Raw genomic sequence first — 41,869 nt, forward strand, 5'->3', positions numbered from 1 at the left:
TTTGTTAGTGTTCTCGGTTATTCGAGAAGAATTTACGTAAAGGCGTTTACGGCAGAAAATACTGAAGCATGGCTTAATGGTATTGAGAATGCTTTTAGACATTTTGGAGGAGTTCCTCTGGCAATAGTCTCAGATAATACAAAATGTCTGGTTACAGTACATAACGGCAGTGAGCTCAAATTTAATGAAAGGTATACGGCATTCTGCCATTATTGGAATGTTAAGCCTGTCGCATGTACGCCATATAAACCACGCTCTAAAGGTAAATGTGAACGTATGGTAAGGTATTTCAAGGAAAATGCACTACCAGGCAGAAACTTTGATTCTCTTGAGGACTTACAGAAGTGGATAGATTTATGGTTGGTGAAATACTCAGACGTAAGGAAACTTTCACTGGTTCATACCACCGGCATACAAGCTGAAACTCCGGCAGAAAGATTCACACAAAAGGAACGATCTGAACTTAGGACTGTTGACAGGGTATTTTTTACAAACATACGCGAGGAAACCAGAAAGGCAGACAAGTGTGGCCTTATCCGCGTCGAGAACAGATTGTATAAACTACCGGAGCAGTACTCCAATCAAAGCGTATTTATTCAGATAACAGACACAGAAATCATCTTCCACGATGCTGATAATAAAGTTATCAGAATAGATAAGGCCACTTCCTTTTATACTGCAAAATTACAGGAAAAATCAACCATTAAAATTTTTAATGACGTTAGTCCCGATTATGAAACGTGGGGGCAGAACAGCCTGTCACGTTCACTCGATGAGTATGCAAAGGTTACTGGGGGATCATGGTAATGGCATCTGACAACAATCTTATTGCTATGGCTGACAGGCTGAATTTGACTTTCTGCAGAGATCACATTGAGGAAATTATCAGTGAAACTACAAACAGCAGAATGAATCCCAGAGAAATATTGCAGTTTGTCTTTAGTCGTGAAATTAGTCGTCGAGAGGAAAACAGAATAAGGATTGGGATTATGGCAGCCCACTTCCCTCGCAAATGCACTCTTGAGGAGTTTGACTTCTCGGTGCAGCCTTGTATCGATACGGCTGTCATCAGAGAACTTAAAACGCTGTCCTGGGCTGGCAGTGGCTCTAATATTCTCTTTCTTGGACCTCCAGGAGTAGGCAAAACACACCTGGCCATAGGATTCGGTCTGCTAGCCGTAAAACAAGGATACTCAGTACTTTTTAAAACGGCAGAAGCTCTTATCAAAGAACTCTCCGAAGCCCATGAAATGGGAAAGCTTGAACAAAAAATGCAGAAACTTGCAAAGGTTAAAGTCCTCATCATTGATGAATTAGGATACTGTCCCTTCAGTGCAAATGGCTCACATCTTTTGTTTCAGCTGATAAGCAGAAGATATGAATCCAAAAGTACTGTTATAACCAGCAACAGACCTGTCAGTGATTGGGGGCTGATACTTGGTGATACAACTGCCGCCACTGCTATTTTAGACAGACTGCTTCATCATTGTAGTGTGCTTACAATCAATGGCGACAGTTACAGATTGCTCGCTGCCAAGAAGGCAAATTTATTGGCAAAGAATGAAAGTTTAAGTTAAAATCGGAGTGGTCAACTTCCGATCGTTTTAGTGGTCAACTTTTTCGATCGTTCTACAGGGAGTTTGCCCATTTTCATAAATTATCGCTCTTTAATACAGGTAAAACGGCTATTTGGAAGCAATGATGAAAGTGTATAGTTATACCTGATTTTTCTAATCTTATGAACAGTTCCACTAAGCAAAAAATGTACACACATGCTGAACGCCGACAGTCCTTTATTGCGTTTCAGAAAACTGAAGTAAAAGCCTCTGGTAACAGGGAGCAGATAATCCCTCATCAACTCACTGGCAGGTGTTCATGATTCAGCAAAAACGGCAATCAGGGGTTTACGGAACGATCCTTCAGGAAAAAATGTTTACTGTTCATGTCTCCCATGACACCGTAACCATGCCTGGTTACACCACAAAATCGTTTCAGCGAGACAAAAAAACAGGAGAAATTTTCATTCCTCCTGCTACCTGTCTAAACGGCTAATTTAGGATAATTATTACTGCTTATCCTGAGTCTTGCTAACAAGCTTTTCACGAATGCGTGCAGCCTTACCCTTAAGATCACGGAGGTAGTACAGCTTAGCACGGCGAACTTTACCGTGACGGGTTACGGTTACAGATGAAATCAGCGGGCTGTGAGTCTGGAATACTCTCTCAACACCTTCGCCATTTGAAATTTTACGTACAGTAAAAGAAGAATTCAAACCGCGGTTACGCTTGGCAATTACCACGCCCTCATAAGCCTGAAGACGTTCCTTATCACCTTCAACAACACGTACCTGAACACGAACAGTGTCACCCGGTCTGAAAACCGGAATGTCTGTACGCATTTGTTCCTTTTCAATTTCTTCAATAATATTCATTTAAAATTCCTCATTATCTAGGATGCACTGAAACTCTATACTGTTCCTGTTCCGTTACTGCTTGTCTCCGGAACGCAGATATAAAGCAAGAAGCTTTTCCTGCTCGTCAGTCAGAGCTAGATTCTTTAAAATATCAGGCCTTCTTTCGTAAGTTCTGGCAAGAGACATGCCTAACCGCCATTTACGGATTTCCTTATGGTTACCGCTCAGAAGCACCTCCGGAACTCTCATTCCGTCGATTTCCTCCGGCCTTGTGTACTGCGGATAATCCAGAAGCCCCAGAGCGAACGAATCCTCCTGAGCACTCTCCTGGTCTCCAAGCACTCCCGGAACCATCCGGGAAATGGCATCTATCATGACCATGGCCGGCAGCTCGCCGCCGCTGAGAACATAGTCACCTATAGACCATTCTTCATCCACCAGAGATTCCACCACTCTCTCATCAATCCCTTCATAGCGACCACACAGGAAAATTATTTCCTCGCGCCTGGCCATGTTCACAGCCGCGCTATGCGAGAACACTCGCCCCTGCGGGGAAAGATAAACAACCGCGGCATCAGGAAGAAGCTCCTTCGCCTTCAGGATGGCATCTCTGAGAGGCTGTACCATCATCAGCATTCCAGGACCGCCGCCAAATGGTCGCTCATCGACCTTCTGGTGTTTGTCATACGCATAATCACGGGGATTTATGCAATGAATCTCAATAAGTCCGTTTCTGACTGCCCGTCTGGTAACTCCGAAATCAGTAATTGCCCGGAGCATTTCTGGAAATATGCTGATTACAGCAATTCTCATAAGCCCCTGCCTCAGCCTTAATCAGAAATCAGGTTCCCAATCAACCCGTATTACTCTCTGTTCAAGATTGACTTCCCGAACCACATTATCAATGTAGGGAAGCAGTCTCTCACGAATTTCATACTGATCATTAATGTCGGCCTTTACTACCAGAACATCATTGGCACCAGTCTCCATAAGCGACTTTACAGTGCCCATGAAATATCCCTGAAGATTCACCACCCGAAGACCAATCAGATCCCGCCAGCGGTACTCTCCTTCAGGCAGATCAGGAAGCGAACTCCCCTTTATGCCAATTTCCATCCCGGTATAGAGCTGGGCCTCCTCACGAACATCAACATCAGCGATTTTCGCAATAAACCCGTCTCCGTGACGCTTGTACTCCGTTATCGAAATCTCGCGCCAGTCACTCCCCGGTGCACGACAAAACCAGGGGGTGTATGTAAACAGACTTTCAGGATCTCCGGTGTATGAATAAACCTTAAGCCAACCCCGGATGCCGTAAACGGCACCGAACTTGCCCATTACCTCAGGCTTTTCCCCTTCCATGAATCCTTCCTGTCCGAATATTATGCTGCCTGAGCAGCTTCCTCGCTTTCCTTCACGAGCCTCTTAACACGGTCAGAGAGCTGAGCTCCCTTGGCCTGCCAGGCTTTAACCTTTTCAAGATCAAGAACAAGTCTCTTCTCGGGACCATTGGAATCCCTCATAACCAGGGGATTGAAGTAGCCGATATCTTCCAAGGTCTTCCCGGAAAGTGCACGGCGGGAATCTGCAACAACAACGTGGTAGAAAGGACGCTTCTTAGCTCCGCCACGCTTTAAACGAATGATTACCATATCGTTCCTCTATTTAACGTAAAAAATAATTTCAGAAAGGCAAAAAAAACCTTCCCCACCTTATTAGACAGGCGGCAAAATTTTACCTTTTAACACAGATTTTGCAAGCACATTTTGAGATCCGGGCCACTTTTTTTCAGAAACATCTCCCCTACTTTTCTAAAAACAAAAAAAGGAGTGCCTTCAGACACTCCCCCTGCTAACGACAATTTACTCTGTCAATGGAACATACCGCCCAGACCGCCCATGCCGCCATTCCCGGCCATGGTTCTAGCAAGATTGATAAGCTTCCGGATCCCACCCTGAGATCTCAGTTTCCTCATAATCTTCCTCATGGCATCAAACTGATGCAGAAGCTGGGTAACATCACTAATTTCCACTCCAGCACCAGCAGCAATGCGCTTCTTGCGACTGCCCTTGATAATATCAGGATTTCTTCTTTCCCTGGGAGTCATAGAATTGATGATGGCCTCCATGCGGTAGATAATCCGGTCATCCATCTTATCCTTAACATCGTCAGGAATGCTGTTCATCCCCGGAAGCTTGTCCATCATTCCCATCATACCGCCCATACTGCGCATCTGGGCAATCTGACTCTTGAAATCCTCAAGATCAAAATCCTTGCCCTCCATCATTTTCTTGGACATTTCGGCGGTTTTCTTCTTGTCAAATTTTCTTTCCATCTCCTCGACAAGAGAGAGCACGTCTCCCATATCCAGAATACGGCTGGCCATTCTTTCCGGATAGAATGGTTCCAGAGCAGTAATCTTTTCACCCATACCCACAAACTTAACAGGCTTTCCGGTAATCTTTCTTACAGAAAGTGCCGCACCGCCGCGGGCATCACCATCAAGCTTTGTCAGTATTACACCGGTAAGCGGCAGCGCTGCATTAAAGGCTTCAGCGGTATTGGCTGCATCCTGACCAGTCATTGCATCAACCACAAACAGGGTTTCCACAGGATTCAGAGCCGCATGGAGCTCCTTGATTTCCGCCATCATCTCCTCATCGACGTGAAGCCGTCCGGCAGTATCCACAATAAGAACATCAGCGAATCTCTTCCTGGCGGCATCAAGCGCGCCGGCCACGATATCCAGAGGATTATCCGTGGCTTTTGAAGGATAGAATTCAGCCCCCACGTCCCGGGACAGGGTCTCCAGCTGATCAATAGCCGCCGGACGGTAGACATCCGCCGACACCGTCATCACCGACTTCTTCATTCTTTCAATAAGGTACTTTGCCAGCTTGGCGGCAGAAGTGGTTTTGCCGGCACCCTGAAGCCCTGCCATCAAAATCACGGCCGGTGGCTGTGCAGCCAGGTTGAGACCAGCACTTTCGGAACCCATAACCTCTTTGAGCTCGTTAAACACAATCTTGATGAATTCCTGCCCGGGGTCAAGAGCCTGACTGACTTCAATCCCGAGTGCCTTGCTTTTTACTTCGGCAATAAAGTCCTTTACTACTGGAAGAGCCACATCAGCCTCAAGAAGAGACAGTCTTACTTCCCTGAGTGTATCCTTAATGTTATCTTCCGTAAGCCTGCCCTGTCCCATGACATTGCGAAGGCTTCTGGTTAAACGCTGAGACAGATTTTCAAACATACTGCTACCCTGAAGGAGTTTATCCTTTTTTTAATAATCAACAAAAAAACAGGCTTTGCGTTCTGAGACCAAAGCTACTGTCCGGCTCTCATCCAAAAATGGTTTCGGGCCTGAAGCCCTTGTCTGCGAAGAAGAAATACCCATCTTTCTCCGAAAAACGCGCTGCATATGGTATCACATTTGGGCAGGTTTAAACACGATTCCGAGATCCGAACACTTCCCAAAAAACACATACCGGTATCCATCACACCAGACAGTCTTCCCTGATACAGACCGGTAATAGTCATGGCACTGAAAAACAGAAAGGCCTTCCATCTGCGGAAGGCCCTCTCTCTTGCCGGACAGAAAAGTATTGTAATAATCTGCTAAGTTTTCTTCTCCGTTTATCCGGCATTCTCTCCCGAGCTAATAAAAACTCTTTTTGGCTGCTTCAGCCAAAACATTTTCCGGAACTCTGGATTCCAGCTCCCGAATGTACATGGTTATCTGCTCCTCCTCCCGGGGCGTACTCTTTACGCTTTTCTTCAGGAGAACCCAGGCTTCAGGCATATCCCTGACAGATCCCATATCCCGAAGAAGCATTCCCGCCCAGTCAATTCTGGCAGGAACATACCCCATTTCTGCAGCCTGTCTCATCAGGGCTTCAGCCTTAACGCCATCCTGAGAAACATAACGTCCCGTTTCATAGAAAAAACCTAGCTTTCTGAGAGCGGCAGGATAAGCCAAATCTGCAGCCTTTTCGAGATAAAAAATGCCCATTGCGGTATCCCTGGGAACACAGCTTCCCGTAAGCAGCATATGGGAATAAAGGTAATCATAGGCTGCTGCAACATCCTTGCGGGCTCGCAGCACAATGTCATCGGTAAACTGACAGGCATTAACCTCCTTCAGATTGTAAATATCAGTTCCCAGAATCACCCATTCGGTAATCTCTTCCGGAGTATACACATGAACCAACGGGGTTTCGCCACTGGCATCCCGGAACTCCTTGACCGAAGACTCCACCATCCGAACATGAGGATCCTCCTGCACGCTAGTGGCCTCCAGTGCTACAGCGGATTCTGCTGCCAAAAAGCAGGACAGGCTCATGAGAAGCAGCAATTTTAGAATCTTCGTCATAAGAACCTCCTAAATTTCCCATGTATACTCTTAGCGTCCCTGAACGGGAAAAATTTATTTGCCACCCCAGAAAATTAATCATTTTCCGGTAGCAGTATTTATATCTGTGAGCCATATCACGGTCACAGCGTCAAAAATGCCGAAAACACCGCCCCCCCTATCTTCTGCCCGCCTCGAAATCAGGGGATCTGATTACCATCCGCCACAAAAAAAGGGGGCACCGCCCCCTCTATCTTTCATAAAGGGAACTCCGGAGCTCCCCTTAGCACCCAACGGCAATATCAGTTGCCGCAGTTCTGAACAAAATCAACGCCCTGCTGAATGTCGTTCTTAAGCCCCGGCAGCATATCATTAAGACACTTCTGCTCGTAATCGGAAAGTCTGCCTACCGGCTTAAGGCTCTCCACGCCGTTTTTGCCCAAAAGCACCTGACGCGCAAAGAACGGAGCAAACTCGCCGCTCTCATCTGCCACATAAGCACTCTCTACCACTCCGGGAACTCCCTGAAGTCCGGCAACAATAGCCAGTGCAAAGCGGGCTCCGGCAGTAGCCATGGAAAGGGTTGCAGAACCGGCACCGGCCTTGGCCTCCACTACCTCGGTACCGGCATTCTGCACGCGAACCGTAAGCTTTTCAATATCCTCTGAAGATACAGAGTCATACCCCAGAGCCTGAGAAAATACCGGAAGAATGGTAGAACCTGAATGACCACCAATCACGGGAATCTTAACGGAACCTCTGCTGTAACCGGTAATATCAGCCCAGAAGGTTTCGGCACGCAGTGTATCCAGAAGAGTTACACCAAAAAGCTTTTTTGCATAATCGCTGATACCAGCCTTCTTAAGCACCTCCGCTGCCAGCGGAACCATGGTATTTACTGGATTGGTAATAATCGCAATACAGGCACCCGGAGCATTCTTTGCCACGGCCTCCACCAGTCCCTTGATAATTTTGGCATTGACATTAAAAAGATCACTTCTATCCATGCCGGGCTTTCTGGCAACTCCGGCCGGAATAACTACCACGCTGGCATCCCTTACAGCCTCTGTCAGTCCGTCATCGCCAGTATATCCCTTCACATTTACGTCAGTAGGAATATGACTCAGATCAACAGCAACTCCCGGAGTAAACGGAGCCACGTCATACAAAGCCAGATCCGAACCGGCCGGCAGTTTATTCTTTAAAAGAAGAGACAATGGCTGACCGATACCACCGGCAGCGCCTAATACAGCAATTTTCATTGAAAAATTCCTCTAACAATACTCAACTTCGGAAAACCAGATCTATTGTGAATGTCCTGCCGTCTGCAGTAAAGCCGGAACATTCAGGAACTTCAGCTTCCCGGTTCCGCGAATCATCTATTTTCGCAATATCAATGCTACCCGAGTCCGAAACGACTCGCTGGAGCTTACAGGTTAGACATGGCAGACAGCCCGTTCGCACAGAAAGTCAGGGCAGTAAAACATTTACACGATATTATAGCACGGAGTTACATTCGCCCTTTTTATCACGGGGCTTTTTTTGCGAGGTTTGCCCATTTTTTCACTATCAAGGCAGATGCATCCCGTATTACCGCAAATTTCCATAACGGATTGCGGCGGCAATGTGAGGTTCCAGTATATCCCAAACAGATTTACCGTCCCCCAGGAAAGTCCTTTTGAATATTATGCGGTTTTATTGCATAATTATTCACTGAAACACATTTTAGCAACCCTGGGGACAGATGGTCATGACTGATGCAAACACCAGCGAAGCACTGGAACAGGCTTTCAGAGAGATTCTGCAGGCAGAACGCTACGGATCTCAGGCGGAAATCGTCCTGGCTCTGGCTGAGAAAGGGTTTCAGAACATCAGCCAGTCCAAGGTATCCCGCATGCTCTCCCGTTTCGGTGCGGTCAGAACCAGAAACACCCGCATGGAGATGGTGTACTGTCTCCCTGAGGAATTCGGAATCCCCACCGTAACCGGCACCATAAAATCACTGGTCTTCGACGTTTCGCACAACAACCATCTCATCGTAATGCGCACCAGTCCCGGAAGCGCGCAGATGATTGCCCGAATGCTGGACTCCATCCGAAAGTCGGAGGGCATTCTGGGAACCATTGCCGGGGATGACACCATCTTCATTGCTCCGAAAGACGAGAAGGAAATTGAGGACCTTACCCAGGCCATCTCCGAAATGTTTTTGGAAAACGATCGGTACTCCTCTGAGTAACCCCGTCAGCACAGCCGGAACAGGAATTTCCTTTCTAATGAAGCTGCCATTTATCAGCTGTAGCTTCCGTGCTCTTTTCCACTGCATAAAAATGCTTGCTAAACAAAACTGCTCCCGAAAATCTAGTAGTAAATGTGACAGGTTAAAGACGTGTCAGAACTTCCTACCAGAACAGATTTTGGGAACCGGATTAGAGACATTTTTCAAAAGAAGTAACAGAGGGCATTCCTCTCCGTATATACGTAAATTTTCCCAAAATTCCTACTAAAATCCCCACCCAAAATAATTAATGAATTCATTGTCACATAAGCGTTTGTGAAGATCAATTTATTCTTTACTACCCCCGAAAATTGACATATAATTTTAGTAGGATTCCTACTAAAGGAATATGTGGCGGCAGTAAGGGGATCAGGGTATGCCAATTTACCGGAATATTGTTGTTGACATTCCATCTAAATGCTATATCGAGAAAAAGGATCAAAGTGTATTTGTAAAGGACAGGAACGAATATGATCCTGCTGTGAAATATAATCGGGTAAGCCATGTAATTATCGGCAGGGCAATTGACAAGACAAGGATGTACCCCAACCATAATTTCCGCATGAGATATCCTGAAGCTTTTCAGCAGGCGGCGGGAGAACCGCAGCTGAAATCCATAAAGAGGATGGGGATGTATGCCGTTGTCCTGGCTCTTCTGGAAAAGAACTCCATGTACCGGTGCCTGCACGAAACCATGGGAATTGAGTCGGCAAACCTGATTCTTGATTTTTGCATGTATTCCATACTCCATCATTCAGCTGTTTCCGATCACTTCAGAACAGCCATGTCTGAACAGCTGCTGTTCTCCCGCAATCTCAAATCCGGAAAGGATTTATCTTCGTTTTTTAATCAGGATGAGAATATTGAAAGGCTGGAAAGGTTCAAGACAGAATGGGCAGGAGCCTGCAAAAAACGCGGGATAAAGAATGTCTGGCTGGCAATTGACGGCTCAAATAACGATTGCGCCGCAGATGCCGATATTGCTGAGCGGGGGTACGCAAAATCCAAAAAGGATGTTCCGGTCGTTAGTTATCTTTATGCTGTTGACAGCAGTGACGGAACCCCGATAAGCTTTGATGTTTACCGGGGCAGCCGAGTTGACAGCAAAGCCGTTATGAAAATGATCGGATGGCTGAAAGCATATGAGATGAATGTCAAAGGGGTGGTGGTTGACCGGGGTTTTGCAACCAAAGATGTTCTTGAGATGCTTGACAGCAATGAACTTCAATATGTTGCCATGCTCAAGGGAGATACAAACGCTCATAAGACAATGCTTGCCGAATATGCATCCAAAATCAGCAGGCAATTCGAGTTCATGCTGGACAGATATGATAACAGCGGAAAAACAGACAATGTCAGAGTCTTCAGCAGTAATGACAATGTTTACTATGGGATATCATCAGAGGATAAGGTTAAGCTGTTTAAGCAGCATAAGTATAAGGCTTATGTTTCTCTGATTTTTGACGGACAGAACGGTGAGGAGCGCCAGCAGAACTGGTTTAAAAAGGTCTCTAATGCTGCGGTGGATTTGCAGAACAGACTGAATTCAGGAGAAGATGCCAAAGTTCCGAAGGAATTTGAAAAAAGCATGGAAATCCAGCAAAATGAAGGCAGGAAAACAGTCCTGATAAATATGGAAAAAGTACAGATCTGCGGCGATCAAAAAGGATTCAGTTCTCTTGCAACTTCCGAAAAGATGAGCGCCGGAAGAGCCAATGAAATTTACACCATGCGAAGCTCTGTTGAAGCTGATTTTGCGATAGTTAAAACTCAGCTTGGTTACGGCAAGACCGGAGTACACAGTGAAACAGGGATAAAAACCAAGATTTCCATTGGTTTCATCGCCTCTGTGATTCGAAATGAACTGCTGAAAGCTGCAAAAAAGGCGGGACTTCCTACCAATAAAATAGCAAAGGAAATCAACTACATTACGATGGGGCTCAATCAAAGCGACCGGTATTTTGTCTCTCATACCGAAAGTAAGAAACAAAAAGAGTTCCTTAAGGAATGCGGTGTTCTCCCTGCAGATCTGGATCGTATAGCCGAGGCTGAAAATAAGAGAATTTCCAGTAAAGAACCGAACCCGTTCCACAAATTCCCTAAAGCTAACACAAAGGAAAAAAAGTCAAAGAGCGGACAGTCAAAAGCTGACAATTCCTCCGTCAGCGGGACATCATCTGTTACTGCTGGCAAAGAGGAATAAGCCAACAATTTTGACAAGCTAAAAAGGACTTTTGCTTCTGGGTCTGGATTGAGGGTTTTAGTAGGATTTTTGGGAAAATTTACGTATATAACAGAAGTCCTCTTTATAAACTTCACCGCCTCCCGCAGAACATTGCAATGTAACTCCTGCGATTAATTAACCTGCAGTCACTGGAACTACCAAACGGAAACATCAAGAACAGAATGACTTCAGATTATCGTCTTCCTTCATGCACGCTCATAAAAAAAGGAGAGCCGAAACCCTCCTTGTAAATTGACTAAACAACTGCGGCAATCAGTTACCGCACTGCGGTTTTAATGATATTCCGCCATTTCATCGAAATGGAGATAGGAGTAGATCCGATCCTCCTTGCCGTTAAGGGCGGCTACTTCATTGAAATATTCCTGAACATCGGGAAGATGTCCCAGCCTGGCAGTTACAGCAGCCAGCTCGGCACTACCCAGGTAGACATTTGCCCCCTGTCCCAGACGATTGGGGAAATTTCTGGTGGATGTTGATACAACCGTAGCATTATCCTGAACCCGAGCCTGATTGCCCATGCACAAAGAACAGCCGGGAATTTCACAGCGAGTTCCCACTCTTCCAAAAATGCTGTAAAGCCCCTCATGAATTATTTCAGCCCGATCCATCCTGGTGGGCGGGGCAATCCAAAGTCTAACTGGTAGCTGTCCCTTCATGGAGGACAGAAGTTCGGCAGCCGCACGGTAATGCCCAATATTGGTCATGCATGAGCCGATAAATACTTCGTCAATACTCTGGCCGGAAACCTCCGAAAGGAGCCTGGCATCGTCAGGATCGTTAGGGCAGCATACAATAGGTTCCCGGATGGCAGACATGTCAATTTCTATAACCGCAGCATACTCGGCATCGGCATCAGCCTTGAGCAATACAGGGTTGGCCAGCCAGGCCTCCATGGCCTTGATTCTTCTCGAAAGAGCATCAATATCCTGATACCCCTCGTTCATCATCCACTTCAGAAGCGCAATGTTGGACTTCAGGAAGGTAGTAACAGACTCCTCGTTAAGAGCGATGGTGCATCCGGCAGCAGATCTTTCGGCACTGGCATCCGCCAGCTCAAAAGCCTGTTCGCAGCTGAGGTGTTCCAGTCCCTGAATTTCCAGAATACGGCCTGAGAAAATATTGCGTTTGCCCTTCTTTTCAACGGTAAGAAGACCTTCCTTAATAGCCTGAAGCGGAATGGCATGCACCAGGTCTCTAAGAGTAATTCCCGGAGCCATCTTTCCAGTAAAACGCACCAGTACCGATTCCGGCATATCCAGGGGCATGACACCGGTGGCAGCGGCAAAGGCTACCAGTCCAGAACCGGCCGGGAAGGAGATCCCCATAGGGAAACGGGTATGCGAATCGCCGCCGGTTCCCACGGTATCTGGAAGCACCATCCGGTTCAGCCAGCTGTGAATAACCCCATCACCCGGCTCCAGCGCAATGCCGCCACGAGAGGTAATGAATCTGGGAAGAGTCTCATGGGTCTTCACATCTACCGGCTTAGGATAGGCCGCAGTATGGCAGAAAGACTGCATTACCAGATCCGCACTGAATTTCAGACACGCCAGATCCTTGAGCTCATCCCGGGTCATCGGGCCAGTGGTATCCTGAGATCCCACCGTGGTCATCCGGGGCTCACAATAGGTTCCCGGTCTTACTCCGGCAACACCGCAGGCTTTTCCGACAATCTTCTGGGCCAGTGTATACCCGCGTCCGGTATCGGGTGCCATAGGAGGCTTCACAAAAAGGGTGCTTTCCGGCAGCTTAAGATAGCTGCGAGCTCTTGCAGTAAGACCTCTGCCGATTATCAGGGGAATACGCCCCCCGGCTCGTACCTCGTCGAGAAGAACCGCTGTTTTAAGCTGGAACTTGGCCACCTCTGTACCATCATCATGCCTGACCACTCTTCCTTCGTAGGGATAAACATCTACCACGTCCCCCATATTCAGTCCGGAAACGTCAAATTCCACCGGAAGGGCTCCCGCATCCTCCATGGTATTGTAGAAAATCGGAGCAATCTTGCCGCCGAAGACAAACCCCCCGGCCTTCTTGTTGGGCACATAAGGAATATTCTCTCCCATAAACCAGAGCACGCTGTTGGTAGCGCTCTTGCGGGAGGAGCCGGTTCCTACCACATCGCCCACATAAACCAGCGGATAACCTTTTTTACGAAGCTCTTCAATAGTAGAAACCGGTCCTTTAACGCCTGGCTCGTCCGGGGTAATGCCTGGCCTTTCATTTTTAAGCATTGCCAGGGCATGCAGAGGAATATCCGGCCTGCTCCACGCATCAGGAGCCGGAGAAAGATCGTCGGTATTCGTCTCACCAGGAACCTTGAATACCGTAAGGGTAATCCTATCGCCGAGTTTCGGCCGGGAAGTGAACCATTCACCATCAGCCCAGGATTTTATAACCTGAAGAGCGTTAGAGGAGCCCTTGTCTGCAAGCTCGGCCACTCTGTCAAAAGCATCAAAAATCAGGATGGTGCCGGAAAGAGCCCGGGCTGCCGTATTGCCCAGCTCTTTATCATCAAGAAGATCTATCAGGAAAGATACGTTATAACCGCCTTGCATGGTTCCTAAAAGTTCCACCGCCCGAATACGGCTGATCAGAGGACTCTGTACCTTTCCGCAGGCAACGGAATTCAAAAAATCTGCTTTTACCCTGGCAGCCTCATCAACTCCGGGAGGAATTCTGTTTTCCAGAAGATCCAGAAGCTCCTGTTCCGATCCCTTCTCCGGGTTCTGAAGCAACAACACAAGTTCCCTGACATCATTCTCTGACAGAGGTCTGGGAACCACACCAAGGCGGCAGCGTTCGTCTGCCTGGGCATGATAAGAATCTAACACTGTGAACTCCTTATAAAAACGATCATGGCTAGGGATTCCCCCGTATCCGTAAGATTATAGCTTTAAGAATAGGAATACCGTCAAAAACCTTTGCAAAATATGGAAAAAAACTCTGCGGCTTCCAAAAAACGGCCAGTTAAGCAGTCAGAACATGAACCCCTGAAATGCTCAGCACTGAGAAAGAAGATTATTCTTAAAACGTTTCCAGTCAAAGGACAGTCCTGGATCAGTCTTACGATCCGGGGCAATATTCTGATGTCCGGTAATACGTTCCGGGGTAATATCAGGATAGGTTCGCATCAAAGCCAAAGTCAGGAATTTGAGACTCCGGTACTGAAAATCAGTATAGGGAACGATATCCGTACCCTCTAGTTCAATACCCACCGCGAAGTCATTACAGGAGCCACGACCGTCAAAACAGGATTTTCCGGCATGCCAGGCCCTGTCGAGACAGGAAACAAACTGAACAGTTTCACCGGTTCTGGCAATAAAAAAGTGAGAGCTTACTTCCAGGTCTCTGATAGTTTCAAAATAGGGATCCTCCGCTACAGGAAGACAGCCGGTAAAGAAACGTTCCACATACCCGCCTCCGAATTGTCCGGGAGGCAACGAAATATTGTGAATTACCAGAAGGCTGATTTCTCCCTCAGGCCTTCGGTTAAAGTGCTGACTTCTGATTATTTTTGCTCCCTGCATCCAGCCGTCTGTAATTAACGGAACGGCATTCAGAGATAAATTACCTGAATTGTTCATAAAGCAAAAAAACAGGGGAGCAGCGCCCCCCTCCCTGAATTAAATTAGCATTTGCTCCGCTCAGGCAAACACCACTCCGTAAGGTCTTTCGGTTTCGCGGATAAAACGTCCCTTTTCGGCCGCCTGAACACCGTCATCCACGGTGATAATTCTGTAGGCAGCTGCATCTGCCAGAAGAGCCCTTAGGAGCATGTTATTCAGATGATGTCCTGTCTTGTAGGCCCTGAACTCACCCTGAATGCTTCTGACATTCATATACAGATCCCCGATGGCATCAAGCATTTTATGCTTCACAAACTCGTCAGGATAACGCAAACCTTCAGGATTCATCACCTTATAATCATCCAAAACTACAGCATTATCCAGACTTCCGCCCAGCGCGAGATTATGAGCATGCATAAACTCCACATCCTTCATAAAACAGAAGGTACGGGCACGACTCACATCCCTGAAAAACTTCTCGCCGGTAAAATCCATGGTGTAATGCTGCAACGCCCGATCCATAGCCGGATGATTAAAATCTATCTCCAGATCCAGTTTAAAACCGCTCTTTGCGGGCCTGAGCTCCGCCCATTTGTCATCCAGCTCAACTCTTACGGTTTTAAGAATCTTCAAAAACTGTTTCGGTTCGTCGAGTACCCGGATTCCGGCATTCTCAAGAAGATAGATAAACGGCTGTGCAGAACCATCCATAACTGGAAGCTCGGGAGCATTCACATCCACGTAAAGATTATCAATACCCATGGACGAAAGCGCAGCCGACAGATGCTCAATGGTTGATACTCTGTCACCGGCATCATTTACCAGTGCCGTGCAAAGTTCAGTATCTCTTACCATGTCAGCCGAAGCCCGGAACACCACGTTAGGCTCAATATCCACCCTGGTGTAGACAATGCCTGTATTGGCCGGAGCCGGTCTGAATCTCACGCTTACCTTGCGGCCGGAGTGAAGACCAATACCGGAAGCGCTTACGGCTTTATTGATAGTACGCTGTCTTATTATCATAGTATTTTCCAATGCACCTTATATTCATAAGCTGTGAACATTATAGCATACTAAGTGTGACAAATGATCCACTCAGATGTTCAATAATTAAATAAAATTTCACACATTCTCGATTATTGGTAAAAAAATATGAAAATTTTCACATTTTTTCATCAGCATATTTTCATAAATATAACAAAGTTAAGAAAAAAACGAGAGCTCTGTCAGCGATCATCTTTGTAATGGCGGGAAAACCCTTGCTATATAAGACATCGAGCAGCATTAGAGATCTCCGTATTCAAATGTTATCTGTGGTTCTTCTGCCGTAATTTAGCTCAGCGTTTTCAGAATTGCTGACACGATCATGATTTATCATGTCTGGGAAAATGATTTCAAAATATCCAGGATCAAAAAACGTCATCTCACATACCTGACTCACGGCAAAAATATAAATAATGATGAACTTCCGGATAATCTTCCCGACATAAAAAAGGCAGACTCCCCCAAGAAGTCCGCCCTGTTAATGATTCTGATATCAGGATAGTATTCAGTCGTTCTTAGCTCGTTTTCTTAAAAACTCCGGCAAAGCGAAATCATCTTCGAATTCACTTTGCTTAACGCTCGGAGCAGATTCAGGATCACTGTTCTTTTCATCGCTGGGTTTAATCGAGAAGAATCCGCCCTCAGAATCATCAGCATCACCGAATATGGATTCACCTTCACTGACAGGCTCCTCCCGCGGCAACGGTCTGGGCTTTGGATCACCAGTGATTCCAGTAAGAACCACAGTTACTCCTACTTCGTCCTTCTTCTTATTCTCGTCAATAACTACACCATACTTGGTGTTGGCATCCTCTCCCCGGGCAAAGCGGCTTACCTTGTCACCAAGCTCGCCGTACATAGCCATGGAGAATTCCTTGGAAACGGTAATATTGACCAGAACTCCCTTGACGGAGCAGTTGGAAATATCCTCCAGAAGAGGATTCTTGATAGCATCCTGGATAGCATCCTCCACTGCGGTCTTGCCGGAGCCGCTACCCATGCCGATAACTGCGGTTCCGGACATGGTAAGAACTGTGCGGATATCATTGAAATCAAGATTAACGTAGCCAGCACGCTCTATCAGATCCGATATGCCGGTTACAGCCTGTTTCAGTACCTTGTTACATTCAGCAAAGGCTCCGATAAGGGTAATATCCTTTGGAAGATACTTAAGAAGCTTGTCGTTAGGAATTACTATGAGCGCATCAACCTCTTCCTTCAGTTTCTTAATACCCTCAACCGCTTTCTGCATCTGCTTGGGACCTTCAAAAGAATAGGGCTTTGTGACAATAGCCACGGTAAGAGCGCCCAGCTCCTTCTTGACAATCTGGGCGATCACCGGAGACGCACCGGTTCCGGTTCCGCCGCCCATACCGGCAGTAATGAAGGCAATATCCACCGGTCCGATCTGCTGCTTCAGATCCTCACGGCTTTCCTCGGCAGCTGCCTTGCCAACCTCAGGCTTGGAACCGGAACCCAGACCTCTGGTGGTATTTACACCAATCTGAATTCTCTTCTCGGAAAGGTTCTGATTTAGAGCCTGCAAATCCGTATTTACAGCAATGAACTCAACATTTTTGACTTTTTCCTCTATCATGTACTGAATGGTGTTGTTACCGCCGCCACCAATACCGATAACCTTTATGTTTACCTTGCCGTTATCGGCGGGGAGACCGGCTCCCATCCCCTGTGCCGCGTCTTCGGCGACATTAATAATTTCGCTCATTGCTTTTTCTCCTACTGCCGGTTACCCGGTGCCCCGTATGCCTGACAGACATTCTGCCTGTCCCTGCTTGAAATTAAAAAAATTTAACAGAATTCCTGATCCAATTCAGTGATAAGTATAACGCTATTTGTATTTTTTGCTATCCTGGGTACACACCGCACAGCAATACCCAGCAATTACAGCACCGATCACCCTAAAAGCCCCGTAGTTATCATTTTTCGGAATGGATGACTACATAGACTTGTTAAACCAGTCCCACATTTTTGAAATGTATCTGGCCACTCCTTTTTTCGGAGCCTGTTCCAAAGTTTTTTCCATATCGTTACTGAGTTTCAGAAGACCAATCAGCACCGCATCAGATACCGGATTCATCTTTTCCGGATTTTTTGCAAGATCGGCACATGTCAGGGTTCCCTCATGATCCGCCAGAGGAACATCAGTCTCCCGGAATCCCCCTTTTCTTACCGAACGGATAATGCTGATACCGCTGCTTTCAAGATATTTCCGAAAACACTTTTCAATGCCACGGATACAGGATCCCCCGCCGGACAGCACTACTCCGGATCCCAGCTCACACTCAGGATCAACCCCCTTCATGGACATCAGCACATTCTGAAAAATATTGTGATAGCGGGCCTCGATAGTTTCCGCAAGTGCCCTGGGCTGCAGAATTACATCGTCTCCAAGGCCATCCCGGGAAACTGTAATTTCCTCCCGAGCATCCGCCAGATCGGGATCCGCAAGGCCACAGCGCAGTTTTAGCTGTTCCGCCTTACGCTCGGAAATACCGTTCAGAACCGCAATATCCCTGGTAACCATTCCGGATCCGAATTTGCAAAAGTTGGTAAAGATAAGATTGCCCCGATCGTAAATGGTAATATCCGCCGTACTGCCCCCGATATCTATCACACAGACACCAATATCCTTTTCAGGACCTATCAGAAGTCCCCGGGCAGTAGCATAACCGCTAGACATAAAATCCGGGGCATATTTGCTTCTTATAGAGGTCAGAGCATAACGGATATTGTCCATAAAATCTGTTTTAGCATAAAAAGCATGAAGAAATACTTTAAGCTGGCCACCCGTCATACCCCTGGGATCCACCACGCTTTCATTGGAATCAACCTGATACTGATTTTCCACATACCCCACCAGCTCATAGCCGTCGATGCTAACCGAGGCGGCATTCTGTCGGGCTTCCGCCATCTTAAGAGTGGTTACTCGCTGGTGATGCAGGGGAGTGGTACCGTCAACATTTTTAGATTTTGTGAAATATCCCGGTACCGATACCATAATCCGGGGATTGTCAAAATCAATGTCCGGATACTTCTGAATGAAGCCTCGGATCTGGGTATCCACAGCAGAATAAGCCTGTGAAATATCGTCACGCAACTTGTCCAGACTCGATATCCCGGAGCCGCCCATGCCACTGGACACCACCGTTTTAAAACCAATCACCCTAATATCGTTGTCATCCGATACAATAGCACCAGCCACCCGGATAAAAGAAGTTCCCACATCCACCGCAACCACATAGTCAATAATCTTTTCTGCGGCTTTACCAGCTTTTTCCGTCATTTTTTCTCCTCGTCCTCCCGAGTTTCTTCGCGCCATTTTACCGCGGCTCCGGTTTCATATCTCAAATCCACATACTCTGCCTTGTCCATCAGGCCCGGAATGCGGCTGTTAAGCTCAGCGAAGGTTCTAAGCCGCGGCAGTAGGGCATCCTCAGATTCCCTATCTCCCTCGCGCTCCTCACGTCCGGACGCAAAGGTATCCAGATCCCGGCCCAGAAATAGGACAAGTCCCGAAGTAAGCCGAATTTCCCACATAAAATCAGGGGTAAGCTCCACACTCCAGATTTCGGCATTGGTACGCTTGCGCAGGAATTCGCTGAAGGAAAGATAGCGATAAAATATTTTTTCCGCCAGCTCCTCACGTCCATAAAGATGCACCAAAGGTTCCCGAAACTCAGAAAGATCCGGATGGATAACCTTCCAGTCCCCGGTGAGAATACCCTTGTTGAAATAAGCGGCAGGACGATACTCAGTCAGGTAGACATAAAGGATATCAGGCAGTCTTTTTCTTACAGTGACTGTACGGGCCCACGGCATTTTTAAAAGATAATGCCTTACCCGTGACAGATCCATGGTCAAAAGATTAAGATTATCGTAATTGCTCAGAAAATAATCAGCAACCATTTTCTCGGAAAGATAGTGCAAATGTCCCTCTACCTGCAGCTTCCTGACCTGAATGGCATCAACATCAGTCATGGATTCGTACAGCATTCTTCCCAAAAGCACATCGGCCGACACTACCAGAACCAAGAACAGAATCCCGAGAATCACCTCTCCCCGGGTTCGGCCTCCGGTTTCGGAAGTTTCTGCTCTGACCCGATACCCCGCCACTGTCAATGCTCCTTCATTCTGGCAATATCCAATTTCATATCACTGAGGACATGGGCCAGTTTTCCGACATTTCCGGCCCCCTGGGTAAGAACGATATCCCCATCTCTTACGATATCAGCCAGAATTCCCGGAACAAGCTCCGGACTGGATGCGAAATAAGGCTCAACCTGTCCCCGCAGTCTGATAGAACGGCAGAGGGAACGTCCGTCAGCACCTACCACCGGTTTTTCTCCGGCCGGGTAGACATCCATCAGAATCAGCTCGTCTACCAGCCCCAGCACCTCAACAAAATCCTCAAAACAGTCTCTGGTGCGGGTATAGCGGTGAGGCTGGAAAATCATTACAAGACGGCGATCCGGCCACCCCGCACGCACCGCACCGATGGTAGCCCGGACCTCATTGGGATGATGACCGTAGTCATCCACCAGAAGCGCCCGGCCTCGGCCGGTTTCAAACTCCCCGTACTGTTCAAAGCGTCTGCCAACTCCCTGGAAATTTCCCAGGGCTGAGAGAATTGCTTCGTCAGGAATATCATCCTCAGTGGCCACCCCAATGGCTGCTGCTGCATTAAGAGCCATATGAATCCCCGGAACAGTAAGCTTTACTCTGAGAGGCTCCCGTCCCTTTCTGTGGACCGTGAACTCGGAACTGGCCTTTTCCTGAACAAAATCCGTAACCCGGACATCAGCATCCTCCCGGGTACCGTAGGTAATCACCGTACGGCCAATACGGGGAAGGATTTCCCGGATATCGGCATTATCAGTACAAACCACAGCCACCCCATAAAACGGCAGATTATGCAGAAATTCCACAAAGGTGTCCTTGAGCCGGTCATAATCTCCGCCATAGGTATCCATATGATCATGATCCAGATTGGTAACCACCGAAATCATGGGCTGAAGATGCAGAAAAGAAGCATCCGATTCATCAGCCTCGGCAATGAGATAACGGCTTTTACCAAGTCTGGCATTTACTCCGGCACTGTTCAGAAGTCCTCCGATAACAAATGTCGGATCCCTCCCGGCCTCAGCATATATGGAAGAAATAAGACTGGTAGTGGTGGTTTTTCCATGAGTACCGGCCACGGCAATGCCAAATCTGAAACGCATAAGCTCGCCCAGCATTTCGGCTCTTCTGACAATCGGAATGTGAAGTCTTACCGCCTCCTGCCATTCCGGATTATCTCTGCTGATGGCGCTGGAGATCACGATAACACTGGCTCCGTGCACCTGTTCAGAACGATGACCGATATACACCTGAATTCCCAGATCTCTGAGATGCGCAGTGTTCCGGGACTCTGCAATATCAGATCCCGAAACCTCATACCCTTCATTCCTGAGCACCTCGGCAATGCCGTTCATGCCAGCTCCGCCAATACCCACGAAATGAATTCTCCTGACCTTGTGCATTACCGGCACGGCGGTATACATGTCGCTCTTGTCATGAATCATCTGGAATTCTCCCTGGTAGCTAAAGATCTGCAGATTGCTGCAATTTTTTCAGCGGAATCAAGTCTGGTCCGGGACTGTGCCTTTTCGCTGATATCCGCCAGCTTTTCGCGGTGACTTTCAAAATCACGGAAATACCGGGAAAGACTTTCCGCAGTAAGCTCCGTCTGCGGCATGGTAATCCCGGCACCGTTATCGGAAAAACATCTGGCATTTTTAGTCTGATGGTCATCAACAGCCGTGGGCAGGGGAACAAACACAGCCGGCATGCCACAGGCTCCGATTTCCGCAGAAGTAAGGGCGCCGGCCCGACATACTATGAGATGATTGGCGCGATAAGCTCCTGCCATGTCGTTTATAAAATCAGAAACCTCACACACCCCGTCCGGAACTCCCAGAGATGAATACAGCTTCCGGACTTCCTCAGAATTACCCTTTCCCGTCTGATGAAACACCTTAATCCTGACACCGGAATCCAGAGCCATTTTAACAGCTCCCGGAACCCTTTCATTGAGAGCCTGGGCTCCCAGACTACCGCCAACCACAAGAACCCGCAGTTCTGAACCGGAAAAGTCCTTCGGAAGCTCATCATGCAGAGCGGCAATGACCTTACGCACAGGATTTCCCACAAATTCAGCTTTACTGCTTTTAATAGCCTCCGGAAAACCCAAAAGGATTCTATTGGCGATATGGGAAAGAAGCCGGTTGGTCAGTCCCGGAGCGGCATTCTGCTCATGCAGAACTAGAGGTATCCCCAGAAGCCTGGCCGCCAGACCGCCAGGGCCGGAGGCATAGCCTCCCATTCCGAGAACCACATCCGGACGGTATTTTCTTAAGAGACTTATAGCTTCTGCCACTGCTCTTATGATCATAAAAGGCGCCATCAGCTTACGGGCCAGACCATTTCTCCGAATTCCCTGCACCTTGATAAATTCTATGGGGTAGCCATGACGGGGCACCAGATCCGCTTCCATGCGCTCCCGTGTCCCCAGCCAGAGAACATCCCAAGGTTCATCGCCGGAGGTTAGCTCATCGGCAACCGCCAGTCCTGGAAATACATGGCCGCCGGTACCGCCTGCCATTATTAAAATCTTCTTCATATTGTTCATTTTCCTGCAAAAGATGCGTCCTTTGCCGTATCCGGTTCCGGAACGTCTACCACCACGGTTCCGGACCCCGGACCGTTCGCCCCAGCTTCTCCGGAAACCGGGGATTTCCTCCGCCCCGCCCCTCCGCCGTGCCGGGAAAGCGACTTCCGGATACCCTTTTCCGTACGAATTTCCAGTTCCTGAAGTCTGAAATACTGTTTTCTTCTTTCATAGCTGATCCGCAACACCACTGCCATAGCCATCAGCATACAGATAAGACTGGAGCCGCCATAGCTGATAAGAGGAAGCGTCAGTCCTTTTGTCGGCAGAAGACCTGAGGAAACTCCGACATTTATGAATGTCTGTCCAGTAAACCAGAGACCAACCCCAAAAGCAATGAAGCCCTGTATGTAGTTTGGCATTTTTTTGCTGCGCATGCATGTAAAGCCCAGCATGCAGCATTTGGCAACCAGAAGAAACTCCAGAATAACCACCAGTGCAACACCAACAAATCCGGCATCCTCTCCCCAGATTGCCATAATGAAGTCAGTATGGGGTTCTGGTATATAATTCATCTTGATAACGCTGTTGCCAAGTCCCTGTCCTTCAGCCCCGCCGCGTCCGTAAGCCATAAGCCCCATAGTGAGCTGATAACCGCCGTTTTCGGCATCCTTCCAAGGATCCAGATAACTCATTATCCGCGCCACCCGATAGGAATTGAGGACAACTGCCGGCAGCAGACAAAGACCAGCCAGAAAACTTGACACAATCACCACCGCCAGGCCGCCGCCAGCTATAAACAGCATTCCGAAAGTTATTCCCAGAAGCACAACTATGGAACCAAAATCGCGCTGTAGATAGAGCAACACAGCAAAGGGGATAAAAAACAGAAACGGATAGATAAAAACCCGTATCTTGTTTATGGCTTCATGATGTCTCTGAATATATCCGGCAACAAAAATAATCCACACCAGCTTTACCAGCTCGGAGGGCTGAAAATTGAACACTCCAAGACTGATCCAACGGCTGGCACCCTTCACCGAAACTCCGCATATCAGAGGAAGCGCGCAAAGTAGCAGAGCTGAGACGGGAAGATAAAAACGGCCAAATCCCAGCCAGAACTTTGTCGGAATCTGCATTACTCCCAAGGCACAGATAAATCCCAGTGCCATGAATATAAACTGCTTTCCGATAAAATAGTAAGAATCATGCATCTTCACCTCGCCGACATAAATCGACGCGCCGTAGATCATGACGAGACACAGAGCCAGCAGCAGGAAAACAATTACCAGAAGCGCTCTGTCATAAAGAGGCCCCCGGGGATCGTACTCTTCGCTTTCTCTGCCGAAAAACGCCTCCAGAAACCTCATGCAAGGTTCTCCACCATAGCGGCAAACTTATCTCCCCGATCCTCAAAGCCCTTAAACTGATCAAAACTGGCACATGCCGGAGCCAGAAGCACCACATCTCCCGGACGAACAATACCGTCAGCATACTCAACCGCTTCAGCCATGGTTTCAAAAAGTGCAGTTTCTGGCCCGAGCTCCCTGAGCATTCCGCCATCCCTGCCGAAGCAGAGCATAAGAGAAACTTCATGTCCCAGGAGATTCTTAATAGGAGTAAAATCCTGCCCCTTGCCAAGACCTCCCGCCAGCAGAATAATACGCCCCTTGAGCCCGGATTTTAGTCCGGCTACCGCCGCGAGAGTTGAACCCACATTGGTAGCCTTGGAATCATTGTACCACCTCACACCGTTCCTCTCCCTGACCAGCCGGCATCTGTGCGGCAGTCCGGAAAAAGATGATAGCACCCTGTTCTGAGCCTCCCGGGAGACACCCAGAGCATCGGCCAAAGCCATGGCGGCTAGAGCATTCATTTGATTGTGCCTGCCGTAAATCTTAAGTCCGGAAACCGGAAATACCGGAGTTCCGGCAACGGACAGCCACTCTTCATTATCTTTAAGTGTTATGCCATAGGAGTCTCCGCTACCGCCAAAGGAAGCGAAATAATGCCCGTTCGGAGGGATCGTGGCAACATCCTCACGATTAACTATTATCCTGTCGGCATGGGCAAAAATTCGCTGCTTAGCACGGAGATACAGCTCCATTTTTCCATCGTAGCGATCCAGATGATCCTCACTGAGATTAAGAATCGTAGCTCCGACCAGCCTAAGTGATGACGTGGTTTCCAGCTCGAAGCTTGACAGCTCAAGCACGTAACAGTCCCGGTCCTCCGCCAGCACATCCAGTGCCGGAATGCCAATATTGCCGCCCAGTCCGCAGTTAAGACCAGCGGCCTCCGCCATCAGAGAAACCAGAGTTACCACCGTGCTTTTGCCGTTGGAACCGGTAACACCGACCACAGGAGCCTGACAATATCGTGCAAAAAGCTCAATATCACCGATAATGCTCACCCCCTGTGAGGCGGCCTCCTGAAGAGCAGGAAGGCTCAAAGCCAGGCCCGGGCCAACTACAAGCTCGTCATAGGTCCCTAAGAGTTCTCCGGAAAGCTCCCCTTTCACAAGACGGCAGCTTTCCGGAAGATTTTCCTCTCCAGCAGGATGCTCCCGGGTATCATAAACATCAGGAACAATACCATTCCGGATTAGAAAATTTACCGTGGAAAGACCGCTTTTTCCAAGACCGATTACCGCAGTTTTTACTGTCATACTATTCCTCGTGAACTAACGAAGCTTAAGGGTAATAAGACCGAGAATCACCAGCATCAGAGTTATAATCCAGAATCTGACAATAACCCGGGGTTCCGGCCAGCCGCCTTTTTCAAAATGGTGATGAATCGGAGCCATTCTGAAAATGCGTTTTCCATGTCTGAGCTTATAGGAGCCTACCTGGAGAATGACGCTGATTGCCTCGAGCACGAATATACCACCCATGATGGCCAGCAGGAACTCCTCTCTGATAACTACCGCAATGACGCCAAGAATCGCCCCTAGCGCAAGAGATCCCACGTCGCCCATGAACATCTGGGCAGGATAGGTATTGAACCAGAGAAAACCCAGGCCGGCACCCACTAGCGTCGTGCAGATAATAACCACCTCCGATACTCCCGGAAGATAGGGAATATAAAGATAGTCCGCGTAATTGACATTGCTGGTGAGCCAGGTAACTATTCCAAGACCAGTAGCCACCATTACCACGCACACGATAGCCAGACCGTCCAGACCGTCGGTAAGGTTGACAGCATTGGAGGATCCCGCAATTACAAAATACGCAAAGGGAATAAAGAGAAGCCCTAGGTCAAAAGACCATTCCTTAAAGAAAGGGAAAACAATGGTGGTTTCATTCGGCGTTTTGGCAACGCAATAGAGAGTAACCGCAATTACCAGTGCCGCCAGGGACTGCCACATATACTTCCATCTGGCAATAAGTCCGTCCGGACTTTTTCTGATCACTTTAAGATAGTCGTCTGCAAAGCCAATGGCGGCATGACTCACCAACCCGAAAAGCACTATCCATACAGCCCAGTTATCCAGACGGCACCATAAAAGAGCAGTTACCAGAATAACGGCATTTATCATTATACCTCCCATAGTGGGAGTTCCTTTTTTGGACAGATGAGACTCCGGTCCGTCGTTTCGAACCACCTGACCGAAATGCAATATCTGCAGCTTTCTAATCATCCAGGGGCCGATAACCAAAGACAGCACCAGGGCGGTAATCATGGAAAACACCGCCCTGAATGACAGGTAATCTACCACTCTGAAGAAAGACAGATACTGGCTCAGCCAGTCAGAAATAAGCACCAGCATTTTAGAATTTACTCTCCTTTTTCAAGTCAGAAGGGATCGCCTATCCCTTCATGCTGCGTATCAAATCTGCCACATCGCCCATTTTCATGGCATGCGAACCCTTGGCGGCAATGGTAAGATCCGGAACTCTGTTCACCAACTCCCTCACTGCATCCAACAATTCCTCCCGGGATTCGAAAACTCTGCCGCCAAATGACCGGGCACTAAGTGCAGCCAAATCTCCGATACTCCAGAATTCATCGACACGCCCCCGGGCATATACACCAATTCTGGCATGAAGCTCAGGAGCATCCTGTCCAAGCTCGCCCATATCCCCGAACACAAATACCCGATACCCCGGAAGAAGGGACAGAGTATCAAGAGAGGCCTGCACTGCATTAAAGGAGGCATTATAGGAATCATCAATCAGAGTCAGGGTTCCTAGCTTTTCCACAAAAAGTCTTCCCGGAACCGGCCTCTGAGCTTCGAGTCCTTCGATAATATCCGGGACGCCAGCCCCTGCCAGACCGGAAAGAGCAGCGGCAGCCAGCGCATTTGCAACATTGTGTCTTCCCGGGAGCGCCAGCCTGACATCTCCTTCACCCTGGGGAGTAATCAGTCTGAAGGCAAAGGTACCGTTATCCTGAGATCTGATAGCGACGGCACGAACATCCGCATGATCATTCTCCGTACCAAACCCCATAAGGTCTTTACCGGCATAATCGCTTTTCCAGCGGTCATAAAATTCACTGTCGGCATTCACCACACCTTTCCCGGAATCCCGGGAAAACACGTAATCCAGAATTTCGCTCTTGGCACGGTAAACTCCGTCAAAGCCTCCAAAACCTTCAAGATGAGCGCCTCCCACGTTATTTATAAGAGCTGCCTCAGGTTCTGCGAACTCCACAGTCCAGGCAATATCCCCCGGATGAGAAGCTCCCAGCTCAATAACAGCATAGTCCGTATCGGAATTGATAGTAAGAAGTGTCAGAGGAACGCCTACAGAATTATTGAAGTTCCCTTTAGTGGCAATGGTGTTTCCCATTCGCGAAAGAATTGCTGCCGTCATTTCCTTCACCGTGGTCTTGCCGCAGGTACCGGTAACCGCCACCACTCTGGCATGGCTCTTTCTGCGGTTCAGCTGTCCCAGAAGCCCCAGCCCGCGCAGCGTGTCCGGCACCACGATCTGTGGAGCCTCCACAGGAAGCTCATGATCCGCTAAAAGCGCAACTGCCCCCTTGGAACAAACTTCTTTCGCAAAGTCATGTCCATCAAAATTCTCTCCCCTGAGACACACAAAAAGCATCCCTCGGACATCCCGGCGGGAATCAGTTTCCACTCCGGATATTGTAATTCTTCCGGCCTGATCTTCTGCATTAAAAAGCTTTCCGCCAACGTGCGCGGCAATTTCCGCCAGTGTCATTTCAATCATTTAGACATTCCTTCCAAAATTTTTGCAGCAGTTTCCCGATCGCTGTAATGATGCTTTACCGTACCAATAATCTGATAATCCTCATGGCCCTTGCCTGCTACCAGAACAGCGTCCTCCGGTTCTGCGACGGCAAAAGCCTCCCGGATTGCACTTTCCCGATCCGTGATGATTTTATATCCGGCGTCTGCCGGAACCCCTGCCACCATCATTCTCAGGATCTCCAGATGATCCTCCGTGCGCGGGTTGTCATCGGTGAAAAACACTCTATCGGAATTCAGACAGGCAATTTTTCCCATAATGGGACGCTTACCCTGATCCCGATCTCCGCCACAGCCACAAACAGTGATTATCCGTTTAAAACCATGTGCCCTAAGCCCGGAAATGGCCTTTTCCAATCCATCAGGCGTATGAGCATAATCCACCACCAGAACAGGCTTGCCAGGTTTTCTGAAACACTCCATACGGCCCCGTACCGGACGAAGACAGCCGACAGTGCGCTCAAGGTCAGCCATGACAAAACCTCTTGCCAGCATAACCCCCAGCGCACAAAGCAGATTTTCAGCATTAAACAATCCGATAAGCGGCACCGAAAGCACAGCCCGTCCGTAGCTGCCATTTACCCAGACAGTAATTCCCTCCGGATGACAGGAAATCTCCTCGGCATAAATCATTCTGCCGCGATATCCCGGCACTGGTTCTGTGCAAAACGCCAAAGCTCCAGGAAGGCGGCTCAGAAACTCTTTGCCTGCAGGGTCTCCGTAATTAATCACTGCGTGTGATTCGGGAATCATTTTGAAAAGCTGGAATTTAGCCTCACGGTAGTTATCCATGGTTTTATGAAAATCCAGATGATCTCGCGAAAGATTGGTAAATCCGCCATAGCTGAAGTAAAGATTGCGCACTCTTCCCTGTGCAAGACCGTGGGAAGAAACTTCCATAGAGACAGCACGGGCTCCTTCCAGCGTCATTTCCCGAAGAGTTCTTTCCAAATCAAGTGGACGAAGTGTGGTATTAGGACTCGGCGTGAGATCCGGATAGAAACCGGTACCGAGAGTTCCCATTACCCCTGTTTTTACATTCAGAGACTGCGACCATTCCGCAATCATATGGGTAACAGTGCTTTTGCCGTTAGTGCCGGTAATGCCGATGAGGCTCAAATCTTTCGAGGGCTGGCTGTAGACACGTGAAGCGATATCTGCTTCACAGATGTCAAGATTTCTTACGGGGATAAGAGGAATGCCACACGGCTCCGCCGAAAAACCGTCTCCGGACTCGTAAACAACAGCAGCCGCACCGCGTCTTTCCGCATCGGGGATCAGGGTACGGGCATCAAAATGCAAACCTTTAAAGGCCACAAACAGATTTCCCCGGGAAATCTTTCTGTTATCGGAAACCGCTCCGGTTATATCCAAAGATGGAACCGGACAACCGTCCGACAGTCCGGCAAGTATATCTTTCAAATCAGCCATTATCATCACTCGCAAATTGGTATATCGGAAAACTAATGCCTCTTTTTGCTGGAGATTTCCTTCTTTTTCTGAGCCGGGGTCTTCAGCGTGCCGTCAGGATTAAGATCATCCGGGGGAACATTGTAAAGCTCCAGGGTTCGTTTCATAACCTCGGAGAATACCGGCCCTGCCACCACACCGCCGTAAAACTTGCCGGCATGGGGCTCGTTGATTACCACCACAAGCGCAAACCTGGGATTGCTCATGGGTGCTATGCCGGCAAAGGTTCCCACGTAATCCTTTCCGTAGCCTCCGGCCACGGCTACCTTTGCCGTACCGGTCTTGCCGCCTACCCGGTAGCCGGCAATCATGGCCTGAGCACCGGTACCGCCGCCCTCAACCACCGATTCCAGTGATTTCAGCACAAGATTAACATCCTGCTCTTTGGCAACTCTTACACCCTGGGGAATCTTGTCAACCTTCAAAATGGAAAGGGGGCGACGGATACCGTGGTTAGCCAGAATCGAATAAGCCTGTGCAACCTGAAGCGGCGTTACCGTAATACCGTAACCATAACCAAGAGTGGCATTTTCAATGCGGCTCCACCTTCTTCTGTGGGGCAGTCTTCCAGTATTCTCTCCGATAAAATCGATATTGGTACGGGAGCCGTATCCAAAAGCCTCCAGCCCCCTGACGATATCCCGGGGATCCATTCTCAGAGCAATACGGGCCATTCCAACATTGGAGGAGTACTTAAGAATATCAAAAAGATTTCCCGAACTCATGTGGTGGCTATCGGTAATCAGCTTTCCCTGAACCTGGAACGGAGTAGTATCAAAAACCTCATTCCAGCTGGTGACACCTTTTCCCAGGGCAGTCACCGCCACCAGTGGCTTGGTAGTGGACCCCGGCTCATAGGTATCGGTCACTGCCCGGTTTCTGGCCCGATAGGGAGCATAGCTTTCTCTACTGTTAGGATTGTATGACGGATAATTAACCATGGCCAAAATCTCCCCGGTCCAGGAATCTATAAGTACCAGAGATGCCGAGGTGGCTCTGTTAATTTCGGCATTGTACTTCAGAGACTTATAGGCCAGGGACTGCAGTCTTTCATCAATGCTAAGCACCAGATCATTAGCCTGTTTTCCTTCCTTTACCACTCCGAGGTTCTCTATGATATTACCACGGGCATCCTTTATACGCCTTATTTTTCCGGGAGATGAAAGCAGATAGTCGTTATACTGTCTTTCCAGTCCCTCAGTTCCTGCTCCGTCAATATTGGTCATTCCAATAATATGGGCATTGATTTCAGAGGTTGGATAAAACCTTCTAAGCTCGGGATTGACATAGATGCCATCAATTTTGAGGGATTTAATATAATCGGCCATCTGCGGCTCAATTTGTCTGGCGACAGTGATATGACGGTTTCTGGGCTCCTTCAGCTTTTTAGACAGGCTGGCACAGTCCGTACGCAGAAGCTCGCAGATTTCTCTGATTGTCGATTCCTTGTCCATCTGTTTCTTCTCATGATAATCATGAAAGCTTTTGGCATGAATCACCACGGCCCGCATAGGAACACTTATTGCCAGCTTTTCCCCGTTGCGATCATAGATGACGCCCCTTTCAGGATGCTCGGTTGCTGTTCTTAAAATACGATCATTGCCTTTGGATACCAAATCACCGGCAGACCAGAACATCAGCCAGGACACTCTGGCCATAAGAGCCAGAAACAAAATCAGCAGCATGCCCCAAAATATCATGATTCGGCGTGTGCTGATTTCGTAACTGCTACCTCCGGCATCAACACGTTTTAACAGGTTTACAACTTTGGAAAAGGCATTCTTAAGCCAGAGCATCAGCGAACTCTCCGTTTTCCGGTCTCGGACAAGTTTACAATCACTTCTTCGGAAACAACGTCAGGCTGATGCATTCCCATTTTTTTACCAGCCTCGTCCGCTATCCTGGAAAGTTCGGAAAGAGTCTGCTGCTCCAGCCTGAGATGCTGATACTCCTGATCCAGAGCATCCTGCCTGCTAACCTCGGTACTGAATTCGGTAATGGTCCGCCGGGTTTCCTGAACCTGAGAGATAATCATAAAGGCTTCCGTAACGCAGGCTGCGAGCAAAAAAATAAAAAATACATTGCGCACACAGTCCCGAAGCACAATCCTCGTAAGACTGAACCTTTGAAATTCCTCACTGGTATTTCTGGTTTTCATAGACTCTGCTCCCTGTCCTTACAATTACCGCAGAAAGGAAGCCGCTCCCCAGTACGGAGAATGGCACTGCGGGATCGGGGATTCTCGGAAATCTCCATAGCCCCGGGATGAATACCGCGATCCACCAGTCTGAAGGTGCGTGTTTTGGCGATTTCGCTTTCCGGTACCGGAATTCCACGAGGTGGTACTTCCCCCCTTTCTGATTTTTTCAGGAAAGAGCGTACAAGATGATCTTCAAGAGAATGAAAGGTAATAACAGCAAGACGTCCAAAAGGTGCCAGAATGTCCCGGGAATTCCGGAGAGCCTTCTCGATTTCATCCAGCTCGCCGTTCACCTTTATCCTGAGAGCCTGAAAGGTTCTGGTAGCTGGATTTTTTCCTGGTTCCCGAGGTACCAGCCGGGCAATAAGTTCCGCAAGCTCGGTAGTGGTTCTGAAAGGGTGTTCCCGGCGATCCTGTACCACTGCCCGGGCAATCTTTCTGGCAAAGCGCTCTTCCCCGTAATTGCGAATAACTTCCGCAATTTCGGACTCCGGGGCATTATTTATCCACTCGGCAGCACTGATTCCGGAATCCGGATCCATTCTCATATCCAAAGGCCCCTCTTTCATAAAGCTGAACCCTCTTTCAGGATCATCAAGCTGAGGCGAAGAAACGCCGAGATCAAGAAGAATTCCGGAAACCTTTCCCAAAACACCAAAATCTTCAAGGAGACTCGGCATCTCCGAAAACTTCCCCCGAAGCATAGTAAAGCGGGGATCCTTTATTTCCATGCCGGCTTTCACAGCCGCAGGGTCCCTGTCAATGCCGAAAAGACGGCCCTTCTCTGACAGCTTTGAAAGAATCAGTCTTGAATGACCTCCTCTGCCGAAAGTACCGTCAACATAAATACCGTCTCCGGTGACGTTAAGAGCCGCCACAGCTTCATTGAGAAGCACGGTAACATGTCTGTATTCTTCCATAGAAATACCCTGAAGAGAAGATTTTTCGGAGAGTAAGCAAAAAACGAGGGAACCTGAACATACCAGTCCCCTCGCTTTCATATTTAACAAATGAGTCAGCCATAAGCCGGGTTCTGTACTGTAGAAACAGCGGTAATCATTCCTCTACGTCAAGGAGTCGCCTCCTGACTTTAGCGATCAACCCGCCCCTGACACGGGCAATGTCATAAGGAGCCTATTCGATCTTGCTCCGGGTGGAGTTTTCCCTGCCATGAACTGTTACCAGACATGCGGTGCGCTCTTACCGCACCTTTTCACCCTTACCGATAAACGGCGGTATATTTTCTGTGGCACTATTCGTAGATTCGCATCTCCCAGACGTTATCTGGCACCCTGCCCTGCGGAGCCCGGACTTTCCTCCCCCCTATGCGTCTGCCGAAGCACAACCATAAGGCAGCGATTACCTGTCTGACTCACAGCAAATTATAGCATACAACTTACCGGAGTAATACGTAAATGCCCATGTCCCCGATAAAAAACGGCAGTAAAAAACTTAAAACAGAAACACACTCCGCCGATACCGTAATTATCCGATATCCGGTTCCTCCTTGAGAGCCAGTGCCTCACGGTAAATTTCATTCCTGGAACAGCCAAAAGTCTCACTCACTATACGGACTGCCTTTTTTACAGGCAGGTCGGTAACAAGCAGCCTTAGAAGTTTGAGAGCGGCGTCACTGACACCATTCTCACCAGGATCCGGTCTCCAGGGATAAAGAACCGCTACCATTTCCCCACGATCCGAATTACTGTCACTCGCCAGAACATCGGAAAGTTTGCAGCAGGTGGTACGATAAAATGTTTCAAAGGCCTTGGTCATCTCCCGGCCTACCACAATTTCCCGCTCCCCGAAGACTTTGCCAAGAGCCACTGCTGTATCAGGCATCCGGCGCGGCGTTTCATAAAATACAATAGTCCGGGTTTCATGCCGAAGTTCCTCAAGCCTATCGTAGAGAGCCTTTTCCTTAACTGGGAGAAAACCTTCAAAACAGAAACGATCCGTCGGAAAACCAGCGGCCTCCAAGGCCGTGATAACAGCACAGGGACCGGGAAGAGGCACCACCTGAACCCCGGCGTTTACGCATGCTACCACCAGATGATATCCGGGATCCGATATCAACGGAGTTCCGGCATCAGAAATGAGAGCCACACTCTTTCCTTCCTGAATCCAATCCCGAATTCTGGCAGCCTTTTCCATCTCGTTATGATCATGAAAGCTTTCCAGAACCGGAGCGGTTATGCCTAGCTGCTCCAGAAGAGGCCGGGAATGTCTGGTATCCTCAGCACAGATAATCTGAGCTTCCCGAAGAATCCTGACCGCACGAAATGTTATATCCTCCATATTTCCGATGGGTGTCGGAACAATATAAAGAGCAGGCTTGAGCTCTTCCATACAAACCTCCTTGTCGAATATCCCGAAAGTCTGATTATCAGAATGAAAGCATAGCATAAGAGTGTATAATAACAGCATCAGAAAAACTGTCAGTATAGAGATTCACGCCATGCGGTACAGAAAACACCAACATTGTAACCTTCATTCAATTATTTTGGCATGCGCATTTTCCGTCATGTTTTCAGGATGCTCCCTTACCGGGAACCACAATGCGTATCTGGAACCCCAGCCTTTCAGCAAGCTTACAGAAAGCAGCGAATGGTATGAGGATCAGCTCTCCGCATCAACCCCGGAATATAATTTTGACTGGCAGATTCTTTTGGCCAGAGCATATTCGGCCGAAGGAGATACAAACAGAGCCTTCGAAGTACTCAGGCAAATGCGGGAACAGGCAATTACACCGCTTCACGGAAATTATGCCGACATTATCGAGGCCCAGGTCAGAAGCAGCACCGGAAGCTACACTCAGGCTCTCGCTCTCCTGAATTCAGTAGATACTGTAAATCTCCCTCAAAACGCTTTGGCCTACTACTATAACCTAGCCGGCAAGGTGCAGGATCGTACCGGAAACTATGCTGCGGCCGGACAGAGCTTCCTGAATCTCGCACACACCGTTAATGCCGCAGATAAGAAAATCGCCTGGAAAAAAGCTCTTCAGGAATACCGGCAGGCAGACAACCGGGAAATTCTTTCCCAGTTTAAATCTTCACAGGATAACAATGACCGGGGTTTTCTGGAATACGCACTCATTCAGAAATCTCCGTCGGAAGAGGCCAGATCCCGTCTTATGTCCAGATTTACTGCAAAATATCCCAATCATCCGGTTTTTTCTCTGAACACACCGGATACCGCAGACGGACGGGAGCCCATTCCGGTAGGCGGGCCTAACAGCAGTCAGCACGGCGCAGTTTCCGGAACCGCTATTGGAGACGGCGATACCATTGCAGTATTCCTGCCGCTGACCGGCCGTTATGCAGCCCTAATTGGACAGCCAGTACGCATGGGGATTGAAAATGCCTTCCGGGACCGCGGCATAAAGATCAATATTAAGTTCTATGATACCGCCGCCGGCAGTGTTTCCGACTATTATCAAGATGCCATGGCCAGCGGAACCAAGGCAATTATCGGCCCGATCATCAAAAACGAAGTAGACGAGCTGCTCTCATTTGATCCCCAGGTACCAGTAATCGCCCTTAACGAGGGACAAAACCAGGGCGGACGCAATGTGGTGTATCTGACACTGGCTCCTGAAGTGGATGCCAGAAATGCCGTTCAGGAAATGGGAAAAGACGCCGTGTCTAATCCGGTAATCATTGCCCCACAGAACGATAAAGGGAGCCGAATCAGCAGGGCCTTTAATGATTATTGGCTGAAAAGCTATAATCAGAATACCAGCGTCTGCTATTTCACCGACGTAAACTCTTTGGAAAGCACCCTTAAAAGCTGTGCTGACAATACCCCGAATCCCTTCGATGCCGCATATATCTACGGAACCGCCAACGAAGCTTCAATAATCAGAGAATACAGCAAAAACGTAGGTTTTGGCATGCCCAGATACTATGTAGGCTCCAAAAGCAACAGCGGAGTTATGAATAATTCCGCCCTGATGGGAATAAAAGGAATGAAGCTCGGCGATCAGCCCTGGCTACTTCAGAACAGTTCCATCAAGGAACAGATAATTTCCATCCTGCCAAAAGCCAATGGAGACACCCTGAGATGCTTTGCCGTCGGATATGACTCCTACAACCTCGTGCTTCATCTGGATAAAATGATTAATAATCCGGAAGAAGTAGTACGGGGACTTTCCGGTGATATCAGCATTAATTCCCAGGGCAGACTGGAAAGAAACATTTCTTGGATAACCGTAGGCGAGAACGACTAATGCCGGATACTCAGGGTTGCATGGAAGAAGCTGTAGGAGCCCTTCTCGGGCTACAGCAGGATGTCTTTGACACTACTGACTATGCGGCAGCAGTGCTCAGTATGAGTCTAACATCGGAACGCAGAATTCTCGTTGCCGGAACTACACTGTCCGCTCCTATCCTGGAGATTTTTTCCCGGGAACTGAATATCAAGACTCTAAATGAAAAGGGGCTAGCTGGAAGCAAGGTTCTCAACCACGAGGCTGGTGTTTTGGGGTTAAGCACGAACAATCTCGGACTGGGAGATCTGCTCAAGGCCACCTTCAACGCCGAAGCCTGCTGTTCTGACAACGGATCAGACAGTCTGCTTATCGTCAGCGACGCCCCGGAAAACGCACTATCAGCATTCGGAGAACTTCTGGAAGCAGCGCATCACATGCATGTTCCTGCAGTGGTGATTTGTACACAGAAGGATAAAATTTCCGGGCTTCTCAACGATGAGGATATTTGCATCCGCCTCAATATAGATTCATCATACAACTTCCTGACAGCAGCGCTTTCCTTACTGTTCTGCATCAAAAAACAGTTGGAAATTGTATAGCCATAAAAAAGAGAGAGCCTAAAGCTCTCCCTTTTCTTCCGCTAATTATGTTCGTACATCGGTAATTAACTGTAGCAAATATTCTTCTGACTCAAAGAAACTTCCTGAAGAAACAACGAATACAGCAACCCTTTTATATTATCGGCGGCTTCTTATTCCACAATCTCCAAGGTAGGCTTACGGGGCTGAGGTCTCGCGGTTCTCTCAGGATCATCAGCAGTACTTTCATTATTGTCTACCACCTCAAACCCCTTTCTTTTCTCCGGTGTGATGCTGGCGACCTCCGAAAGATGAGTCTTAACACTAGAATCCCCGGACGGATTCGGAAAGTTTCCAGACTCAAACATTTCGTCATAAGCTCTCTCCGGAAACATGCACATTCCCATGGACAAATCTTCTCTCGGATATATGGTGATTACAGCATACATCGGAACATATACATCATGAGGAACACCGCCAAACCTCGCACAAAAAGATATTGCATCATTGTCAATATTGAGATTTCTTACTGCAGTAGTCGAAATATTCAGGATAATTACGCCGTTCTGAGCATACTGCAACGGCAACTGAACCCCCGGGCAGTTCACATTAACAGAAATCTGGGGGGTCAAACGATTGTCCACCATCCAGTCATACATCGCTCTCAGTAAATACGGGCGGCAAGGCTGGACATGTAATACATCTGCCATAACAAAATCCTAACACACAAAAATACAGGCTGATAATATCATACCCGAAGGAATCATTACATTAATTAGTTACAAAATAGTACCTGCAATCAAAAAAACCCCGGACAAAATTCCGAGGTTTTGACACATAGCAAAATTTGCCAAATTAACGCTTGGAGTACTGAGGACGCTTACGAGCCTTGTGGAGACCAACCTTCTTACGTTCAACACAACGAGCATCACGAGTTACATAACCTGCCTTGCGAAGCTCTGAACGGAAAGATTCGTCATATTCCATAAGAGCACGGGTAATGCCATGACGAATGGCACCGGCCTGACCGGAAATACCACCGCCTGCAACAGTAATAAACAGATCAAGCTTATCACCAATGCTGAGAAGCTCCAAAGGCTGACGCACAACCATTCTTGCAGTCTCGCGACCAAAATAGTCATCAAGAGAACGCTTGTTGATTACAATGTTGCCAGTACCCTGCTTAATGAAGACACGAGCGGTCGAACTCTTACGACGGCCGGTACCATAATACTGATTCTCTGCCATTTGTATTTACCCCTAAATGTCCAAAACCTGCGGCTGCTGTGCAGCATGATTATGAGAAGCACCGGCATAAACCTTTAATTTACGGAACATGGCACGACCAAGAGGTCCCTTAGGAAGCATTCCGCGAACAGCAGATTCGATTACCATCTCCGGCTTCTTGGCCTGCAGTTCATTGAAAGGAACACTCTTTATGCCCCCCGGATAACCGGAGTGAGAATGATAAATCTTGTCAGTGAACTTATTGCCAGTAACTTTAACCTTAGAAGCATTGATAACGATAATATAATCACCGGTATCAATAAAAGGTGTATATTCTGGCTTGTTCTTGCCGCGAAGACGGGAAGCAACCTCGGTAGCCAAACGGCCAAGAGTTTTACCGTCAGCGTCAACTACATACCAGTCACGCTTAATGGTGGCTGGATTAGCAACGAAAGTTTTCATGTAAATAACCCAAACTGAAATAGTTAAACATCCGGAAACAGTAATACTGAATCCTTCTATCTTTCGATTTCCTACCCCCTTCGAGATAAGAACTCGAATCGTTTATAGTCCTTAAGACCTGTAACGTAATGTGGGCGAGCGTATAGTACACTATTTCTTTTTAAAAATCCAATTTATTTCACAAAAATAAACCATGCACACCACAACATTAAGACCGCAAATAAATCCTCCGCCTTACGTTCCCAGTATTCTTCCTGGAAGTTATCCCACACTTCAACTTCGCCACCCAAATAAACATATCGGATGCTAAACAACCACAGAAGCCTCCCTGAAGTATTAATCAGCATTTTGCTCAGAAACCACCACCTCACAGGAAGCCGGCCTGCCGTTTCTGATGATTTCAAAGAACACTTTTGTTCCTGCAGAGCTGTCGGCCACCAGATCCATGAGATTCTGCATATCACGAACCTTCTTGCCATTAACAGAAACTATCACGTCTCCTGGCTTAAGCTCCCCCCGGGCGGGACCATTCGGATCAATACTGGTGATAATAATTCCGCGGGAAATACCGTTTATAGTGTTGTCACGAGTGTCGTCGTAAATATTTTCGGCTGCAATCCCCAGATAGCCGCGAATTACCCTGCCATTTTTAAGAATCTCAGAAAGAATGCTCAGAACCTGACTGGCCGGAATTGCAAAACTAATCCCATAAGCCTTGGCATCCTTACTGTCAGACATGGTAGCCGTGCTCATTCCGACAAATTCCCCCCTGGTATTAACAAGAGCGCCTCCCGAATTGCCGGAATTTATGGGAGCGTCTGTCTGTATCAGATCCTGAATGCCGTCAGTGATGTCAATACGGTTAAGTCTGGTTATCCCGCTCCCTCGCCGGCCAACAGCACTTATAATCCCATGAGTAATCGTCTGTCCAAGATTATAAGGATTGCCAATGGCAAGAACGACATCTCCGAGATGTGTTTCACGATTTTCATTTATGATAATCTGCGGTAGCGGATAACTGCTGTTTACATGAAGCACGGCAATGTCTGTTCTTTTGTCATAGCCTATCAGCCGGGCTTCAAACACCGTACCGTCTCGAAGCTGTACCCCGATAATGCTATTTTCATCAGCCTGCATGATTACATGATAGTTGGTAATAACGAGACCGTCAGAACTCATGATGATCCCGGAACCAGAACTGGACACCTCAGAAGCACCATAAACTTCGTCATCAGGCACATGCCGGCTTTTAATAAAAATGTTAACCACTGCAGAAGCACTTCTGCTTATAGCGAAAAAAAAGGAATCCGGCTCTCCTCTTTCCGCAAAAATATAATCCCGGGACAATACAATGCCGATTCCAATAATCACACCGGCCACAGTACTCTTGAACCAGCCATTCACCGGAGAACCTCCTGGATAACATAAAAAAAGGGCAGTAACCATTACTGCCCACATTTTAACGACTTACCTGGATATTAAAAAGTATCAGAAGCTTCTGGTGATATAAATAACGGCACTGCCACGAATGATCCGGAGTGCGATAAAGCTGTCCTTCTCCTTAAGAGCTCCTTCAAGATCATCCACTGACTTGATTTCCTTCTTGTTTACTTCAACAATAATATCCCCTTTCTTAAGACCAAGATTTTCCGCAGGGCTATCGGCAGCAACGGATTTAACAACAACACCGCCTTTGTCATCGTCGGAATTTGTTCCTAGCGTAGCACCTTCGAACAGCGGACTGGCACTGCGGGACACCGTACCACCGGATTCCGAAGAAGAATCAAGAATCACCTCTACCTCTGAATTCTTGCCATCCCGGAAAATACCAAGCCTGATCTTTGTTCCGGCACCCAATGTGGCAATCTTCGCGCGAAGCTGCCCAAAACTGGATATTGGTGAGCCATCAATAGAGGTCAGAATATCTCCGGATTTGATTCCAGCCTTTTCGGCTGCAGACCCCTTCATCACTTCGTTTACGAAGGCCCCGTTAACATTCTTGTAATCAAAATTCTTAGCAAGATCCTCTGTTACCTCGGTGCCAAGAATTCCAAGCATTCCGCGCTTAACCTTGCCATGCTTAATAAGCTGATCCGTAGTGGACTTAACCATATTGGCAGGAATGGCAAAACCAATTCCGATATTTCCGCCGGCCTTGCCAAGGATGGCAGTGTTAATTCCCACAAGCTCTCCGCGAAGATTTAGAAGAGCGCCACCTGAATTACCAGAATTGATAGCAGCATCAGTCTGAATAAAATTCTCGTAATTTTCGATATTAAGACCAGAACGGCCAAGAGCGCTTACAATTCCGGAAGTAACGGTCTGGCCCAAACCAAAAGGATTGCCGATGGCAATTACAAAATCCCCCACCCGCAGTTTATCAGAGTTTGAAAAGGGTATAGAAGTAAGATTGTCTTTCTTTTCCAGTTCCAGAACCGCAATATCTGTCTGCTGATCCTCACCAATTTTCTTTGCCTTGATAACTCTGCCGTCATGCAGTGTTACCTTGATTTCGTCTGCGCCATCAACCACATGATAATTCGTAATGACGGTTCCTTTAACGGCATCGATGATCACTCCGGAACCCAAAGCCTTAAAAGAACGCTCTCTGGGCATCTCCGGAAAAAAGAAACGAAATTGCTCCGGAATTTCCATAAGATCATTACGTAAAGATTTCTTTCCATTAACAGAAATATTGACAACGGCAGGTACAACCTTTTCCAGAAGAGGTGCTAGGGAAGGAATTTCCCCGGAATTTCCCGTACTCATGGCCCCGATAAGAGGTGTGGCATCTGCATGGGCAGTGAGTGGTATCAGGGCTAAAGAAATTGACAATCCAAGAACGGAACAAAATCTGTTAATTTTCTGCATCATAACATCTCCATTTCTGATACATTCTTCAAAAATATAGGTGCGGTCTCGAAACGTCTTCCAATTTTTAACCGAACATCCCACCGGAATCATAGCTTACCGGGAATAAGTCGCATAAAGCCTGAAAACGGCAGCAAACATATTAATCAGGAATTGCACCTACAGTGCTAACAAAGTTTAAGACCCTAAACCTTATTAAAAGTTCACACAGATCACATTTTGTAACAAGTTAAGGATTAAGCTCCTTTCGAAACACATGGGTGCTAAACAGAAAATATTAAAGTGCCCAATACAAAAAACGATCCCGTAGGATCGCTATTGCACAATATAACTTAAAATCTGACCAGACAGGACAAACTATTCTTCTTTGTTTTCAGACCTGGCAGGTTCATTTACAGTATCAAAAGCTGCTTCACCGTCCTTTTGGGACAATGAAGACGCTACGGCATCAGCCGGCTCATCAAGCTTCGTATCAGGCATCACGTCAATAACCGTTTCCTCGACCTTGGTAGCCTGAGTCTTATCCTTTACTGTCGGTTTAAAAATATGTTCCGGCGTACTGGTGGAAAACATATCCCCCAGTTGAGGAACAATTTTACGGCTCTGCTCAGACATGTAACGAGCATAGGCCTGATAACTGTTTTCCATCTGTTCAAAAAGGGCATTAGAGCCCAGAAAGAAATCATTAATGACTCTTTTATGACTGACAAGCTCTCGTTTAAGCCGGGTAAGTTCATCTTCAAGCCGTGACTTATCCCTGTTTCTGGATGAAAAATGGTTAATAAGATATCCAACAACAATCCCAATAATACCGGATGCTACAATATATATGATCTCGGAAGGTCCCATTAACCGCATACTCCCAATAAATTCTGTTAAATTACAGAACAACAAACCGACACTGCTCTCAAAAAAAGCAGTGCAATTATAATACCGACTCAAAGGATTAAAAAGCAGAATTAATATTCGAAATGGTGCTGATACCCAGAATCGAACTGGGGACCTCACCCTTACCAAGGGTGCGCTCTACCAACTGAGCCATATCAGCACAACAGAGATAGAA

At 47.7% G+C, this 41,869-nt stretch carries 36 protein-coding genes, 1 tRNA gene and 1 other RNA gene; 6 read left to right on the forward strand and 32 right to left on the reverse strand.

Translation table 11 applies throughout. From position 1 onward, the window contains the following. Together F557_RS18325 and istB are read left to right on the forward strand one after the other, a co-directional pair. On the forward strand, nt 1-807 hold an 807-nt coding region (locus tag F557_RS18325; RefSeq protein WP_019000428.1), incomplete at its 5' end, for a DDE-type integrase/transposase/recombinase. Further along, nucleotides 807-1,577 (forward strand): IS21-like element helper ATPase IstB, encoded by a 771-nt coding sequence (istB, locus tag F557_RS0101110; protein WP_019000429.1) that lies wholly within the window; start codon nt 807-809, stop codon nt 1,575-1,577. The genes F557_RS18325 and istB, both read left to right, overlap by 1 nt. A gap of 488 nt (nt 1,578-2,065) precedes the next feature. On the opposite strand, the gene rplS is transcribed toward istB, so the two are convergent. The 7 genes from rplS to mdh all read right to left on the reverse strand — a co-directional run bounded on the left by rplS (nt 2,066) and on the right by mdh (nt 8,026). Next, entirely contained in the window at nt 2,066-2,431 is a 366-nt protein-coding gene (gene rplS / locus F557_RS0101115; protein ID WP_019000430.1) for a 50S ribosomal protein L19, read from the reverse strand. A 54-nt stretch (nt 2,432-2,485) separates the two neighbouring features. Then, entirely contained in the window at nt 2,486-3,226 is a 741-nt protein-coding gene (gene trmD, locus F557_RS0101120) for a tRNA (guanosine(37)-N1)-methyltransferase TrmD (protein ID WP_019000431.1), read from the reverse strand. Between the two features lie 21 nt (nt 3,227-3,247). After that, nucleotides 3,248-3,775: a ribosome maturation factor RimM gene (gene rimM / locus F557_RS0101125; RefSeq protein WP_019000432.1), complete on the reverse strand. Its 528-nt coding sequence runs from the start codon at nt 3,773-3,775 to the stop codon at nt 3,248-3,250. A gap of 20 nt (nt 3,776-3,795) precedes the next feature. Next, a complete protein-coding gene (gene rpsP / locus F557_RS0101130; protein ID WP_019000433.1) occupies nt 3,796-4,065 on the reverse strand; it encodes a 30S ribosomal protein S16 in 270 nt (89 codons plus the stop codon). A gap of 218 nt (nt 4,066-4,283) precedes the next feature. Beyond that, on the reverse strand, nt 4,284-5,666 hold the full coding sequence (ffh, locus tag F557_RS0101135) for a signal recognition particle protein (RefSeq protein WP_019000434.1): 1,383 nt from the start codon (nt 5,664-5,666) through the stop codon (nt 4,284-4,286). A 405-nt stretch (nt 5,667-6,071) separates the two neighbouring features. After that, nucleotides 6,072-6,785, reverse strand: coding sequence for a tetratricopeptide repeat protein (locus tag F557_RS18330; RefSeq protein WP_019000436.1), 714 nt, complete (start codon nt 6,783-6,785; stop codon nt 6,072-6,074). A 281-nt stretch (nt 6,786-7,066) separates the two neighbouring features. Next, nucleotides 7,067-8,026, reverse strand: a complete 960-nt coding sequence (gene mdh, locus F557_RS0101155; RefSeq protein WP_019000437.1) for a malate dehydrogenase — start codon at nt 8,024-8,026, stop codon at nt 7,067-7,069. A gap of 488 nt (nt 8,027-8,514) precedes the next feature. Here mdh and argR point away from each other — a divergent pair, with 488 nt between their 5' ends. Both argR and F557_RS0101165 read left to right on the forward strand, forming a co-directional pair. Next, nucleotides 8,515-9,000, forward strand: coding sequence for a transcriptional regulator ArgR (gene argR / locus F557_RS0101160; RefSeq protein ID WP_019000438.1), 486 nt, complete (start codon nt 8,515-8,517; stop codon nt 8,998-9,000). Between the two features lie 415 nt (nt 9,001-9,415). Beyond that, the gene (locus F557_RS0101165) at nt 9,416-11,242 is read left to right on the forward strand and encodes an IS1634 family transposase (protein WP_019000439.1); all 1,827 of its coding nucleotides are present in this window, start codon (nt 9,416-9,418) and stop codon (nt 11,240-11,242) included. A gap of 314 nt (nt 11,243-11,556) precedes the next feature. Here F557_RS0101165 and acnB read toward each other — a convergent pair whose 3' ends face one another. The 18 genes from acnB to rsmI all read right to left on the reverse strand — a co-directional run bounded on the left by acnB (nt 11,557) and on the right by rsmI (nt 33,804). Next, the gene (gene acnB, locus F557_RS0101170) at nt 11,557-14,118 is read right to left on the reverse strand and encodes a bifunctional aconitate hydratase 2/2-methylisocitrate dehydratase (protein ID WP_019000440.1); all 2,562 of its coding nucleotides are present in this window, start codon (nt 14,116-14,118) and stop codon (nt 11,557-11,559) included. A 168-nt stretch (nt 14,119-14,286) separates the two neighbouring features. Beyond that, on the reverse strand, nt 14,287-14,871 hold the full coding sequence (gene ampD / locus F557_RS0101175) for a 1,6-anhydro-N-acetylmuramyl-L-alanine amidase AmpD (RefSeq protein WP_019000441.1): 585 nt from the start codon (nt 14,869-14,871) through the stop codon (nt 14,287-14,289). A 60-nt stretch (nt 14,872-14,931) separates the two neighbouring features. Continuing rightward, a complete protein-coding gene (gene lpxC, locus F557_RS0101180) occupies nt 14,932-15,873 on the reverse strand; it encodes a UDP-3-O-acyl-N-acetylglucosamine deacetylase (protein ID WP_026297672.1) in 942 nt (313 codons plus the stop codon). A gap of 529 nt (nt 15,874-16,402) precedes the next feature. Next, entirely contained in the window at nt 16,403-17,623 is a 1,221-nt protein-coding gene (gene ftsZ / locus F557_RS0101195) for a cell division protein FtsZ (RefSeq protein WP_019000445.1), read from the reverse strand. A gap of 231 nt (nt 17,624-17,854) precedes the next feature. Then, nucleotides 17,855-19,201 (reverse strand): cell division protein FtsA, encoded by a 1,347-nt coding sequence (ftsA, locus tag F557_RS0101200; RefSeq protein ID WP_019000446.1) that lies wholly within the window; start codon nt 19,199-19,201, stop codon nt 17,855-17,857. Continuing rightward, nucleotides 19,198-20,031, reverse strand: a complete 834-nt coding sequence (locus tag F557_RS0101205; RefSeq protein ID WP_019000447.1) for a cell division protein FtsQ/DivIB — start codon at nt 20,029-20,031, stop codon at nt 19,198-19,200. Before F557_RS0101205 ends, ftsA begins: the two co-directional genes overlap by 4 nt. A 2-nt stretch (nt 20,032-20,033) precedes the next feature. Beyond that, entirely contained in the window at nt 20,034-21,482 is a 1,449-nt protein-coding gene (gene murC / locus F557_RS0101210) for a UDP-N-acetylmuramate--L-alanine ligase (protein WP_019000448.1), read from the reverse strand. Further along, the gene (murG, locus tag F557_RS0101215) at nt 21,479-22,588 is read right to left on the reverse strand and encodes an undecaprenyldiphospho-muramoylpentapeptide beta-N-acetylglucosaminyltransferase (RefSeq protein ID WP_019000449.1); all 1,110 of its coding nucleotides are present in this window, start codon (nt 22,586-22,588) and stop codon (nt 21,479-21,481) included. The genes murC and murG overlap by 4 nt, the downstream gene beginning before the upstream one ends. Further along, nucleotides 22,585-23,937, reverse strand: a complete 1,353-nt coding sequence (gene ftsW / locus F557_RS18335; protein ID WP_019000450.1) for a putative lipid II flippase FtsW — start codon at nt 23,935-23,937, stop codon at nt 22,585-22,587. The genes murG and ftsW overlap by 4 nt, the downstream gene beginning before the upstream one ends. Then, nucleotides 23,934-25,235 (reverse strand): UDP-N-acetylmuramoyl-L-alanine--D-glutamate ligase, encoded by a 1,302-nt coding sequence (murD, locus tag F557_RS0101225; RefSeq protein ID WP_019000451.1) that lies wholly within the window; start codon nt 25,233-25,235, stop codon nt 23,934-23,936. The genes ftsW and murD overlap by 4 nt, the downstream gene beginning before the upstream one ends. A gap of 15 nt (nt 25,236-25,250) precedes the next feature. Beyond that, nucleotides 25,251-26,336, reverse strand: a complete 1,086-nt coding sequence (gene mraY, locus F557_RS0101230; protein WP_019000452.1) for a phospho-N-acetylmuramoyl-pentapeptide-transferase — start codon at nt 26,334-26,336, stop codon at nt 25,251-25,253. 40 nt (nt 26,337-26,376) lie between these two features. Further along, nucleotides 26,377-27,747 (reverse strand): UDP-N-acetylmuramoyl-tripeptide--D-alanyl-D-alanine ligase, encoded by a 1,371-nt coding sequence (locus tag F557_RS0101235; RefSeq protein ID WP_019000453.1) that lies wholly within the window; start codon nt 27,745-27,747, stop codon nt 26,377-26,379. Further along, a complete protein-coding gene (locus F557_RS0101240; protein WP_169335146.1) occupies nt 27,744-29,216 on the reverse strand; it encodes a UDP-N-acetylmuramoyl-L-alanyl-D-glutamate--2,6-diaminopimelate ligase in 1,473 nt (490 codons plus the stop codon). The genes F557_RS0101235 and F557_RS0101240 overlap by 4 nt, the downstream gene beginning before the upstream one ends. 32 nt (nt 29,217-29,248) lie before the next feature. Next, nucleotides 29,249-31,051, reverse strand: coding sequence for a peptidoglycan glycosyltransferase FtsI (locus F557_RS0101245; protein ID WP_019000455.1), 1,803 nt, complete (start codon nt 31,049-31,051; stop codon nt 29,249-29,251). Next, nucleotides 31,051-31,413: a cell division protein FtsL gene (ftsL, locus tag F557_RS18340; RefSeq protein ID WP_019000456.1), complete on the reverse strand. Its 363-nt coding sequence runs from the start codon at nt 31,411-31,413 to the stop codon at nt 31,051-31,053. Before ftsL ends, F557_RS0101245 begins: the two co-directional genes overlap by 1 nt. Further along, a complete protein-coding gene (gene rsmH / locus F557_RS0101255; protein ID WP_019000457.1) occupies nt 31,410-32,375 on the reverse strand; it encodes a 16S rRNA (cytosine(1402)-N(4))-methyltransferase RsmH in 966 nt (321 codons plus the stop codon). Before rsmH ends, ftsL begins: the two co-directional genes overlap by 4 nt. Nucleotides 32,376-32,462: 87 nt before the next feature. Continuing rightward, nucleotides 32,463-32,830: RNase P RNA component class A (rnpB, locus tag F557_RS21225), an RNA gene on the reverse strand. A 110-nt stretch (nt 32,831-32,940) separates the two neighbouring features. Continuing rightward, nucleotides 32,941-33,804: a 16S rRNA (cytidine(1402)-2'-O)-methyltransferase gene (gene rsmI, locus F557_RS0101260; RefSeq protein ID WP_019000458.1), complete on the reverse strand. Its 864-nt coding sequence runs from the start codon at nt 33,802-33,804 to the stop codon at nt 32,941-32,943. Nucleotides 33,805-33,979: 175 nt separating this feature from the next. Between rsmI and F557_RS0101265 the strand changes: the two genes are divergently transcribed. Then, the gene (locus F557_RS0101265) at nt 33,980-35,686 is read left to right on the forward strand and encodes a penicillin-binding protein activator (protein ID WP_019000459.1); all 1,707 of its coding nucleotides are present in this window, start codon (nt 33,980-33,982) and stop codon (nt 35,684-35,686) included. Between the two features lie 20 nt (nt 35,687-35,706). Continuing rightward, a complete protein-coding gene (locus tag F557_RS0101270; RefSeq protein ID WP_157617715.1) occupies nt 35,707-36,267 on the forward strand; it encodes a hypothetical protein in 561 nt (186 codons plus the stop codon). Nucleotides 36,268-36,419: 152 nt separating this feature from the next. Here the strand turns inward: F557_RS0101270 and F557_RS0101275 are convergent, their stop codons facing one another. The 7 genes from F557_RS0101275 to F557_RS0101310 all read right to left on the reverse strand — a co-directional run bounded on the left by F557_RS0101275 (nt 36,420) and on the right by F557_RS0101310 (nt 41,854). After that, on the reverse strand, nt 36,420-36,956 hold the full coding sequence (locus F557_RS0101275; RefSeq protein ID WP_026297674.1) for a ClpXP protease specificity-enhancing factor: 537 nt from the start codon (nt 36,954-36,956) through the stop codon (nt 36,420-36,422). Nucleotides 36,957-37,101: 145 nt separating this feature from the next. Next, nucleotides 37,102-37,494 carry a 30S ribosomal protein S9 gene (gene rpsI / locus F557_RS0101280; protein ID WP_019000462.1) on the reverse strand — a complete coding sequence of 131 codons (393 nt, stop codon included), beginning with the start codon at nt 37,492-37,494 and terminating at the stop codon, nt 37,102-37,104. 12 nt (nt 37,495-37,506) lie between these two features. Then, the gene (rplM, locus tag F557_RS0101285; RefSeq protein ID WP_019000463.1) at nt 37,507-37,935 is read right to left on the reverse strand and encodes a 50S ribosomal protein L13; all 429 of its coding nucleotides are present in this window, start codon (nt 37,933-37,935) and stop codon (nt 37,507-37,509) included. A gap of 336 nt (nt 37,936-38,271) precedes the next feature. Next, on the reverse strand, nt 38,272-39,393 hold the full coding sequence (locus F557_RS18345; RefSeq protein ID WP_019000465.1) for a S1C family serine protease: 1,122 nt from the start codon (nt 39,391-39,393) through the stop codon (nt 38,272-38,274). A gap of 30 nt (nt 39,394-39,423) precedes the next feature. Beyond that, nucleotides 39,424-40,806, reverse strand: a complete 1,383-nt coding sequence (locus tag F557_RS0101300) for a DegQ family serine endoprotease (RefSeq protein ID WP_026297675.1) — start codon at nt 40,804-40,806, stop codon at nt 39,424-39,426. Nucleotides 40,807-41,163: 357 nt separating this feature from the next. After that, complete coding sequence (locus F557_RS0101305) at nt 41,164-41,655, reverse strand: ZapG family protein (protein WP_019000467.1); 492 nt, start codon at nt 41,653-41,655, stop codon at nt 41,164-41,166. A 123-nt stretch (nt 41,656-41,778) separates the two neighbouring features. After that, nucleotides 41,779-41,854 (reverse strand) — tRNA-Thr (locus tag F557_RS0101310). Nucleotides 41,855-41,869: the final 15 nt, after the last annotated feature.

Source organism: Succinimonas amylolytica DSM 2873 (assembly GCF_000378405.1).
Taxonomy (GTDB): Bacteria; Pseudomonadota; Gammaproteobacteria; order Enterobacterales; family Succinivibrionaceae; genus Succinimonas; species Succinimonas amylolytica.

What these genes read in the sequence shown, in the direction of transcription:
- ftsW (WP_019000450.1), bottom strand. Translation starts at nt 23,937, where the DNA reads ATGAGGTTTCTGGAGGCGTTTTTCGGCAGAGAAAGCGAAGAGTACGAT.
- F557_RS0101240 (WP_169335146.1), bottom strand. Translation starts at nt 29,216, where the DNA reads ATGGCTGATTTGAAAGATATACTTGCCGGACTGTCGGACGGTTGTCCG.
- F557_RS18330 (WP_019000436.1), bottom strand. Translation starts at nt 6,785, where the DNA reads ATGACGAAGATTCTAAAATTGCTGCTTCTCATGAGCCTGTCCTGCTTT.
- F557_RS18345 (WP_019000465.1), bottom strand. Translation starts at nt 39,393, where the DNA reads ATGTGGGCAGTAATGGTTACTGCCCTTTTTTTATGTTATCCAGGAGGT.
- rpsP (WP_019000433.1), bottom strand. Translation starts at nt 4,065, where the DNA reads ATGGTAATCATTCGTTTAAAGCGTGGCGGAGCTAAGAAGCGTCCTTTC.
- rplS (WP_019000430.1), bottom strand. Translation starts at nt 2,431, where the DNA reads ATGAATATTATTGAAGAAATTGAAAAGGAACAAATGCGTACAGACATT.
- ftsZ (WP_019000445.1), bottom strand. Translation starts at nt 17,623, where the DNA reads ATGAGCGAAATTATTAATGTCGCCGAAGACGCGGCACAGGGGATGGGA.
- murD (WP_019000451.1), bottom strand. Translation starts at nt 25,235, where the DNA reads ATGACAGTAAAAACTGCGGTAATCGGTCTTGGAAAAAGCGGTCTTTCC.
- murG (WP_019000449.1), bottom strand. Translation starts at nt 22,588, where the DNA reads ATGAACAATATGAAGAAGATTTTAATAATGGCAGGCGGTACCGGCGGC.
- ffh (WP_019000434.1), bottom strand. Translation starts at nt 5,666, where the DNA reads ATGTTTGAAAATCTGTCTCAGCGTTTAACCAGAAGCCTTCGCAATGTC.
- trmD (WP_019000431.1), bottom strand. Translation starts at nt 3,226, where the DNA reads ATGAGAATTGCTGTAATCAGCATATTTCCAGAAATGCTCCGGGCAATT.
- F557_RS0101275 (WP_026297674.1), bottom strand. Translation starts at nt 36,956, where the DNA reads ATGGCAGATGTATTACATGTCCAGCCTTGCCGCCCGTATTTACTGAGA.
- mdh (WP_019000437.1), bottom strand. Translation starts at nt 8,026, where the DNA reads ATGAAAATTGCTGTATTAGGCGCTGCCGGTGGTATCGGTCAGCCATTG.
- F557_RS0101245 (WP_019000455.1), bottom strand. Translation starts at nt 31,051, where the DNA reads ATGCTCTGGCTTAAGAATGCCTTTTCCAAAGTTGTAAACCTGTTAAAA.
- ampD (WP_019000441.1), bottom strand. Translation starts at nt 14,871, where the DNA reads ATGAACAATTCAGGTAATTTATCTCTGAATGCCGTTCCGTTAATTACA.
- rpsI (WP_019000462.1), bottom strand. Translation starts at nt 37,494, where the DNA reads ATGGCAGAGAATCAGTATTATGGTACCGGCCGTCGTAAGAGTTCGACC.
- rsmI (WP_019000458.1), bottom strand. Translation starts at nt 33,804, where the DNA reads ATGGAAGAGCTCAAGCCTGCTCTTTATATTGTTCCGACACCCATCGGA.
- argR (WP_019000438.1), top strand. Translation starts at nt 8,515, where the DNA reads ATGACTGATGCAAACACCAGCGAAGCACTGGAACAGGCTTTCAGAGAG.
- F557_RS0101265 (WP_019000459.1), top strand. Translation starts at nt 33,980, where the DNA reads ATGTTTTCAGGATGCTCCCTTACCGGGAACCACAATGCGTATCTGGAA.
- F557_RS0101165 (WP_019000439.1), top strand. Translation starts at nt 9,416, where the DNA reads ATGCCAATTTACCGGAATATTGTTGTTGACATTCCATCTAAATGCTAT.
- ftsL (WP_019000456.1), bottom strand. Translation starts at nt 31,413, where the DNA reads ATGAAAACCAGAAATACCAGTGAGGAATTTCAAAGGTTCAGTCTTACG.
- F557_RS0101305 (WP_019000467.1), bottom strand. Translation starts at nt 41,655, where the DNA reads ATGGGACCTTCCGAGATCATATATATTGTAGCATCCGGTATTATTGGG.
- istB (WP_019000429.1), top strand. Translation starts at nt 807, where the DNA reads ATGGCATCTGACAACAATCTTATTGCTATGGCTGACAGGCTGAATTTG.
- F557_RS0101270 (WP_157617715.1), top strand. Translation starts at nt 35,707, where the DNA reads ATGGAAGAAGCTGTAGGAGCCCTTCTCGGGCTACAGCAGGATGTCTTT.
- murC (WP_019000448.1), bottom strand. Translation starts at nt 21,482, where the DNA reads ATGATTCATGACAAGAGCGACATGTATACCGCCGTGCCGGTAATGCAC.
- F557_RS0101235 (WP_019000453.1), bottom strand. Translation starts at nt 27,747, where the DNA reads ATGATTGAAATGACACTGGCGGAAATTGCCGCGCACGTTGGCGGAAAG.
- rplM (WP_019000463.1), bottom strand. Translation starts at nt 37,935, where the DNA reads ATGAAAACTTTCGTTGCTAATCCAGCCACCATTAAGCGTGACTGGTAT.
- F557_RS0101300 (WP_026297675.1), bottom strand. Translation starts at nt 40,806, where the DNA reads ATGCAGAAAATTAACAGATTTTGTTCCGTTCTTGGATTGTCAATTTCT.
- mraY (WP_019000452.1), bottom strand. Translation starts at nt 26,336, where the DNA reads ATGCTGGTGCTTATTTCTGACTGGCTGAGCCAGTATCTGTCTTTCTTC.
- rsmH (WP_019000457.1), bottom strand. Translation starts at nt 32,375, where the DNA reads ATGGAAGAATACAGACATGTTACCGTGCTTCTCAATGAAGCTGTGGCG.
- rimM (WP_019000432.1), bottom strand. Translation starts at nt 3,775, where the DNA reads ATGGAAGGGGAAAAGCCTGAGGTAATGGGCAAGTTCGGTGCCGTTTAC.
- ftsA (WP_019000446.1), bottom strand. Translation starts at nt 19,201, where the DNA reads ATGACGGAAAAAGCTGGTAAAGCCGCAGAAAAGATTATTGACTATGTG.